Annotated in this window: 45 protein-coding genes, 1 tRNA gene and 1 pseudogene (2 of these 47 cut by a window edge); 22 read left to right on the forward strand and 25 right to left on the reverse strand. The window is 66.8% G+C overall.

Translation table 11 applies throughout. From position 1 onward, the window contains the following. Both FQV39_RS00860 and FQV39_RS00865 read left to right on the forward strand, forming a co-directional pair. On the forward strand, positions 1 to 1,443 hold the 3' portion of the coding sequence (locus tag FQV39_RS00860) for a DHA2 family efflux MFS transporter permease subunit (RefSeq protein ID WP_149128588.1). It extends 111 nt beyond the left edge of the window; 1,443 of the gene's 1,554 nt are visible here — the last part of the coding sequence; its start codon lies beyond the left edge, outside the window; it ends in the stop codon at positions 1,441 to 1,443. A gap of 157 nt (positions 1,444 to 1,600) precedes the next feature. Beyond that, the gene (locus FQV39_RS00865; RefSeq protein ID WP_149128589.1) at positions 1,601 to 1,822 is read left to right on the forward strand and encodes a hypothetical protein; all 222 of its coding nucleotides are present in this window, start codon (positions 1,601 to 1,603) and stop codon (positions 1,820 to 1,822) included. Positions 1,823 to 1,871: 49 nt separating this feature from the next. Here FQV39_RS00865 and FQV39_RS00870 read toward each other — a convergent pair whose 3' ends face one another. Continuing rightward, positions 1,872 to 3,314, reverse strand: coding sequence for an undecaprenyl-phosphate glucose phosphotransferase (locus tag FQV39_RS00870; RefSeq protein ID WP_187640130.1), 1,443 nt, complete (start codon positions 3,312 to 3,314; stop codon positions 1,872 to 1,874). A 255-nt stretch (positions 3,315 to 3,569) separates the two neighbouring features. Further along, a complete protein-coding gene (locus FQV39_RS32985) occupies positions 3,570 to 3,944 on the reverse strand; it encodes a VanZ family protein (protein WP_187640131.1) in 375 nt (124 codons plus the stop codon). Between the two features lie 207 nt (positions 3,945 to 4,151). Between FQV39_RS32985 and FQV39_RS00880 the strand changes: the two genes are divergently transcribed. Together FQV39_RS00880 and FQV39_RS00885 are read left to right on the forward strand one after the other, a co-directional pair. Further along, positions 4,152 to 4,901: an aspartate/glutamate racemase family protein gene (locus tag FQV39_RS00880; protein ID WP_149128592.1), complete on the forward strand. Its 750-nt coding sequence runs from the start codon at positions 4,152 to 4,154 to the stop codon at positions 4,899 to 4,901. Positions 4,902 to 4,985: 84 nt separating this feature from the next. Further along, positions 4,986 to 6,380, forward strand: coding sequence for a DUF2793 domain-containing protein (locus FQV39_RS00885; RefSeq protein ID WP_149128593.1), 1,395 nt, complete (start codon positions 4,986 to 4,988; stop codon positions 6,378 to 6,380). Positions 6,381 to 6,506: 126 nt separating this feature from the next. Here FQV39_RS00885 and araD read toward each other — a convergent pair whose 3' ends face one another. From araD to FQV39_RS00900, 3 genes are all read right to left on the reverse strand, one after another. Continuing rightward, entirely contained in the window at positions 6,507 to 8,237 is a 1,731-nt protein-coding gene (gene araD / locus FQV39_RS00890; RefSeq protein WP_149128594.1) for an L-arabinonate dehydratase, read from the reverse strand. 196 nt (positions 8,238 to 8,433) lie between these two features. Beyond that, on the reverse strand, positions 8,434 to 9,351 hold the full coding sequence (locus FQV39_RS00895) for a dihydrodipicolinate synthase family protein (RefSeq protein WP_149128595.1): 918 nt from the start codon (positions 9,349 to 9,351) through the stop codon (positions 8,434 to 8,436). Further along, on the reverse strand, positions 9,341 to 10,045 hold the full coding sequence (locus FQV39_RS00900; RefSeq protein ID WP_248313195.1) for a GntR family transcriptional regulator: 705 nt from the start codon (positions 10,043 to 10,045) through the stop codon (positions 9,341 to 9,343). The genes FQV39_RS00895 and FQV39_RS00900 overlap by 11 nt, the downstream gene beginning before the upstream one ends. Positions 10,046 to 10,244: 199 nt before the next feature. On the opposite strand from FQV39_RS00900, the gene FQV39_RS00905 reads away from it, so the two are divergent. Together FQV39_RS00905 and FQV39_RS00910 are read left to right on the forward strand one after the other, a co-directional pair. After that, complete coding sequence (locus tag FQV39_RS00905; protein ID WP_149128596.1) at positions 10,245 to 11,216, forward strand: Bug family tripartite tricarboxylate transporter substrate binding protein; 972 nt, start codon at positions 10,245 to 10,247, stop codon at positions 11,214 to 11,216. A 92-nt stretch (positions 11,217 to 11,308) separates the two neighbouring features. Next, positions 11,309 to 12,319 carry a DUF2891 domain-containing protein gene (locus tag FQV39_RS00910; protein ID WP_149128597.1) on the forward strand — a complete coding sequence of 337 codons (1,011 nt, stop codon included), beginning with the start codon at positions 11,309 to 11,311 and terminating at the stop codon, positions 12,317 to 12,319. A 161-nt stretch (positions 12,320 to 12,480) separates the two neighbouring features. Here FQV39_RS00910 and FQV39_RS00915 read toward each other — a convergent pair whose 3' ends face one another. From FQV39_RS00915 to FQV39_RS00965, 11 genes and pseudogenes are all read right to left on the reverse strand, one after another. After that, positions 12,481 to 13,518, reverse strand: coding sequence for an LLM class flavin-dependent oxidoreductase (locus FQV39_RS00915; RefSeq protein WP_149128598.1), 1,038 nt, complete (start codon positions 13,516 to 13,518; stop codon positions 12,481 to 12,483). Position 13,519: 1 nt separating this feature from the next. Beyond that, on the reverse strand, positions 13,520 to 14,452 hold the full coding sequence (locus FQV39_RS00920) for an ABC transporter substrate-binding protein (RefSeq protein ID WP_149128599.1): 933 nt from the start codon (positions 14,450 to 14,452) through the stop codon (positions 13,520 to 13,522). Between the two features lie 41 nt (positions 14,453 to 14,493). Beyond that, positions 14,494 to 15,419, reverse strand: a pseudogene (locus FQV39_RS00925) (ABC transporter substrate-binding protein). A gap of 26 nt (positions 15,420 to 15,445) precedes the next feature. Beyond that, a complete protein-coding gene (locus FQV39_RS34065; protein ID WP_149128600.1) occupies positions 15,446 to 17,248 on the reverse strand; it encodes an amino acid ABC transporter permease/ATP-binding protein in 1,803 nt (600 codons plus the stop codon). A 37-nt stretch (positions 17,249 to 17,285) separates the two neighbouring features. After that, entirely contained in the window at positions 17,286 to 17,822 is a 537-nt protein-coding gene (locus FQV39_RS00935) for a GNAT family N-acetyltransferase (RefSeq protein ID WP_149128601.1), read from the reverse strand. 37 nt (positions 17,823 to 17,859) lie between these two features. Then, positions 17,860 to 19,203 carry an LLM class flavin-dependent oxidoreductase gene (locus FQV39_RS00940; RefSeq protein WP_149128602.1) on the reverse strand — a complete coding sequence of 448 codons (1,344 nt, stop codon included), beginning with the start codon at positions 19,201 to 19,203 and terminating at the stop codon, positions 17,860 to 17,862. Between the two features lie 27 nt (positions 19,204 to 19,230). Further along, positions 19,231 to 20,235 carry an MsnO8 family LLM class oxidoreductase gene (locus FQV39_RS00945; protein ID WP_149128603.1) on the reverse strand — a complete coding sequence of 335 codons (1,005 nt, stop codon included), beginning with the start codon at positions 20,233 to 20,235 and terminating at the stop codon, positions 19,231 to 19,233. A 23-nt stretch (positions 20,236 to 20,258) separates the two neighbouring features. After that, positions 20,259 to 21,026, reverse strand: a complete 768-nt coding sequence (locus tag FQV39_RS00950) for a flavin reductase family protein (protein ID WP_248313196.1) — start codon at positions 21,024 to 21,026, stop codon at positions 20,259 to 20,261. A gap of 509 nt (positions 21,027 to 21,535) precedes the next feature. Then, positions 21,536 to 21,609, reverse strand: a tRNA-Gly gene (locus FQV39_RS00955). Positions 21,610 to 21,685: 76 nt separating this feature from the next. Continuing rightward, positions 21,686 to 22,714: a trans-3-hydroxy-L-proline dehydratase gene (locus tag FQV39_RS00960; RefSeq protein WP_149128604.1), complete on the reverse strand. Its 1,029-nt coding sequence runs from the start codon at positions 22,712 to 22,714 to the stop codon at positions 21,686 to 21,688. 55 nt (positions 22,715 to 22,769) lie between these two features. After that, positions 22,770 to 24,935, reverse strand: a complete 2,166-nt coding sequence (locus tag FQV39_RS00965) for a caspase family protein (RefSeq protein WP_149128605.1) — start codon at positions 24,933 to 24,935, stop codon at positions 22,770 to 22,772. A gap of 369 nt (positions 24,936 to 25,304) precedes the next feature. On the opposite strand from FQV39_RS00965, the gene FQV39_RS00970 reads away from it, so the two are divergent. From FQV39_RS00970 to FQV39_RS00980, 3 genes are all read left to right on the forward strand, one after another. Then, positions 25,305 to 26,861, forward strand: coding sequence for a methyltransferase domain-containing protein (locus FQV39_RS00970; RefSeq protein ID WP_187640132.1), 1,557 nt, complete (start codon positions 25,305 to 25,307; stop codon positions 26,859 to 26,861). A gap of 65 nt (positions 26,862 to 26,926) precedes the next feature. Further along, positions 26,927 to 28,684 (forward strand): transglycosylase SLT domain-containing protein, encoded by a 1,758-nt coding sequence (locus tag FQV39_RS00975; RefSeq protein WP_149128607.1) that lies wholly within the window; start codon positions 26,927 to 26,929, stop codon positions 28,682 to 28,684. A 136-nt stretch (positions 28,685 to 28,820) separates the two neighbouring features. Further along, on the forward strand, positions 28,821 to 29,099 hold the full coding sequence (locus tag FQV39_RS00980) for a hypothetical protein (protein ID WP_149128608.1): 279 nt from the start codon (positions 28,821 to 28,823) through the stop codon (positions 29,097 to 29,099). Positions 29,100 to 29,205: 106 nt separating this feature from the next. Here the strand turns inward: FQV39_RS00980 and FQV39_RS00985 are convergent, their stop codons facing one another. From FQV39_RS00985 to tssK, 6 genes are all read right to left on the reverse strand, one after another. Continuing rightward, a complete protein-coding gene (locus FQV39_RS00985; RefSeq protein ID WP_149128609.1) occupies positions 29,206 to 31,257 on the reverse strand; it encodes a serine/threonine protein kinase in 2,052 nt (683 codons plus the stop codon). Continuing rightward, positions 31,254 to 32,063, reverse strand: coding sequence for a PP2C family protein-serine/threonine phosphatase (locus FQV39_RS00990; RefSeq protein ID WP_149128610.1), 810 nt, complete (start codon positions 32,061 to 32,063; stop codon positions 31,254 to 31,256). The genes FQV39_RS00985 and FQV39_RS00990 overlap by 4 nt, the downstream gene beginning before the upstream one ends. 10 nt (positions 32,064 to 32,073) lie before the next feature. Continuing rightward, positions 32,074 to 32,781: a type VI secretion system-associated protein TagF gene (gene tagF, locus FQV39_RS00995; protein WP_149128611.1), complete on the reverse strand. Its 708-nt coding sequence runs from the start codon at positions 32,779 to 32,781 to the stop codon at positions 32,074 to 32,076. Positions 32,782 to 32,785: 4 nt separating this feature from the next. After that, positions 32,786 to 36,406 (reverse strand): type VI secretion system membrane subunit TssM, encoded by a 3,621-nt coding sequence (tssM, locus tag FQV39_RS01000; RefSeq protein ID WP_149128612.1) that lies wholly within the window; start codon positions 36,404 to 36,406, stop codon positions 32,786 to 32,788. 164 nt (positions 36,407 to 36,570) lie between these two features. After that, positions 36,571 to 38,013, reverse strand: coding sequence for a type VI secretion system protein TssL, long form (gene tssL, locus FQV39_RS01005; protein WP_149128613.1), 1,443 nt, complete (start codon positions 38,011 to 38,013; stop codon positions 36,571 to 36,573). After that, positions 38,010 to 39,347 carry a type VI secretion system baseplate subunit TssK gene (gene tssK / locus FQV39_RS01010; protein ID WP_149128614.1) on the reverse strand — a complete coding sequence of 446 codons (1,338 nt, stop codon included), beginning with the start codon at positions 39,345 to 39,347 and terminating at the stop codon, positions 38,010 to 38,012. The genes tssL and tssK overlap by 4 nt, the downstream gene beginning before the upstream one ends. A gap of 193 nt (positions 39,348 to 39,540) precedes the next feature. Between tssK and FQV39_RS01015 the strand changes: the two genes are divergently transcribed. From FQV39_RS01015 to FQV39_RS01025, 3 genes are all read left to right on the forward strand, one after another. Then, positions 39,541 to 40,044: a PAAR domain-containing protein gene (locus tag FQV39_RS01015; protein ID WP_149128615.1), complete on the forward strand. Its 504-nt coding sequence runs from the start codon at positions 39,541 to 39,543 to the stop codon at positions 40,042 to 40,044. A gap of 67 nt (positions 40,045 to 40,111) precedes the next feature. Further along, on the forward strand, positions 40,112 to 40,900 hold the full coding sequence (locus FQV39_RS01020; protein WP_149128616.1) for a hypothetical protein: 789 nt from the start codon (positions 40,112 to 40,114) through the stop codon (positions 40,898 to 40,900). 59 nt (positions 40,901 to 40,959) lie between these two features. After that, a complete protein-coding gene (locus FQV39_RS01025) occupies positions 40,960 to 41,313 on the forward strand; it encodes a RidA family protein (protein WP_149128617.1) in 354 nt (117 codons plus the stop codon). A 195-nt stretch (positions 41,314 to 41,508) separates the two neighbouring features. Here the strand turns inward: FQV39_RS01025 and tagH are convergent, their stop codons facing one another. From tagH to FQV39_RS01040, 3 genes are all read right to left on the reverse strand, one after another. Then, positions 41,509 to 42,888, reverse strand: coding sequence for a type VI secretion system-associated FHA domain protein TagH (gene tagH, locus FQV39_RS01030; protein WP_149128618.1), 1,380 nt, complete (start codon positions 42,886 to 42,888; stop codon positions 41,509 to 41,511). A 117-nt stretch (positions 42,889 to 43,005) separates the two neighbouring features. After that, positions 43,006 to 43,554: a DUF6931 family protein gene (locus tag FQV39_RS01035; protein ID WP_149128619.1), complete on the reverse strand. Its 549-nt coding sequence runs from the start codon at positions 43,552 to 43,554 to the stop codon at positions 43,006 to 43,008. A 17-nt stretch (positions 43,555 to 43,571) separates the two neighbouring features. Beyond that, a complete protein-coding gene (locus tag FQV39_RS01040) occupies positions 43,572 to 45,431 on the reverse strand; it encodes a type VI secretion system Vgr family protein (protein ID WP_149128620.1) in 1,860 nt (619 codons plus the stop codon). Between the two features lie 118 nt (positions 45,432 to 45,549). Between FQV39_RS01040 and FQV39_RS01045 the strand changes: the two genes are divergently transcribed. The 10 genes from FQV39_RS01045 to FQV39_RS01090 form a co-directional block, all read left to right on the forward strand. Continuing rightward, positions 45,550 to 46,107, forward strand: coding sequence for an OmpA family protein (locus FQV39_RS01045; protein ID WP_149128621.1), 558 nt, complete (start codon positions 45,550 to 45,552; stop codon positions 46,105 to 46,107). Between the two features lie 70 nt (positions 46,108 to 46,177). Further along, positions 46,178 to 47,620, forward strand: a complete 1,443-nt coding sequence (locus FQV39_RS01050) for a type VI secretion system protein TssA (RefSeq protein ID WP_149128622.1) — start codon at positions 46,178 to 46,180, stop codon at positions 47,618 to 47,620. Between the two features lie 122 nt (positions 47,621 to 47,742). Next, positions 47,743 to 48,273 carry a type VI secretion system contractile sheath small subunit gene (gene tssB / locus FQV39_RS01055; RefSeq protein WP_149128623.1) on the forward strand — a complete coding sequence of 177 codons (531 nt, stop codon included), beginning with the start codon at positions 47,743 to 47,745 and terminating at the stop codon, positions 48,271 to 48,273. A gap of 119 nt (positions 48,274 to 48,392) precedes the next feature. Beyond that, a complete protein-coding gene (gene tssC, locus FQV39_RS01060) occupies positions 48,393 to 49,898 on the forward strand; it encodes a type VI secretion system contractile sheath large subunit (protein ID WP_149128624.1) in 1,506 nt (501 codons plus the stop codon). 140 nt (positions 49,899 to 50,038) lie between these two features. Continuing rightward, positions 50,039 to 50,521 (forward strand): Hcp family type VI secretion system effector, encoded by a 483-nt coding sequence (locus FQV39_RS01065; protein ID WP_149128625.1) that lies wholly within the window; start codon positions 50,039 to 50,041, stop codon positions 50,519 to 50,521. 61 nt (positions 50,522 to 50,582) lie between these two features. Then, positions 50,583 to 51,131: a GPW/gp25 family protein gene (locus FQV39_RS01070; protein ID WP_248313197.1), complete on the forward strand. Its 549-nt coding sequence runs from the start codon at positions 50,583 to 50,585 to the stop codon at positions 51,129 to 51,131. A gap of 270 nt (positions 51,132 to 51,401) precedes the next feature. Next, on the forward strand, positions 51,402 to 53,363 hold the full coding sequence (gene tssF, locus FQV39_RS01075) for a type VI secretion system baseplate subunit TssF (RefSeq protein WP_149128626.1): 1,962 nt from the start codon (positions 51,402 to 51,404) through the stop codon (positions 53,361 to 53,363). Continuing rightward, the gene (gene tssG / locus FQV39_RS01080) at positions 53,360 to 54,412 is read left to right on the forward strand and encodes a type VI secretion system baseplate subunit TssG (protein ID WP_282570143.1); all 1,053 of its coding nucleotides are present in this window, start codon (positions 53,360 to 53,362) and stop codon (positions 54,410 to 54,412) included. The genes tssF and tssG overlap by 4 nt, the downstream gene beginning before the upstream one ends. A 22-nt stretch (positions 54,413 to 54,434) precedes the next feature. Beyond that, entirely contained in the window at positions 54,435 to 57,170 is a 2,736-nt protein-coding gene (gene tssH, locus FQV39_RS01085; RefSeq protein ID WP_149128627.1) for a type VI secretion system ATPase TssH, read from the forward strand. 157 nt (positions 57,171 to 57,327) lie between these two features. Then, positions 57,328 to 57,671, forward strand: the beginning of a protein-coding gene (locus FQV39_RS01090; RefSeq protein WP_187640133.1) for a peptidoglycan-binding domain-containing protein. The gene runs 925 nt beyond the window's last position; 344 of the gene's 1,269 nt are visible here — the first part of the coding sequence; the start codon lies at positions 57,328 to 57,330; its stop codon lies off the right edge, out of view.

Here is a 57,671-nt window from a genome sequence, read left to right on the forward strand (position 1 = left end):
GTCGCGCTGCCCTATATTCAGGGCAGCGTTTCGGCGAGCGCCGACCAGATCAACTGGGTCCTGACCTCCTACATCGTCGCGGCGGCGATCATGACGCCGCCTTCCGGCTTCCTGGCCTCGCGCTTCGGGCGCAAGCGGGTGCTCTCGGCGGCGATCATCGGTTTCGTCGTCGCCTCGATCCTGTGCGGGGCGGCACAGTCGCTGACGCAGATCGTGGCTTTCAGGCTGATGCAGGGCTTCTTCGGCGCGGCGCTGGTGCCGCTGTCGCAGAGCATCCTGCTCGACATCTACACGCCGGAGGAGCGCGGATCGGCCATGGCGTTGTTCGGCGTCTCGGTGATGGTCGGGCCGGTGCTGGGGCCGGTGATCGGCGGCTGGTTGACCGAGAACATCTCCTGGCGCTGGGTCTTCTACATCAACCTGCCACTGGGCATCCTGGCGCTGGCGGGAGTCTCGATCTTCGTCAGCGAGACGAAATCCAGCGCTGCAGCGAAACTCGACTGGATCGGCTTCGGCGCGCTCAGCATCGCGATCGGCGCGCTGCAGCTCTTCCTCGATCGCGGCGCGCAACTCGACTGGTTCGACTCGTTCGAGATCATCGTCGAGGCGACGGTCTGCGTCGCGGCCCTCTACATTCTGGTGGTGCACACGCTGACGGCCGAGAACCCGTTCATCAAGCCGCGGCTCTTCCTCGATCGCAATTTCTGCGTCGGGCTGATCTTCATCTTCATCGTCGGCATCTGCTACCTGGCGTCGCTGGCGCTGATGACGCCCTACCTGCAGACGCTGATGGGTTATCCGGTGGTGACCGCCGGCATCGTCATGGGGCCGCGGGGCTTAGGCACCATGGCCTGCATGTTCATCGTCGGGAAGCTGATCGGCAAGGTCGACACGCGCATCCTGCTCGGCTCCGGCCTGCTGGTCAGCGCCTGGGCGATGTACGACATGGCCGGCTGGACGCCCGATGTGTCGCAGCAGACCATCATGCTGACCGGCTTCCTGCAGGGGGCGGGGCTCGGGCTGCTCTTCGTGCCGCTGACCACGATCACCTTCGCGACGCTCCCGGCGGAGTATCGCGGCGACGGCACCGGCCTCTACAACCTCTCGCGCAACATCGGCTCGAGCGTCGGCATCTCGCTGGTCAGCTACCTGCTCACCCGCAACGTGCAGGTCAACCATGCCGAGATCGCGAACTACGTCACGCCGTTCAACCGCATCTTCGACATGCCGGCGATCAAGGAGGCCTGGGACCCGCTCAAGCTCGCGGGACGCGCGGCGCTCGACGAGGTCGTGACGCGGCAGGCGATGATCATCTCCTATATCGACGACTTCAAGCTGCTGATGATACTCTGCCTGGCTGCGCTGCCCTTCCTGGCGCTGCTGCGCACGCGTCGCCAAAAGGCAGCTGCGCCGGCTGACGACCACGCGATGGTGATGGAGTAGCGCCCCGCGCAGAGCGTTTGTCGGAGATGACCTGACCCAAGGTTAACCTTGTTCGTTCAAACTCGGCGGAATTCTCACCTTGAGCTTTGCGTAGATCGATTTCAGTCAATTATGATGGCGTCGGATTAACGCAATTTTAACGCTACGAGCCCGTGTCATGCGACCAGAGCGCGTGCATCGAATTCCCGCCCCGTTCCGCATCTCCCGCCCGGGCCGGGCGCCGCAGGCGGCGAACGACAATGTTCCCGAGAACCGCGAGAGCATGGCGAGCCTTTTCGTCAGCCGGTCCTTGATCCTCGCGGCGCTGGTGGCAGCGCTGGCGCTGATGCTCGGCTGGGCCGCCTGGCTCGGGCGCACCATCTGGCGTCTGTTTGCCTGAGGCGATCGCGCCGCCCCGTTGCTGGCGAACGAGGCTGCCAACCTGCGCGTCAGCGCGCGTTGGTGAAAGCCTTTCGGCTGAAGACGGTTCTGAACAGGATCGCGACATCGAGCCAGAATGACCAGTTGTCGATGTACCAGTGGTCGTAAGCGACGCGCTTGGCCATCTTTTCGTCGGTGTCGGTCTCGCCCCGAAGGCCGTTCACCTGAGCCCAGCCCGTAATGCCCGGCTTGACGTTGTGGCGGCGCGCGTAGTTGGCGATCCTGCGTTGGAACTCGACATCATGGGCGAGCGCATGCGGCCGCGGCCCCACCAGGGACATGTTGCCGGCAATCACGTTCAGAAGCTGGGGCAGCTCGTCGAGATTGTAGCGGCGCAGCACCTGCCCGACCTTGGTGATCCGGGGGTCGTTGCGCTTGGCCTGGACGACGACCTGGCCGTCGTCGGTCGTGGTCATGGTCCGGAACTTGAAGATCCGGAACGCCTGCTGGTTGAAGCCATAGCGGCGCTGCCGGAAGAGGACGGGGCCGGGCGAGTCGAGCCTGATCAACGCGACGATCATGATGAGGAGCGGCAGGGTCAGGACCAAACCCATGACCGCAGCAGCCACGTCGAAAGCGCGCTTCGCGGCGATCTCCGTCGCCGATAGAGGCTGGCGGGTCAGGCGCAGGCTGGAGAACGAGCCGGACCGGATGAAATGCGGTGTCTCAAAACGCTCCATGATCGGTTCGGGCGCGAGGTGGATCGCGACGGGAAGATTGGTGAAGGCACCGACGCAGGCTTCGATGGTCTTGTGCTCGGACCAGGGCAGGGCGATGAGGACTGCATCGGGCCCCCTGGCCCGGCAATTTGCCACGGCCGCGGCCAGATCGGCGGAGAGTTCCGCCGGATTGCCGTCCTGGCACGATTTCAGGAACGCAACATCAGTGATCGCGAAACCGACATGCCAGGGTTTGTGCCGGGTGACGAAGGACATCACATTGTCTTCCCGCCCGATCAGGAACACGCGCTCGGCCGTGATCCGGCCGGCCTTGCTGCCGGCTGCGACCCACCGGGCCAGAAGAGAGCGCGACAGCGCGATCACCGGTACTCCAGCGAGATAGGTCGTGAGGATGACGATCCGCGAATAGTGACCGGTAATCTTGGCGACGAAGATCAGCGCCAGGAACGCGACCATCGTAATGTTCCAGACGGAGAAGGCCGATGCGATCTGTCCGCGGGGCGAGAGGTAGTTTCCGAGCTGATAGCGCCCCTGCATCAGATTGATGAAGACGAAGATCGTCATCAGCATCGCCGCCAGCTCGGGGGCGGCGCGATCGATGCCGATTTCGTTCTGAGTTACGAGGTAATAGACGACCGATGCCGCACAGACGAGAGAGCCGACGATGATCGCGTCGCTCGCCGCTGTCAGCGGCCCCAGCCAGTACCGCCAAAGGCGAGGCCGGCTTTCGGACGCCGTCACCAGCGTACTGTCCAGATCGTTGACGCTCATATCACCCCGCCTTCGGATCTGAGCCGCGGTGACGCCTTGTCCCAAAGCGGGACGCAGGCTCGCGGCGGATCCGTCATCAAGGCCGAGGGGGCAATGCCTGTGCCGCCGGCAGGTGGCCCAGATCGAGACACCGGTCCGGCTGGAGCACTTCCGGCGAAATCCGGTTCGTCGGACGTGCTCCATCTTCTTGTTTTGACGCAATTCCGGACGCAGAACCGCTATACACTTCTGCTGGAATTGCTCTCGGTCCGGCGTTCAGATGGCGCTGCGGAAGCGCCGGAGCATGTATTCGAAGGAGCTGGCCATGGCCGAGCCGATAAGCGCGCCCATGATCTTGACCAGCGCATCATGCGGGAGCCCGTGGCGGGTCATCTCCAGTGTCTGCAGCCACTCCAAACCGGCGGCCAGGGCGACCAGACCAGGCAGCACGAGCCAGCGCTGGCGCGGGTAAGCGAAAGTCAGCAATGCACCGGCGGCAAGATAGGCAAGGAAGCGTTCCGCATCCGCCCCCAGGTTCATGAGATGGGGGCGAGCATCGATCGGCGACAGCGTCGACACGATGATCACGAGCAGGGCGGTCCAGCCGATCACGATGGCGGCGCGGCGCAGCTTGTCGAGGGAGGCGTTCAAACCGGAGCTCCGAATGCTGGCGGGACGCACAGCAAGATGTAGGCCAGCACTGCAAGAATCGTTTCGTGCCGGTGCCCGGCAATGCCCTTATGGCAAGGTGAAAACGGCGAAGCAATGACATAGGCGAAATCTACGCCATGTCTTCGCGCCGGCATGACTGTCATATGAGAGCCGGGTTAACGTGTTGGCAGTGAAAGGGGAGGTTTCATGCTGGAGAGTTCTGTCGCGCCGTCGTCGGCGCGGATCGTGCGGGGCGGCAAGGCCATCTATGGCGTGCCGCTCGGGATCCTGATGCTGGAGGCGCGTTTTCCGCGCATTCCGGGCGATATGGGCAACGGCACGACCTGGCCCTTTCCGGTGCTCTACCGCGTCGTCGATGGGGCGAGCCCGGAGAAGGTGGTGCTGAACAGGGCGGCGGGGCTGCTGCCGGATTTCATCGCAGCGGCACGCGATCTGATCCGGCTCGGGGCCGAGGCGATCACCACCAATTGCGGCTTCCTCTCGCTGTTCCAGCGCCAGCTCGCCGCGGCGGTCGGCGTGCCGGTCGCGACCTCGGCGCTGATGCAGGTGCCCTGGGTGCAGGCGACGCTGCCGCCGGGCAAGCGCGTCGGCGTCGTCACCGTCTCGGCTTCGTCGCTGACGCCAGCCCATCTCGAAGCGGCTTGCGTACCGCTCGACACACCCATCGCCGGGACGGAGAACGGCCGCGAGTTCTTCCGCGTCCTGATCAAGGCCGAGAAGGACGACATGGATGTCGATCTCGCCCGGCAGGATGTGGTGCAGGCGGCGCTCGATCTCGTGGCGCGCCATCCCGAGGTGGGTGCGATCGTGCTCGAATGCACCAACATGCCGCCCTATGCTGCGGATGTGCAGGCTGCGACGGGACTGCCGGTCTACGACATCTATTCGCTGATCAGCTGGTTCCATGCTGGCTTAAGACCGCGCCGCTTCGGCTGAACCGGTCGACTTATCCCCGGCGCCGGCAGCCACCCGATAATCCCCCTCGCGATAGCCAGTGCTGCATCCCCTTCGCGAGGCTCCATGACCGACACGCCCCGACTTTCCCTGCCTCTGCTCGCCGCCGGGCAGGCGCAGAAGCATGTGACCCACAATGACGCCCTGATCCGGCTCGACGCCCTGATCCATCTGGTCGTCGACAGCCGCACGCAGACTGCGCCGCCGGCTTCACCGACGGAGCTTTCTGCCTATATCGTGCCGCCGGGTGGCACGGGCGTCTTCGCTGGCCGAACCAACCAGCTGGCGCTGTTCGAAGATGGCGGCTGGACCTTCCTGACGCCGCGCACGGGCTGGCAGGCCTGGATCGCAGATGAGGCCGAGCATAATCTCTGGACAGGGACGGAATGGCGTCGCGCCAGCCCGCTCAGCAGCCTCGGGGCCGCGCGCTGGGGCATCAACGCGACGGCGGATGAGAGCAACCGGCTGGCGGTATCGTCGGAGGCGAGCCTGTTCAACCATGCCGGCGCCGGCCATCGGCTCAAGCTGAACAAGGCGACCGCGGGCGAGACCGCAAGCGTGCTCTTCCAGACCAATTGGTCGGGGCGGGCCGAATTCGGCCTGGCCGGCGACGACGACTTCCGGGTCAAGGTCAGTCCGGACGGCTCGGCCTGGCATGATGCGCTCGCCATCGATCGCGGGACGGGAGGCGTGGCGCTGCCCGGCTCGGCCTGGGCGGCCGGGCAGAACCTGCTGATCAATGGCGACATGCAGGTCAACCAGCGCGGTTTCGCCGGCGGAGCGCTTGCGGCGGGAAGCTACGGCTTCGACCGCTGGAAGGCGGCGACCGGTGGCGCCAATCTTTCGCTGAGCGGCTTTGCGGTCACGCTGAACTCCGGCGGAATCGTGCAGGTCGTCGAACCGGCGCTCTGGGGTCTGCAATCCTTCGCAGGCCTGCCGCTGACGCTGTCGGTCGAAGGGCTGAGCGGCGGCGACCTCTCAGTCGGGATCGGCAGCCGGTCCGGCACGATCACGGCGGGCACCGGCCGCCGCTCGCTGACGCTGACGCCGGCTCCCGGCGATACGGGTGCGTTGACGGTGCGGTTGTCGCCGAGCACCGGGGCGGTCAGCTTCGCCCGTATCAAGCTGGAGCAGGGGGCCATCGCCACCGCATGGGGCGGCCGCCCGCTTGCGATCGAGCAGATGCTGTGCCGGCGCTACCATTGGCGACTGGACGGGCGGATCCTGATCGACGCCTATCAGGCCGCGGCATCGGGCTCGCGCCAGACCATCGGGCTGCCGGTGCCGATGCGAACGACGCCGGCCGTCAGCTTCACCGTCTCGCAGGAAATCAATGTGCAGGGCAGCGAGCGCGGCGTCGTCGCCCAATCGCCCGAGCGGGCTTATGCCTTTGTCACAGCACAAGCGCTGGGGCGGGTGCAGGCCGCCTTCGACGCCATCGCCTTCGATGCGGAGCTGTGAAGAGCGCCGTCATTCCGGGCGGAGCGAAGCGGAGACCCGGAATCCATCATACGGCGCGGCGCTTTACTATGGATTCCGGATCGGCGCAGCTGCGCCGCTTGTCCGGAATGACGGCGGAGCCAAAACTCAGTGGATCTCCGGCTCCGGCACTTTGGCGGTGCCTTCCAGATAGTCGAAGTCGCAGCCCTTGTCGGCCTGGCGGATATGGGCCGCCGACATCTTGCCCCAGCCGCGCGGATAGTCGCGGTCGGGCGGAGTCCAGGCGGCGAGGCGGGCGGCGATCTCGGCGTCTGTCAGGTTCACGGAGATGCTGCGGGCCTCGACATCGACGCTGATGATGTCGCCGGTCCGGACCGCCGCGAGCGGGCCCTTGATGTAAGCTTCCGGCGCGACATGCAGGATGCAGGCGCCGTAGCTCGTGCCGGACATGCGCGCATCGGAGATGCGCAGCATATCGCGCACGCCCTGCTTCAGCAGCTTCTTCGGGATCGGTAGCATGCCCCATTCCGGCATGCCGGGACCGCCGACCGGGCCGCAATTCTTCAGCACCATGATGTGGTCAGCGGTGACGTCGAGATTCTCGTCATTCACCGCCTTCATCATCGCGTCGTAGTCCTCGAAGACGAGGGCCGGGCCGGAATGCCTGAGCAGGCGAGGCTCCGCGGCCGAAGGCTTGATGACGCAGCCATCGGGGGCGAGGTTGCCCTTCAACACGGCGAGGCCGTTGGCGGTCGAGACCGGGCGGTCGAGCGGGCGGATGACATTGTCGTCATAGACGTTGGCGAGCGCGATGGTCTCGGCCAGTGGTTTGCCGGTCACGGTCATCGCATCGGTGTGGAGCTTGCTCTCGAGCTGCTTCAGCAGGGCGGGGAGGCCGCCGGCATAGAAGAAGTCCTCCATCAGGAAGTCGCCCGAAGGGCGCAGATTCGCGATGACCGGGACCTTGCGCGAGAAGGCGTCGAAATCGTCCGGCGTCAGCGGCACGCCGGCGCGGCCGGCCATGGCGACGAGATGGATGATGGCGTTGGTCGAGCCGGCGACGGCCATGTGAACCGTCAGCGCGTTCTCGAAGCTCTTTCGCGTTAAAATTTGGTCCGGCGTCTGGTCCTCCCAGACCATCTCGACGATGCGCTTGCCAGCGGCGGCGGCCATGCGCGGATGGGCGGCGTCGGCGGCGGGAATCGCGGAGGCGCCGGGCAGGGTGAGGCCGAGCACCTCAGCATGGCTCATCATCGTCGCGGCGGTGCCCATCACCATGCAGGTGCCATAGGAGCGGGCGATGCCGCTCTCCATGTCCTTCCACTGGCCGTCGGTGATGTTGCCGGCCTCCTTCTCGGCCCAGTACTTCCAGACATCGGCGCCGGAGCCGAGCACCTTGCCGGCCCAGTTGCCGCGCAGCATCGGCCCGGCCGGGACGAAGATGAAGGGCAGGCCGGCGCTGCAGGCGCCCATGATCAGGGCCGGCGTAGATTTGTCGCAGCCGCCGAGCAGCACCGCGCCGTCGAGCGGGTGGGAGCGGATCGATTCCTCGGTCTCCATCGCCAGGAAGTTGCGATAGAGCATGGTCGTAGGCTTTTGATATTGCTCCGAGACCGACATCACCGGGATCTCGATCGGGAAGCCGCCCGCCGCCCAGACCGCGCGCTTCACCGCCTCGGCGCGATCGCGCAGATGAGTGTGGCAGGGGTTGATCTCGGACCAGGTATTGATGATCCCGATCACCGGCTTGCCCATGAACTCCTCATGGGCGAAGCCCATCTGCAGCGCCCGCGAGCGATGCCCGAAGGAGCGCAGGTCGCTCGCGCCGAACCAGCGCCAGCTGCGCAGCGTCTCGGGCGTCTTGCGGGGGCGGGACATTGGCGTTTCCTCGATTTTATCATTGGGTTTGGGAGCCACTCCGTCATTCCGGGGCTTCGCGGAGCGAAGAGCCCGGAACCCATGAACACTGTGGGCATGAGGAGGGGCGCGACCATGGCAAGGTATATCCGGCACCGCCGGTGTGCATGGATTCCGGGCTCTTCGCTCCGCGAAGCCCCGGAATGACGGCGGAGTTCTACTCCGCCGCGGCCCTTGCGGCGCCCCAACTCGATACGATGGCGCGCAGCTCTGCCCGCTCGGCCTCGTTCAGCTCCGGCAGGCCGGGCAGGCGGACCGGGCCGACATCGGTGCCGAGAAGCCCAAGCGCCTCTTTCACCACCGTGACATTGGCGCCGTTGCCGTATTTGGTGCGCAGCTTCTCAAAGCCGGCGATGGCGTCGACCTCGCGGCGCGCGGTAGCATAATCGCCGGCTTCCAGCGCGCGCCAGACGGCGAGCGAGCGCTCCGGCGCGACATTGATCAGGCCAGAGGTGAAGCCGCGCGCGCCGAGCGCGTAGAAGGGAGCAGCCCAGCCCTCGGCGAGGCCGCAGATCCAGTTGGCCGAGGAGCCCTCCGTCTCGCGCACGCAATCGGCGAGCAGCATCATGTTGGGGGAGGCGAACTTCACGCCAGCGACGTTCGGGTGGGTCGCGACGCGGATCAGGTCCTTCACGCCGATCGCATCCGAACGGATATAGGCGACGAGCGGGATCGTCAGCGCCTCGGCGATGGCGAGAATGTAGTCGGCCTGGGATTGCGGCGCGGCGAAGGGATCGAGCGGGTGATGCACCATCGCGGCATCGCAGCCGGCCTTGGCGGCAAGCTTGCCGGTCGCGACAGCTTCGCGCAAAGACCTCCCGATGCCGGCCGTGACCAGCGCCTTGCCGGCAGCAGCCTCGGCCGCGACGGCGTGGGAGCGCTCCACCTCGGCCGTCGTCATCGGGTAGAATTCGCCGGTGTTGCCGGCGGAGACGATGTTGTGGATGCCGGCCTCGGCGATGCGCCGGACGATCCTGCCCGTCAGCGCCCAGTCGGCTTCGCCATCCGCCTTCCAGGCGGTGACGTGGACGCCGGAAATGCCGCGCAGCGCGCTGCGCACCTTGTCATTCGTCATAATCCAGTCCCTCCGCATCCGCGCCGAAGACCAGCCGCACATGGGCCTTCGCCGAACGGACAATGTGACGGCGCATCCTGAGTTCGGCGAGCGCGGGATCGCGCGCCAGGAGCGCCTCGTAGATGCCGCGGTGCTCCTCGAAGCCGCGGCGGCGTTCGGCCAGCTCCGAATGAAGCGAAATGCGCTGGGCGTGATCGTACATGCGCTGGCCGTCGAGGCGGCGTTCCAGATAGGTGCAGCCCGAGATGCGATGAATCGCGCGGTGATAGGTCTCGTTGAGCGCGACCAGATCCTCGAGATCGCCATGCTCCGTCGCCTGCTCCATCTCGGCGATCAGCCGGGCGAGCTCTCTCTCGTCGCTCCCGGTCAGGTGGTTCGCCGCGATATGGGCCATGACGCTTTCGAGCGCGGCCCGGCCGAGCGCCATCTCCAGCGCCTGTCGCGGGGAAAATTCGACGAAGACGCCGCGACGCGCCTCCGTCCGCACCAGCCCCTCACTCTCCAGCTTGCGGATCGCGTCCTTCACCGGGGTCGTGCTGACACCCAGCATCTCGGCGAGCTGGCGTTCGTTCAGCCGCTCGCCGTTGCGGAAGCGCCCAGCGACGATGGCGCGACGCAGCCGCTCATGCACATGCTCGCGCAGCGAGCGCAGCAAGTCCGGGGCAACGGGTTCGACAGCAGGCTGCAACATCATGGTTCCGAAGCGGCCGGGCCGGGCATCCACCAAAGCCGGATCACGACCTGCACCGCACATCCGCATCAAACAGCATAATCCTCCCATCTCAGCAATCTGAAATTTCAGATTTCAAATCTGGAATCCTGTGATATCCCTCAAGCAAGCGCCCTCGATGAGGCGCAAGGCGGAATGTCCGCGTCCGGGAGGAACGAAACCGATGAGCATCAGCCGCAGAACGATTATTGCCGCCGCGTGCCTGGCCGCAGCCGGCCCCGCCTTCGCGCAGGGCGAATACCCGGGCAGCAAGGTCGTCACCATCGTTGTGCCCTTCGCTGCGGGCGGCACGACGGACCTGCTCGGGCGCATCCTGGCCGACCGGCTGGGCGCGCGCCTTGGCGGCAAATTCATCGTCGAGAACCGCCCCGGTGCCGGCGGCAACACCGGCGTTGCTGCTGTGGCGCGTGCGCCGGCGGATGGCTACACGCTGACCATGGGCACGGTCTCGACCCATGCGATCAACCCGGCTGTCTACGCCAAGCTGCCCTTCGACCATATCAAGGACTTCGCACCGATCTCGCAGGTGGCGAGCGTGCCGAACATCCTGATGGTCAATATCGATCTACCGGCCAAGACGGTTCCCGAGCTGATCGACCTGCTCAAGAAGAATCCGAGCAAGTATTCCTTCGGCTCGTCCGGAGCGGGGACCTCGACCCATATGGCGGCGGAGCTGTTCAAGGTTTCGACCGGCACCGATATGGCGCATGTGCCTTACCGTTCGAGCGGGCAGGTGACCCAGGACCTGCTCTCCGGCCAGATCCAGATCACCTTCGACAACATCACCATCGCCTGGCCGCATGTGCAGGACGGCAAGATCCGCGCCCTGGCGACCGCGACGCCGAAGCGGCTCGAAGTGGCCAAAGACTTGCCGGCGCTGGCCGAGTTCATTCCCGGCTATGACGCCAGCTCCTGGCACGGTTTCTTCGCGCCGTCCGGCGTGCCGAAGGAGATCGTCGCCAAGCTCTCGACCGAGACGCAGGCCATCATGAAAGAGCCGGCGGTGATCGACCAGCTCAAGAAGCTCGGCGTCGATCCGGTCGGTTCGTCGCAGGAGCAGTTCACCGCCCATATCGCCTCGGAGACCAAGCGCTGGGCCGAAGTGGCGCAGAAGGCGAATGTGAAGATCGAGTAAGAGCATCTGGCGCTTTCCAGCGCGCCGAAGCAGTCTCCGGCGAGACGGCGCACGACCGTGTCGATGCGCCGTGCCGATGGAGACCATGCGACATGACCACTCCCGCCCTCACCGAAGAGATCGCGCTGCGCTTCGCCCGGATCGCGCTCGGCCATGTCCGCCGGGAGTATCCGAACAAGCCGGACCACACGCTGGCCGGGCCGGAGGATGCGCGCACGCCCAGCGAGCTGCATCCCGTCTTCTACGGTAGCTATGACTGGCATTCCTGCGTGCATAGCTACTGGATGCTGGCCCGTCTGCTGCGGCGCTATCCGAAGATGGAAGCCGCCAACGACATCGTCGCGCTGTTCGACGCGCAGCTCGTTCCGGAGAAGGTCGCGGTCGAATGTGCTTATCTCGCCGCCCCGACGGCGCGCGGCTTCAAGCGACCCTATGGCTGGGGCTGGCTCCTGAAGCTCGCTGCCGAGCTGAACGGACTCGACGATGGGCGCTGGGGCAGGGCGCTGGCGCCGCTCGCGGAGGCCTTCGCCCAGCGCCTCCGCGATTTCCTGCCGATCGCGACCTATCCGGTGCGAGTGGGTACGCATTTCAATACCGCCTTCGGATTGCGGATGGCGGCCGACTATGCGGATGCGACCGGGGACGGCGCATTCCTGACACTGCTGCGCGAGACGGCGCTGCGCTGGTATGGTGCGGATACCGACTGCCCGGCCTGGGGCGAGCCGAGCGGCGACGACTTCCAGTCCTCGGCGCTGATCGAGGCGGAATGCATGCGCCGGTTGCTGCCGGCGGAGCGCTTCCGGCCCTGGTTCGAGCGCTTCCTGCCGCGCGTGGCGCAGAGCGAGCCGGCCATTCTGTTCAAGCCTGCGACCGTCACCGATCGGACCGACGGCAAGATTGCGCATCTCGACGGGCTCAATCTCAGCCGCGCCTGGTGCTGGGGCGCGCTCGCCGCGGCCCTGCCGGAAGGTGATGCGCGGCGCCCTGTCATCGCGGACGCCGCACGGCGGCATCTCGAAGCCGGGCTGCCGCATATCGCCGGCGACTACATGGGCGAGCACTGGCTCGCCACCTTCGCCGTGCTCGCCATCGAGGAGCGCTAGGGCATGCCGATTTCTGACTGAAGCACGGCGTCATCCCGGACAAGCTGCGAAGCAGCGCGGATCCGGGATCCATCCTAAAGCTCCGGAGCCCTCCGATGGATCCCGGCTCAAGGCCGGGATGACGCCGCGGCTCCGAGAAAGGCCAGCACGCTCCAGGCCGGTCAGGCCGCGCCCCTCAACTCCGCGCCGCCGGGCCAGCCGAGCGCCGGTGCGACGAGAGTAGCGATGTCCCCGATGATCTGGCGATAGTCCTCGGCGCTGAAGTTGTAGGGCAACTCCAGCCGCAGCGTATCGACGAGCGGCAGGATCGGATCGGCGGCGAGGCGTTCGATCAGCTCGGCGGCTGTTCCGACGAGGTCCGGCGTGAACAGCGTGCGTCGCTCGCCTTGCGGGGCGAGCGTGCGGGCGTGCCGGCTCGCGGCGTAGTCGCGATAGCGCTGCCGCGTCGTCGCATCCGCTCCATCGAGCGGCACGATCACGCGGCCGACGGCGATGCGCGGTGTGCCCTCACCGCGCCAATGCGCGCGGAACGTCTCGATATGGCGCCGCTGCGCCTCGAAGAAATCATCGGTCTCCTCACCGGTGTTGAGGTTGCCGACCAGCAGGTGGAAGCCGTTCTCCGCCGCCCAGCGCGCAGAGCGCAGCGAGCCGCCGCCATACCAGAGCCGCTGGCGCAGGCCCGGCGCGTGCGGGCGCAGCCTCGGCTGGTGCTCGCCAGCCGCCGAGGCGATGCGCGCGTCCGGTTCGCCGAGCCATTCCCCTTCGATATTCGCCGCGAGCCGGGCGACGCGGGCATGCGAGAAGTCGATCGTCGCAGGATCTCTGTCGAAAAGGCGTTCGCCCAGGAGCTTGCCGAAGGGCGGCGGGCCGGCGCTGAGGCCGATGTTCAACCGGCCGCCCGAGAGCACATCGACCAGCGAGAGGTCTTCCGCCAACCTGAACGGATTCTCGTAGCCCATCTGGATGACGGCGGTGCCGAGCCCGATCCGGCGCGTGCGCTGCGTTGCGGCGGCGAGGAAGGTCGCCGCCGAAGAGATGCCGGGTTCGAGGTGGCGCTGGCGCACCCAGGCGCTGTCGAATCCGAGCGCTTCCCCATGTTCGAACAGTGAGAGCGTGTCTTCGAGCCCGCTCCGCGGGTCGGCGTCGTCGTAGTTGCCCGGTGTCAGGAAGGCGATGTGCCGGATCGAGAGCTGCGTCATGTCAGTATTTCGGCAGGCCGGGTGGGTTGGTCTCGGAGCGCTCCACGGCCTCCTCCTCGATGCCCCAGCGGGCGAGGGCCTGCCGGTATTTCCCGCTCTTGATCAGGTTGTTGGTCGCGAGCGTCAGTGCGTCGACGAGCCCGCTGCCCTTGCGCGTGGTGATCGCGACGTCGGATTTCAGCGGCCAGCCGGCGCTGAGCGTGCCGATGCGCTTGATGTCCTTGTCGCGGGCGGCGACGAAGACGAGCTGGGCATGGGGCTGCACGACGACGTCGACCCGGCCCGCACGCAGCGCAACGAGACGCGCCGCCTCGTCGTCGAAGAGCTGCAGCTCAAGCGGCTTCAGCCCGGCCGCGACGTTCTGCTTGCCCCATTCCACCAGGATGCGCTCCTGGTTGGTACCGCCACCGACGCTGAGGCTGAGGCCCGCGGCGTCCTTGGGTTCCTTGATGCTGGCGATCTTGCTGTCGGCCTTGACGAAGAAGCCGTGCAGGCCCTGGCGATAGGTCGAGAAGTCGAATTTCTCCTTGCGCTGCTCGGTGACGCCGACATTCGAGATGACGGCGTCGTATTTCCCGGAAGCGAGGCCGAGCGGCCAGTCGGCCCAGGCGAGCGGCACGAGATTGAGCTTCAGGCCGAGGCTGTCGGCGATGAGCTGGGCGAAGTCGGGATCGGCGCCGACCACGGTCTTCGCGTCCGTGGCATAGGTCGCGAGCGGCGGCCCGCCCGGGCTGATGCCGACGGTGAAGACGCCGGGTTCGACGAACTTGAAGCTCTTGGGGACGGCCGCGACGGCGGCCGGGTCCTTCTCGGCGCGGATGCGGCCGGGCTGTTCGGGGCCGAGATCAAAGGGCGATTGCTGGGCGAGGGCGGGCAGGCTCGCGGCGCTGAGCGCGCCGACGAGCAGCGACAGGAGCGTCCGTCGCGGGATCATGATGGTCTCCAGTTCTTGCGATGTGCGCTAGGGCGAGGTGTTCACGCCTTCGGCAGGCCGGGCGGGTTGGTGCGCGATTCCTCGATGGCCTCGGCCGAGAGGTTCCAGCGCGCGAGTGCCCTGGCGTAGTCCTGATCTGGGTGTTGAGCGCCTGCGTGATGGCGTCGGCAAGGCCAGCGCCCTTGCGGGTGGTCACCGCGATCTCGGCGAGGATCGGCCAGCCGCCACTGAAATTGCCGGCGAGCCGCGTCTTGCCTTCCTGCGCCGCCTTGAAGCTCAGCAGAGCGTTGGGGCCGAGATAGGCGTCCGCTCGACCGGATTCGAGCGCGAGATAGAGCACGACATCATCGTCGTAATACTGGATCTCGACCGGCTTCAGCCCCGCCTTGATGTTGGCCTCGTTCCAGCGCAGCAGGATCTGCTCCTGATTGGTGCCGGAGGAGACGATGACCTTGAGGCCGGCGACATCGCGCGGCTCGCGGATGACGATCTCGTTGTCCTTCTTCACATAGAAGCCGAGCAGGTCCTTGCGGTAGGTCGAGAAGTCGAACTTCTCCTTGCGCTGCTCGGTGACGGTGACGTTGGAGATCACGGCATCGTATTTGCCGGAAGTGACGCCGAGCGGCCAGTCGGCCCAGGCGGTCGGCACCACCTCAAGCTTGCGGCCCAGCGCATCGGCGACGAGCTGACCGATGTCGGGCTCCGAGCCGATAATCGTCCGGGTGTCGCTGGCGTAGCTGCCGAAGGGGAGGCGCCCCGCAGTATTCGCGATCGTGAAGACGCCATCCTTCACGAATTTCGCATCCTTGGCGATGAGCTTGATCGCCTCCTCGTCAATCTGCGCGCGGGGGCGGCCCGGCTGTTCGGGCGAGAGGTCGATGGTCTGCTGGGCGAACGCCCTGGCGGGGAGGATGGCCGCCGAAGCGGCGCCGGCGAGAAGGCTCAGTGAATCGCGTCGCGTGATCATGGTCGGACTCCTTGTGCGGCGGGAGGTCAGAGCACCTTGGCGAGGAATTCGCGGGTGCGGGGATGGTTGGGGGTGCCGAGCACCTGGGCGGGAGCGCCGGTCTCGACGATGCGCCCGGCCTCCATGAAGACGACCTGGTCGGCGACCTCGCGGGCAAAGCCGATCTCATGGGTGACGATGATCAGCGTCGAGCCGGAGCGGGCGAGCTCCTTGATGACGTCGAGCACCTCGCCGACGAGCTCAGGGTCGAGCGCCGAGGTCGGTTCGTCGAAGAGCAGGACCTTGGGCTTGAGCGCCAGAGCCCGGGCAATGGCGACACGCTGCTGCTGGCCGCCGGAGAGCTGGCGCGGATAGGCCTGCGCCTTGTCGGCGAGGCCGACGCGGGCGAGCAGTTCCTGTGCCTCGGCCCACGCCTGCTCGCGGGAGAGGCCGCGCACCGTCACCGGCGCCTCGACGATGTTCTCGATCGCGGTCAGATGCGGGAAGAGGTTGAAGTTCTGGAAGACCATGCCGACGTCGACACGCCGGGTCAGGATGTCCTTCTCCTTCAGCTCGTAGAGCGTCTCGCCGTCCTGACGGTAGCCGATCAGCTCGCCATCGATGGCGATGAAGCCCTCGTCGACGCGCTCCAGATGGTTGATCGAACGCAGCAGCGTCGACTTGCCCGAGCCGGACTGACCGATGATCGCGGTGACGCTGCCGGGGCGGAGCGACAGGCTGACATCGTTCAGCACCTTGAGATGGCCGAAGCTCTTCGAGACATGGCTGATGCGGATCTCGCCGCCGCTGCGGGGGGAGAGTGTGGCGAGCGAGGTCGTGCGCTGTGCGGCGGGAACCGGCGCGGGGGAGGCGAAGCTGGTTGTAGCGGTCGCTGCTGCGATGCGACTGCGGCCCAGCCAGCGCAGCGCCTTGTCGATGACCGAGGGCGGCGGGTTGCGCAGAGCGCCGCGCGAGTAATAGCGCTCGACATGATGCTGGATGAAGGAGAGGACGCTGAGGATGACGAGGTACCAGACCGTCGCCACCATCAGGAGCGGGATCACCTCCAGATTGCGCCGGTAGATGACCTGGATGGTGTAGAACAGCTCCGGCAGGGCGAGGATGTAGACCTGCGAGGTGCCCTTCGCGAGGGTGATGACCTCGTTGAAGGCGGTCGGCAGGATGGTCCGCATCGCCTGCGGCAGCACGATGCGCGAGACCTGGCGGCGGCGCGGCAGGCCGAGGGCGGCAGCGGCCTCGAGCTGGCCCTGGTCGACGGAGAGGATGCCGCCTCGCACGATCTCCGAGGAGAAGGCGGCGGCATTCAGCGTCAGACCCAGCACGGCCGCGAGGAAGGGTGTGATCAGCTGCGTCGTCGACCAGGAGGCGAAGCTGATCTCGGTAAACGGGATGCCGAGCCAGATCGTGCTGTAGAGATAGCCGAGATTGTTCAGGATCAGCAGCAGCACGATCAGCGGGATCGAGCGGAAGAGCCAGACATAGCCCCAGGATAGCGAGGCGAGCAGCGGCGAGCCGGAGACCCGCGCCAGCGCCAGCACGGTCCCGAGCAGGAAGCCGAACACCGTGCCGAGCAGGGTGAGCAGCAACGTGCGGCCGAGCCCCGCCAGCACCGGCTCGGCGAAGAACCACTCGGCGAAGACGTCCCAGCCCCAGCGCGGATTCGAGAGTACCGAGTTCAGAACGGCGAAGAGCACGACGCCGGCGAAGACGGTGCCGATGATGCGCGCCGGATAGCGCGCCGGGACGATGCGGTAGCGGCTGAAATCGCGATGCGGCGCTGGATTCTGGGCGTGCGCGGGCAGGCCCGCGAAGTCGCTGGCGAGGGTCATGGCTGGCTCTTGTTATGTGAGAAGGAGGAGCGGGCCGTCAGGCCGCGCTGAGCGAGGAGCGGCTGTCCGGCGGGTGCGGCAGCGAAGCCGGAGCGACGGAGAGCTCCTTCTCGAAAGGCAGCTTCCCGTAGGTCTCGGGATCGACCGAGACGTCGAAGAGCGGGGTGTAGCCGGTTTCCAGATAGAGACCTTTGGCTTCTGGCTGGCGGAAGCCGGTGGTCAGGAAAATCCTGCCGTAGCCCTGTCGTATGGCCTGCAGCTCCAGCTCGACGACGATGCGGCGGGCGAGGCCCTGGCGGCGGAAGTCGCTATGGGTCCAGATGCGCTTCATCTCGGCCGTGCGCTCGTCGTAGCGCTTGAAGGCGCCGCCGGCGATGGCGCGGCCGTCGCGCAGCAGCAGGACGAAATTGCCGTCCGGTGGGGCGAAGAGCTCGGCCGGGTAGCGGCTCATCTCGGCGCCCGGCGGCTCGCCGAAATAGCTGCCATAGCGCGTGGCATATTCCCAGGTGAGCTGCTCGACCAGCGGCTCGGCGAGCGGATCGAGCGGGGTGGTGTAGAAGAATGCGTCGGCCATGACGTGAGCCTTTCCGTGACGTCGTTGCGGGGTTGGCTCAGCCGGCGCGGCGGGCGAAGGCCGTATCCGACGGGGTCGCGTAGCGGCTCTCGCGGCGGGGCAGGCCGAGATGGTCGCGCAGTGTCGCGCCCGGTAGGTTGCGGTCGTAGACGCCGCGCGCCTCCAGGACGGGGATGACGAACGCGACGAAATCGTCGAGGCTCTGGCCGATCACCGGGAAGCCGAGGATGAAGCCGTCGGCGGCTTGCGTTTCGATCCGCTCGATCAGCCGGTCGGCGACCTCCTCGGCCGCACCGATGAAGTCGGTGCGCGGGGTTGCCGCCTCCAGCGCGGCTTCGCGCAGCGTCTGGCCCTTGAGGGCAGCGTTGCGCTTGATGCGGTCGGTGGTCGAGCGGAAGCTGTTCTTGCCGATCTCGCCGAGTTCCGGGAAGGGCGCATCGAGCGGATAGACGCTGAAGTCATGATGGTCGAAGAAGCGGCCGAGATAGGCGAGCGCGTCGTCGATCGAGATCAGATCGCGGATCGCTCGGTATTTCTCCTCGGCCTCGGCCTGCGTGCGCCCGACGATCGGCCCCGCGCTCGGGAAGACCTTCACCTCCTCGGCCAACCGGCCATGGGCGACGGCGCTGGTCTTGATGCTGCGGTAGAAGCTCTGCGCTTCCTCCAGTGGGACATGATTGGCGAAGACCGCATCGGCATGGCGGCCGGCGAGCCCTATGCCGGCATCGGAGGCGCCGGCCTGGAAGATCACCGGCTGACCCTGCGGCGAGCGCTGGATATTGAGCGGGCCCTCGACCTGGAAGAAGCGGCCCTTGTGATTGAGCGTATGCAGCTTGTCCCGGTCGAAGAAGCGGCCGGTTTCGCGATCGCGGGCGAAGGCGTCGTCGTCCCAGGAATCCCAGAGCCCCTTGGTGACGTCGAGATATTCATGCGCGATCTCGTAGCGCAGCGCATGCTCGGGATGCGGGCGGCTGTAATTCCGGCCGGAGCCTTCCAGCGGTGAGGTCACGGCATTCCAGCCCGCGCGGCCGCCACTGAGCAGGTCGAGCGAGGCGAATTGCCGGGCGATGGTGAAGGGGTCGCTGTAGGAGGTCGAGACCGTGCCGACGAGGCCGAGCTTGCTGGTCGTCGTCGCCAGTGCCGAGAGGATGGTCAGCGGCTCGAAGCGGTTGAGGAAATGCGGGATCGACTTCTCGTTGATGTAGAGGCCGTCGGCGACGAAAGCGAAGGCGATGCCGTTCTCCTCCGCCTTGCGGGCGTTGCGGATGAAGAAGTCGAGATTGACGCTGGCATCGGCCGGATTGCTCGGGTGGCGCCAGGCATTCATGTGGCTGCCGGCGCCCTGGAGCATTAGGCCGAAGGTGAGGCGGGTGCGGGACATGGGACGTGTCCTTTCGGGAAAGAGGGATCAGGCCGCCAGCGCCGGCGCTTCGCCGGCGAGCAGCGTCACGGAGGCGAGGCGCCGGGCGGTGAGGGCCACCGGCGTGTCGATGACGAATTCGGCGATGCCGAAGCGGGCATGCAGCGCGTCGAGCTCGCGCCGCACCTGCTCCGGCGTGCCGGCGAGGATGTGCGGCTTGCGGATCTCGGTGCGGTAGGCGGCGGCACCGGCCTGGCGGGCATATTCGGCCGCCTGTTCCTCGCTGCCGAGATTGAGGTTCTGGCCGTCATCGAGCGTGAGCCGGATGACGCGATGGTTCTCCGTCAGGCTCAGCGCCTCCTCGGCCGTCGGGGCGGCGAAGGCTGCGACCGCCAGCAGCGGCGCCGCCGAGCCGCCGGCTCTGGCATAAGCTTCGAGGCTGACCTCGATGGCCTTGGGGTCGCCATTGTGGTGGCCGGCGAAGACGAAGTGCCAACCGCGCTCGCCCGCCTGTCGGGCGCTATCGGGGCTGGCGCCGAGCAGGAAACGCTCCGGCGTCGCGGGCGGCACCGGGAAGGCGCGGGCCTTCTCCTGCGGGCCGGGCGCCTCGGGCGGCGTGGCGAGGAAGCCGTCGAGCTCGTCCAGCAGGGCTTCGAACGAAGGCGAGCGCGCCGGGTCGTGCAGCACCCGCAAGGCCTTGGTCGCGAGCGGCAAGCCGCCGGGGGCCTTGCCGATGCCGAGATCGACGCGGCCCGGCGCGAGCGAAGCCAGCAGGTTGAAGGTCTCCGCGACCTTGTAGGGGCTGTAATGCGGCAACAGCACGCCGCCGGTGCCGATGCGGATGCGCTGCGTGCGCGCCAGCAGATAGGCTGCCAGCACCTCGGGCGCCGGGCTGGCGAGGCCGGGGAAATCATGGTGTTCGGCCAGCCAGAAGCGGCGATAGCCGAGGCGCTCGGCAGCCTGGACGAGGCTCGTCGTGCGCTGCAGCGCCGCGACTGCGGTCTCGCCTTCGAGGATCGGGCTCTTGTCGAGCAGGCTGAGGCTGTAGGTCATGTCGGAAAGCCGTGTCGGGAAGGTCAGAGGGAGCGCAGGCCGAGCGCGGTGCGGGCTTCCTCGGCCATCCAGCCGAGCCGCTCGTAGTCGCCGCGCCAGTAGAGGAGGGCGGCGTCATTGGTGCCGAGCCTGATCTCGCGCACCCGGCCGATGACGATGGCGTGCGAGTGGCGCTCGATCAGCTCTTCCAGCTCACAATCCAGCGCAGCCAATGCGCCTTCCAGCAGGGGCGCTCCGGTGCGACCTTCGTGCCACTGCGCCTCGGCATAGCGGGCAGGGCCCTTCTCGCCGTTGCGGCCGGCGAAGCGGTCGGCGACCTCCTTCTGCGCGGCGGTGAGGAAATTCACGCCGAAGCTGCGGTGGCGCTTGAGCACCGGGAAGGAGGAGGATGACAGGTTGACGCCGAACATCACGGTCGGCGGCTCGGCCGAAAGCGAGGACAGCGAGGTCACGGTCAGGCCGGTCCGGTCGTCGCCGCGTCCCGTCGTGATGACGGAGACGCCGCCGGCGAGATGGCGCAACGCCGACCGGAACTCGCCACCGACGTCCTTCGGAGGTGGCGAAGCGCTCGCCGGTGGTCGGACGACAGCATGCGAAGCCGGGTGAGTCAGCGAGACGATCGCCATGGAAACCTCTGACGGGGACTGCGGATCGGGGATGCCGGGCGGGAGAGCTCGACGGGCTGTCGGATGGTTGCGGCGGGCCGGGAGCGCGATGACGCGGCCGCCTTCTGTTGCGACGGAAAGTTGGCCGTGCGTTCCGGAGCTGCCGTCGGCGTTGGTTCGAGACATGAGGTCTCCTTCGCCGGAGGGCCGGCGTCGCAGAGAAAACGAGTTCGGAAAGGAAGTCGTCAGGCGCTCAGCGGCGCCGCCGTTCTGTCAGGAACATCGCCTGCGCGGCGGGGATGCAGAATTGACCGTGCATGTCATTGGCATCGCCGGCGTGTCTCCGTGCTTCGGAGCCCACGATTTCATCGTGGTGCTTTTAGCGTTGTTGACGCGGCGCAAGCTGCTCCAGCAAATCCCGCGAAGGAGCGAAACGAATATCGCTCGATACTGTCATTGTTCCTGCGGAGAGGGGCGCGGTCAATGAAACAGCTTTTCAAAGATGAGTTGAGCCGGAGGTGGAAAGCGCCTCGGCAGGAACTCTGGCAGGAGAATCCCGTTCGTCGGCCTGCGCAGCGTCTGACGGGCCGGCTGCTTCAAGCCCGAAGCGCCTCCGATCCGTACGCCTGAAGACCAGGAGGGAGCAGGCCTTCGCCGAGGGCGGCCGGCTCAAATGGTGCCGTCGGGAAAGGCGCTGGAGCGGGTGAAGGGAATCGAACCCTCGTATTCAGCTTGGAAGGCTGCTGCTCTACCATTGAGCTACACCCGCGCGGTGGCCAAATTCCCCATCGCACCGGCAGGTGTCAAGGGCCGCTGCGCCGTTTCACTGCCAGTCTCGCGCCATCTCAGAGTTTCGGCCAGGTATCGGACAGGCGATAGCCGGCGGGCCAGGGGTCTTCGGGATCGAGCATGAGCTGGGATGTGCCGGTGATCCAGGCGCTGCCGGTGATTCGCGGCACGATCGCCGGGGTATCGCCGATGCGCGTCAGGCTCTCGATCTCGCAGTCGAAGCGGGAGCCGATGATCGAGAGGCCGACGAAGCGCTCACCGACACCCAACTGGCCGCGCGCATGCAGCACGGCCATCCGCGCCGAGCAGCCGGTGCCGGTCGGCGAGCGGTCGATCTTGCCGGGGCGGATCGCGACGGCACTGCGGCCGGTCAGGGCGCCATCGATGCGCTCGATCGGGGCGGCGAACTGGCAGAAGGAGATATGGTCCCAGGCCGTATCGCCGGGATGGCTGAAGCCGAGCTGTTCATTCGCTGCGCGGGTGATCTTCATACCCGTCTCGGCGATCTCGCGGGCTTCGTCGGGCGCGATCGCGAAGCCGAGGCGCGCCGCGTCGACGATGACGAAGCTGTCCCCGCCATAGGCGATGTCCACGGCGAGCGTGCCGAGGCCGGCGACCTCGATCGTTGCGTCGAGCCGGGCTGCGAAGGAGGGAACGTTGCGCAGGCTGATCGTCTCTGCTTTGCCGTCGCGGCAGGTGGCGCGGACTTCGATCAGCCCGGCCGGCGCCTCGAGCACGATGTCGGTGTGCGGCTCCTGCATCGGCAGGATGCCGGTGTCGAGCAGCACGGTCGCGACGCAGATCGTGTTGGAGCCCGACATCGGCGGTGTGTCGGCCGGCTCCATGATGATCCAGCCCATCTGGGCGCGCGGGTCCTTGGGCGGGACGAGCAGGTTCACATGCCGGAAGACGCCACCGCGCGGTTCGTTGAGCACGAAGTTCCGCAGCGTCTCGTCGGTGGCGATGAAGCGCGACTGCTCCCAGATCGTCTTGCCCGGCGGCGGCTGTACACCGCCGACGATGACATCGCCGACCTCGCCCGCGGCATGGCAGCCGACGACATGGATGATCTTGCTGCTGCGCATCGACTGGCTCGGCTCGGATTGCGTGTGCCGGCAACCTAGCCAGTCCAGGCGCCTTTCAGAAGCCGAAGTTGAAGCCGGCCTTCACGATGTCGCCTGCGGTGCGGGCGCGCATGACCGCATATTGGGTCGGGGCGAGCCCGGTATAGTCCTGCAGCGTCAGCTTCTGATTGCCCAGGTCGTAATGGGTGTAATCCAGCCGGAGCGTCATGCCGGGCAGGATCGCATATTCGACGCCGCCACCCAGCGCCCAGCCGCTCGCGATCCCGGATCGCGATGCCGCTACGCCTGAGGTCGTCGCGGGATTGTCCGGTGAGATCGAACCTTTCTGATCGACGAGGCCATAGGCATAGCCGCCCGTGCCGTAGATCAGGAAGTCGCCGAGCACGAAGCCGGCGCGGGCGCGAACCGTACCCAGCATCGAGACCTCGTTCTCGGCGCGTGTGGTGAAGCGCGTGCCCGGATTGAGCGAAACGTTATCGCTACCGCCGAGACGCGTCGCGGATATGTCGGTTTCGGCGCCAATCACCACCGCGCCGATCTGGTAGTTGAAGCCAAACTGCGCGCCGCCGACTGCGCCGGCGCCGTTGGGTGAGAGGCTGCCCGGAATCGCGGTCGGGTTGATCGCGCTCGGCGCGAGAACCGTTGGTCCGACGACGGTGGAGGTCGTGGTGACGGTCGTCGTGGTGCCCGGGAACACCACAGTGGCGTCGTTGATGACGGTCGTGATGCTCGGCGTGCTTGTTGTCGTCGTGGTGGTGGTCGTGGTCGAGGACGAAACCGTCGGCCCCCCGACCGGGCTGCCGACCGTCGTGCGGCCGGTCTGGCTGCCGCCGCCGAGTGAGCCGCCGACGTAGAAGCCCGTCCAGCGCGGTCGCTCCGGCAACAGGGCCGGGAGAACTGGAACAGGTGGCGGAGTGACCGGCGCCCGACGCGGTGCGCCGGCGCGGGCGGGCGAGACTGCGCGCGGCGTGTAGTCGGCACGGCGGGTGCGTGGCTGCGGCTGCACGGCGGGGCAGACCGGGCAGGTCTGCGCGACCTGGACGCGGTTGCGGCTCGGCGCTCTCGCGGCCAGGCGCAGCGACTCGTTGACATGGGTCGAGCCGGGATAGAGCCGCGCGAAGAGCTTGAAGGATTCGGCGTCGCCGGCGAGCACGGTCTCGGCCCAGGCAGTCTCTTCGGTGCGCTGCGAGAGGATGCGGTACAGCCTCAACGCGTTGGGGTCGTCGGGGTTGGCGTCGAGGACACTGCGATAGATGTCGCGACGATCCCAGGCGATGGCGGTGCGATAGGCGTCGGCGGGCGACATTGAGCGCAAAGTGGCAGTAGAGGGACGTGCTGCGGCGGCGAGCGGGATCGTGCCCGGCCCGGCCTGCGGCTGCGGTGAGGCGCCGGCAGGGCGCTGGAAGAAGCTGAAATCGGTGATCAGCGAGGAGGTGTCCCAGGGAATCTGGACGCCCTTCGTCGCGTCGTAGACGGCGAGGCGGATGCGGCGGAACACCTGCTCGACCGGCAGGCCGGGCTCGCGCGCCTCGCGCAGGAAGGCGGTGGTGAAGGGGCTGTTGGCCCCGGTTCCGTCGGCTGCGGTCGAGCCCGGCGAAGTGGCGAAGGCGACAAAGGTGCCGCTCCCGGAATCGACGCGAGCGAGGCCGGCTTCGCTGCGGATGCCTTCATTGGCTCCGTCGACGATCTGCAGCGCCAGGCCGCGCGACAGTTCGAGCGCGGCGAAGGGATTGTCGCGGCAGGCGTCGAGGATGGCGAACTTGGATTTCGCACCGACGGAATCCAGCCGCCGCAGGATTTCGCTCAGCGAGAGAGATTGGCTGGCGATGTTGCCCGAGCCTTGCGGGCGAATGTCGGTCGGCAGGATGTAGTTTGCGCCCTCGAGCTGCACGGCGTGGCCGGCATAGTAGACGAGGGCGGTCGCGTCCGGCCCGCCCTGCCGGACCTTGTCGACGAAGACATCGAGCGCACTGCGCAGGCCGGCCAGCGACAGATCCAGCGCCGGGGTGATGTCGAAGCCTGCATCCTGGAGCATGGCCCGCGTGGCGTTGGCGTCGTTCAGGGCGTTCGGCAGCTTGGTGACATTGGCATAGGCGCCATTGCCGATGATGAAGGCGAAGCGCTTTTGCGCAAAAGCGGGTGTCGCGCCGACGCCGAGCGCGGCAAGGGCCACGATCACGATGGCCATCAGGTATGCATAGGCCCGGGCATGCATCCGCATCTTGCTTCCCCTGCGGCGCGAGCAAACCGGCTCGCTGGACCTGTCTGGTGTTCGCGACTCGAGATCGCGTCCGCCATAGGATGGAGCGTCTCAGAAGACTGGCCTTCCGGGCAACATCAAATCGGCATGGAACCGCTGCGGCTCGGGAAGTAGAACGACGGCCTTTTTTTCGATGATTCGCCTTTGCTTAGACTGATGTTCTGAGGTTTTGATTCAGGCACATTTCGGCGGGTGTGGCCAAATTGCCAGCATAGCCGACCGATCGCTCGACATGCCCGCCGCCGGATGGCTTGGCCGCTCCTTCAAATAGATGAGGCGCCCGGGAGGCTGCTGGGCTGGAATAGGCCGAATGCAGCCGGGCGGGCGGCCATGACGAGCGCTTCAGCGATCAACCCCTATGATGCGGTGGCCTATCCCGGCCATTCGTTCTCGCAGACTCATCCGGCGCGGCTGGCGACCATCGCGCATTTCCACGGAATGAGCCCGGCTCTGCCGTCGGGGATGCGCGTGCTCGAACTCGGCTGCGGGCGCGGCGGCAACCTGATCCCGATGGCAGCGCAATATCCGCAGAGCCATTTCCTCGGCATCGACCTCAGCGGGGATTCGATCCGGCAGGCGAATGCCAATGCAGCAGAGCTTGGCCTGTCGAATGTCGCGTTCCGGCAGGAGGACATCCTGGAGCTGACGGCCGATCTCGGACGCTTCGACTACATCATCGTCCATGGCGTGTATTCCTGGGTGCCCGATCCGGTGCGGGAGCGGATCATCGCCCTGTTCGGCGAATTGCTGGCGCCGCAGGGTATCGCCTATGTCAGCTACAACGCACTGCCGGGGTGCCGTCTGCGCGATCTCGCGCGGGACGTCATGCTCTACGCGGTCCGCGATATCGACGAGCCGCGCGAGCGGGTGCGCGTGGCGCGCGCGGCGCTCAAGGACGTGGCTGAAGCGAGCGATCCCGACAGCTATCACGGCGCGGCGCTGCGCCAGCGCCTGAAGCAGATCGACGAGCTTCCGGACAATGTCTTCTATCATGACGACCTGAACCCCGGGGCGCGGGCTTTCGCGCTGCACGAAGTCCTCTCCGCCGCCGAGCGGCATGGCCTGCAATTCCTGGCGGAAGCATCGTTCCCGAACCTGTACGGCGCCGCCAAGGGCGCGGCCCAGCAGCTTCTGGCGCAAATCCCGGTCGAGGAGGCGGCACGGCGCGAGCAGACGCTCGACCTGCTGATCGGGCGCGCCTTCCGCGAGACGTTGTTCTGCCGGAGCGAGCTGCCCTTGCGGCGGGGCATCCGGGCCGATGCGCTGAGGCCCTATTATCTCGCGGCCAATGCGCGGCTGGCCCAGCAGGCGGCGGAGGAGGCGAGGCCCGGCGTCGAGCGCTTCGAGTTCGACGAGGGCGTGCGGCTTTCGGTCGACCTGCCGCTGTGCAAGGCCGCGCTCGGTATCATGAGCGCGATCTGGCCGGCCAGCATCGCCTGGGATGAACTGGTGGCGCGCTCCTGCCGCGCGGTGGCCGGCGAGCTCAGCCCCGATCTCGATCACGAGGTCGAGCGGCTGGACGAGGCGCTGATCGCGATCTTCAAGGCGGGGCTGCTCGACATCCGGCTGGAGCCGCCGGCGCTGACAACGGAGATCAGCGAGAAGCCTGCCGCCAGCGACATTGCGCGCTGGCAGGCGTCGAGCGCCTTGGAGGTGACGGATCTGCGCCATCGCACCGTCCAGCTCGACAGCCTCGTCGTCCGCAAATTCGTCTGCCTGCTCGATGGCTCGCGCGATCAGGGCATGCTGCTCGACGATATGAACGCCTTCCTGGCCGAGACCAGGGCGGCAGGCATCGCCGTTGCGAACCTGCCTGAGCGAGCGACGGCGGCGGAGGTGGCGATGCATCTGAAGGATGTCGCCCGCCTCGCCTTGCTGTGCGCTTGACGATTGTTGCCTCGCGGCTCGGAGCGTAACCTTGCGCCAGAGGCGATGAGGCGCGGACCGGCAGGATGAGCGAGCGCTTCCGGCAATTCCAGGCACTGTTTTCCGAAGAGGCCTGCCTCGCCGAGCTGATGCGCCTGCGCCATGGCGGCACGATCATGGCCTGCCCCGCCTGCGGGCGCGGCGCCTCGTTCGAGATGCGGCCGAAGCTGCGCGGCTTCGCCTGCAATCATTGCCACTACATGATCCATCCCGCCGCCGGCACGCCGATGGAAAGCCGGCGCACGCCGCTGCAGGTCTGGTTCTTCGCCTTGAAGACTGTCACCGAGCAGCCCGGAAAGGGAGCGGCGGCGGCGGTCGCCCGGGAGGCCAATGTCCCGCAAATGACGGCGCAGCGGCTCGTCGACGAGCTTTCGGCGCTCAGTGAACGCAGCGATGCTGCCTGGTTCGTGAATCTGCGCCGCTCGGTCGGCAACGGCGCAGGCTCCCCAACGGGTGAGTTGGTACACGACCAGCCGTCAGCGCCGCAGGCGATTGCCCCGCTTGGGAAGGCGGACTCTGCTGAGGCCGCCGGACCGGTAGCAAAAGCGCAGCCATCGGTTTCGGCGCCGGCTTCGGCTGTCGGTTCGCCAGCGCTTGCGGTGAAGAAGCCCGCTTCGCATGCAGAAGAACCCGTACAGGCTCCGGCCCCGAGGAAGGGTCTTTCCCGAGGCGTGGCGATCGCTGCAGTGGGAGGCGGCATCGCCTGTGTCGCTGCAGCGGTGCTTGGCCTCGCCTATGCGCGCCTGCAGCAGCAGGAGCGGCCAATGTCGTCGCCGAGCGAAGATGTCGCATCAACCGATGCCCCCGCGCTCAAGGACGGCCCGGCGCGGCCCTCGCTCATCCTGTCCTCGGTCGAGCAGGATCTGGAGGGCGCCCGGCAGGCGGCTCAGTTTGCGCTCGACAACGATCCGTCGCTGGCCGCGATCAAGCCGCAGGAGGATGCGCCGACGCAGCAGGTGCCGGTCAATCAGCTGCAGCTGCCGTCCAACATCCTCCTGGTGCCGCCGAAGATGCAGGGCGCGCCGACGGGACCGGTCACGCCCAGCGGCGCCCCGCAACCGCCGCCGCAGATCTCCAGCGGCGATCCCGACCAGATCCTGACCTTCGGGCCGATCAAGATCCGCCGGCATCTGGTCGACACGATCGTGCGTGCGAGCAAGATCGTCGGCGCCGATCCGACGCTGCTGATGGCGGTTGCCGACAAGGAATCCTCCTTTTCGACGGCGGTGAAAGCGCAGACGTCATCTGCGACGGGGCTCTACCAGTTCATCGAGCAGACCTGGCTCGGCGTGATCTACGAATTCGGCGCCAAGCACGGGCTCGTTTCGGAAGCGAAGCTGATCGGGCGCTCCGGCCGGCAGTTCACTATCTCCGATGGGGCGCAGCGCCAGCGCATCCTCGACATGCGGCGCGAACCCTACATCTCGGCGCTCCTCGCTGCCGAGATGCTGAAGCGCGATACGCTGCGGCTCGAGCGTGCAATGGGGCGCCATCTCACCGGCGGCGAGATCTACCTGATCCATTTCCTCGGGCCGGACGCGGCGCAGACCTTCATCGAGACGATGGAGGAGACGCCGGGGGTCAAGGCGGCGGAGTTGCTGCCGAAGCCGGCCCAGGCCAACCGACCGATCTTCTATGCCGATGCCGGTGGCGAGACCAAGACGCTCTCGGTTTCCGAGGTTCACAAGAAGTTCAACGACATGATCAAGGTGAGGCTCGATCGCTACAGCGCGGTCAGGCCGACCATGGGGCCGGGCCTGGCGCGCCCGCAGCCGAAGAAATGACGAGCTTGGTGCTTTGTCATCGCATCGGATTTCTCCGAAAAGTGGATTCCACTTTTCGGTCCGATGCTCCCGCCGCGTGCGATCCCGCCTGCGGCCATCTCCTCCCGCCTCGGGAGGCATCGAAAGGAGAAAGCTCATGCCGGCGAACCGTTTCGAGCAGGTCGACGAGCCGCAGGCCGATGCGATCACGCTCAGCCTGAGCGAGCGCGGCGGCGAGGCCTTCGGCCGGGTGCTCTGCCCGGCCGAGCTCGCCGGCGGACATCTCGTCAATGATTTCGTCAGCGACGAGCTGTCGGCGAAGGATGCTTTTCGCACCGCCATCCGCCTCGCCAACGAGCTCCGGGCGCCGATCGTCGTCGCGGATGCCGACGGCGTCTGGCAGGACGAATGGGGTGTGCTCTACCGGGAGGAGTGAGGCTCTGAGGAACGCCAACCACAACGCGTTGCGTCATTCCGGGTCTGCGCTTCGCTTCGCGGCTTGTCCGGAATGACAGGGAGTTTCGTCGTTCCCGATCTGAAGCCTATTCGATCCGGAAGTACTTGATGGCGAGGCCGAGCTTGCCGGTCTGGCGGGCGAGATCGAGCTTGAGGTTGGCGAAGAACTCGTTGGCCGGCGCAGGATTGGGGCCGGCGAGCGCCGGCAAAGGCTCCTGGCTGACGAGCGCGAGCACGGTCTGCGGGCGCGCCGCGCCTCCGGTCGATTCGAGCTTGAGATTGAAGGTGACCTTGCCGCCTTCGCGCTTCATGAAGCTTTCCAGATTATAGACCAGCCCGTCGTCGCCGATCAGAACGACATCGAGGTTCTGGCCGCCGCCCGCTTCGACCGAGCCGTTGAGGATCTCGCCGCTCTTCATGTTGAACGCGCCGATCTGGAGGCGCGGGCTGCGATCGATGCCGATGCCGGGCTGGCGCAGGAAATCGACCATCGGGCATTGCGCGCTGGTGACCGGGCGCAGGTTGATCTGGGCCTCGAAGCCCTGTGCGGCCTTGAAGGCGTTATCGAAGGCGACGAAGGGTGTCGAGGCGCTGCCGAAGCCTTCCAGCGTCGCCTTGCGGTCGCTGATCTCCTGCGGCCAGAGGAAAAAGCAGGGGCCGCCGTCATAGTCGCGGACATAGCGCTCGACGCGTTCGGCGGGCGTGCGTGGCTCCGGCTCCTGCGCCGCGGCCGGCTGCGTTTGGGCTGCAGGCGGCGTAACGGGTGGCGTGGAAGGCGGCGGCTGTACGACCGTGGCTTGGGGCTTCTCGGCGGGCTTCACCTCCGGCAGCGGCGGCTTGGCGGTGGGTTCAGTGGCGGGCGGGCGCGAAGGCTGCGCCGGCTCGACATTGGTCGCGATCTGCGAATTTCCGGGGCTCTGGGGCCGAGGTGCCGAAGTTGGCGACGTCGCAGGCGGCACAATGGCTGGCGATCCGGGAGCCTGGGCCGCGGTGTTCGGGGCGGTTGTGGATGGCGGCGGCGCCACCGCGGGAGCTTCGGTCAAAGGCGGCGGGCTATTGCTGGCGACGCTGCCGCCCGCGCCCGAAGGCGGCTGCTCGGACAGGGAAGGCGGAGCGGCCTTTTGCAGCCGCGCCGTCTGAGCTGCCTGATCGGGCTGCAGGGTCTTCCAGGCGTAGAAGCCGCCACCGACCAGCAATGCCAGCACCGCAATCCCGGCGACGAGCACCATCGGCGAGCGCTTCGTCCCGGTCGTGCCGGACGAGGCTGCGGGCTTCTTCCCCGCCGCAGGCGATTGCCAGGCCGCGACCTCGGCCATGTCGGCCGGGCGGTCCTTCGGATCGGGCGCCAGCATGCGGGCGAGCAGGGGGCGTAAGGTGGCATCGACGCCGGAGAGATCAGGCAGGCGCCGGCGCTTGTCGAGAATCTGGACCTGCGAACCGCCCATGTCGATGGCGCGGCCGGTCACGGCTTCCGCCAGAACCAGGGCGAAGGAATACATGTCCGAGCGGCCGGTGACCTCGCCGCCATAGAGCCCGAGCTGCTCGGGCGAGACGTAGTTGTATTTGCCGGCAAAGCCCGAGCCGATCACCGTGCCTTCGCCGAGGATGCTGGAACGGGCGATGCCGAAATCGATGATCTTGGCGCGGGAGGGATCGCCGCCGGGCAGGATGATGTTGTCCGGCGAGATGTCGCGGTGGATGATGCCGAGCCGATGGGCCGCGTGAAGGCCGGGCGCCACGCGCTGGCGCAGGATATCGGCTTCTTCGATTGACAGCGGCCGCTCCTTGATGCGCTCGGAAAGCGGCTGGCCGTCGACGAACTCCATCGCCAGATAGGGCGTCTCCGTCACCGGATCGATGGCGAAGACGTAATAGCGGACGATGGCTTCGTTATAGAGGTTGTGCAGGGCCGCGGCCTCGCGCCGGAACAGGGCGATCACCGCCTCGTCGCGCGCCATGTCGGGACGGATCATCTTGATCGCGACCGCGTCGCCGGTCTGGATGGCGCGGCCCCGGTAGACCTCGCCCATGCCGCCGACCGCGATCAGGCTCTCGATCTCGTAGATGCCGTTGAGCCGCGTGCCGATGCGGGCATTGGCGCGGGGCGCGAAGACGGTGCGCTCGGAGTCGTCGCTCATGGCGTGGTGCTCCCTGGCGAACTGGCGCCCTGCGCGCGCCGGTTCGGCATCCAGCGCGTCTTCTCAGTCGCGTTCTGCCGATACCGCACGACGACGATCGTGACATTGTCGTGTGCGCCGCGTTCGAGCGTCCGCGCGAGCAGAGCGTCGCAGGCAGCCTGCGCCCCGCCGGCTTCGACGGCCTGCAGGATCTCGCTGTCGGCGACATGCTCGGTCAATCCGTCCGAGCAAAGGATGAAGGCGTCGCCATCGGCGATCTCACCGTTCTCCAGATCGAGCTCCGGCCGCTCATGGACGCCGATCGCATGGGTGATGACGTGCCGCCGCGGCGAGCGCTTCGCCTCCTCGGGCGTCAGCAGGCCACGATCGACCATGTCCTGCACTTCGGTGTGGTCCCGCGAGACCTGCGCGATATGTCCGCTGCGGACAAGGTAAATGCGGCTGTCGCCCGACCAGAGGCAGGCGAAATGGCGCTGGTGGATCAGCAGGGCGACGAGGGTCGCGCCCATGGTGGCGCCGCGCCGGCGGATCTCCGCGCGCAGCGTCTCGTTGGCCTTGAGCACGCTGTCTTCCAGCATGGCGAGCAGATCGGGGGCCGAACTCGCCGTGCCGACCGCTTCCAGCGCTCCGACCACGGTCGCGCTGGCGAGCGCGCCGTTCTCATGCCCGCCCATGCCGTCCGCTACCGCCCAGAGGCCGATTTCCGGGCGCAGAATGAAATTGTCCTCGTTCGCCTTGCGCACCTTGCCGGTATGGCTGATGCAGCCAGTCTCGAAATCGGAGGCCTCGCGCGGGATATCGTTCATGGCGCAACCCTCATGAGCCGATGCGCTCGGCTTGGAGATGGGCATCGAAGCGGCCGGTCAGCAAGCCTGAAAAGAGATACGGGTCCGGCAGGGCCTGGCCGGTGAGCGCCAACGGCTCGAAATTCGGCCCGCCCACGGTCCAGAGATAGCAGGCATGGGCATAGGCCCTGGCGTGATCCTCGACACGCAGCACCGCCAGCCGTTCCGGAAAGCCGGAGGTGATCGCGGCGCTGACGATGGTGCCGTCCGAGAGGCGCACCATGTCTTGCGGCGGGGCCGCGAGGTGATGGTCGCTGGGGACGGGCAGAGCGGTGAGGCGCTGCGCCACCGCTTCATAACTCGCTCCCGGATCGAGCGCCTGCAAGAGGAAATCCTCGATCGTCTCGAACCATCTGTCCTGAGGATCGAGCTCTGGCGGTGGAATGGCAGCGCCGGGGCCGACGGCTGCGAAGACGGTGAGCGGGAAATAGCGGCCGACGCCATCGACCGACGGCATGAAGGCGCCTGCGACCGTCTGCCCGCCATGGGCGCCGCCCAGCCAGAAGCGCCAGATTGGCGCGTTGAGATAGGCCTCCTGCCAACGACTTCCGAGTTCGAGCCGGCTCGCGGTCAGCCCGCCCTGCAGCCACTTCTCGTATGTCGCGAGAAAGCCGGAGGGGGCGTTGAGCGCGATGAAGTCACGCTTGGCGGGGAGCTTGCCGAAGAGGCCGCAGGGCACGGGGTCATATTCCTGATGGGCAGCGGATTTCCCGCAGCGCCGGCAGGATCAGCGGGTTCTTGAGCGAGCCGACGCCGAAGGAATAGCCGACCTGCCGGCCGCCGGCATTGAGCGTGAAGCCGACATTGTCGCCCTGCTTGAGCACCGAGCCGGCATCGAGCAGGCGGAAGAAGGACCAGGTGCCGTCCTTCTCGAACAGCTTGGCCTCGCCTTGTGGCGCTTGCGAGCCCGAGGAGAAGAAGCCGCCGCCGAACATGCCGCCGGAATTGTTGCTGCCGCCGCCGAGCGTCAGCGTCACCGCCGTCTTGCCGACGCCGCCGCCCGGCCACATCACCGGGGCCGGCGTGTTGACGCCCTGCTGGCTCGTCACGGTGAAGCCGTTGATCTCCAGCTTGGCGCTGGAGGCATCGGCCGAGAGCGCGGTCGGCGTCACCACCATCTGGAAGGAGGGCAGGTTGCCGCCGGTCGGGAAGAAGGCCTCCTTGATCTCGCTGGCGCGCTGGAACTCGCGCAGTGTCGTCGGCGAAAGGGCGCGGGCGACGCGGCTGTCGACGCGCCAGCTCCATTGCGGTTTCGAGGTGTCGACGAAGGGCTCCAGCCGCTCCTTGTAGAACTTGTCCATGATCTGGCCGGGCGCGAAGAGCCGAGCGAAATCGGCGAGTGGCACATCGCGGGCGCTCGCCTTGGTGAAGGGATAGCGGTTGGTGACGATCTCGTTGCAGATGCCGGTGACCTGCTCGGCCAAGGCCTGCCGCAGCAGGGCGACGGTGGCGCCGGTCGCATCGCCTTCGAAGTCGTTGACGGCCTGGATGATCATGCCGTCGAAGGGGGCGGGATAGCGCGAGGAATTGGCGCGCAAGGTCGCGATCAGCGGCACGAGCGCGGCGTTCGCAGCGGCCGATTGCGCCGGGTTGGTCGCGGCGGTGGCGAGGTTCTGGTTGATCTCGGCGAAGGTCTGGAGGAGCTGGTCGACGGGCCTGCGGCCGAGATCGCCGTCGACGAGGACGTGGAAGGGCTTGAACTGGCCCTCGATATCGGCGCCCAGCGCCGGATCGTTGCCGGCGAGCACGCGATCGACGCCGGCAGAGGCCATCGGGAGGTTGGTGCCGAGGCGGCCGAGCGCCTGGCTGGCGCGCTGGTCGAGCGTCTGTGCCGCGGCAGTGGCGGCGGCTTGCGCCACGGCCTTCTTCGCGTTCGGGCGCTCCTTGGTGAGTTGCGTTTCGTCGCGCAGGGATTCGAGCACCTGCTTGAAGGGCGAGGTCGCTGCCGAGATGGCGCTGAGCGCGACATAGCGCGGCTTGTCGGCGTTGAGGGGCCGAAGCTTCAGTCGCTTCAGCGTCTTCTGCCAGGTCGCGACATAGTCGCGGCTGTAGAGCTTCATCAGGTCCTGGAACAGCGTGGCGTATTGGGCGGTGATCGCCTGCTGGTCGACATTCTCGCCCAGCACCCAGCGCTCCTTCTCAATCCGGTCGCCGATGTCGCCGAGCCTGCCGATGAAGGCGTTCTGGAAGCCGTCATAGGTGTAGAAATAGGGCACGCGGATCTGGTCGAGGTCCTCGCCGCCGACGCCTTCGAAAACCAGCCGCACATCGGAGCCGCCGCGCTGCGAGGCGACCCAGTCCTTCAGGCTCTCGCTGCGGGCCTGCGTCCTCAGCAATTCATAGGCGCGCTCGGCGATGCTGAGGCGGCGCAAGGTGCGTTGGCTCTGCTCGATCAGCGACTGGTTGAGCTTGACCATCGGCTCGGTGTCGCCCTCGTCGAGGTCGAGCATGGCAGTGAGGTGTTCCTCCAGCGCCTCGCGGCCCTTGGCGTTGGCAGGGCCGGGGAAGAGGTTCTCGGCCCAGTCTAGCCGCATCCAGGAGGTGACGAGGTCGCGGTCGAGCTTCGCCTGACCGCCGATCATCATGTAGACCTTGAGCGCCTCGTAGACGAAGCCGGGATTGTTGGCGTTCTGCTCGAGCTGCTCTTCCAGCCGGAAGATGATGCGGGGGCGCAGCATCCGCTCCAGCGCCTGCTGGTAGGTGATCTCGGTCGCGTTCTGCAGGCGCTCGCGCTGGCTGAGACCAAAGGTGGCGAGCGTCGGTGTCGACTCGTCCTGGTTCGCATAGCCCGCCGGCATGTTCCTGAGCTTGTGCAGCAGCGGCAGGATGCGGCTGAAATTGCGGTCGGAGACGGTCGTCTCCTGCAGCACGGGCGCGGCGGCGCTGCGATAGTCCGCGAGGCCGTAATTGGTCGCGGTGATGAGGTCGCTGTTACGCGAGAAGCTCGTCCACCAGAGCCCGAGTGCTGCGAGCGAAACGAGCGCAACCGCAGCAAAGCCGGCGATGCGCAGCGCGGTCGAGCGGCGGGCGGCGCCGAGATCGGTCGAGACCCAGCCGGATTCGCCGATCACCACCTTCTGGATCAGCTCGGTGAGGAAATAGCTCTTGCCCTTGCCGGAGAAGGCGGCGGCCCCGGCATGGTCCGAGCCGAAATTGCGCGAGAGCGCGCCGATGAGCTGGTCGATCGGCGTGCCTTCCTGCGTGCCCGAGGTGAAATAGAAGCCGCGCAGCGTCGCATTGGCGTGATAGCGCGTCGGCTCGAAGACGCGGGTCAGGAAGTCGACGATCGCGCGCTTCAGCGTCGCCATCTGGCTTGGGAAGCCGAAGATCTGGGCGCGTGCGGTCGGGTTGTGCTCATCCTGGAGCCGGTCGGGCAGGCGCTCGTTCAGCCGCTCGATCAGCGCGTCGTATTCCGGTGGCACGTCGCCGATCATGTTGCGGGTCTTGTCGGCGGTCTGGAAGGTGTGACCCCAGACCATGCGCCGCTGCGGCTCGGTCAGCGAGCCGAAGAACTCGTTGAAGCCGGCGATCAGGTCGGCCTTGGTGAAGACAGCATAGACCGGGAAATCGACCTTCAGCCGCTCGTGCAGTTCGAGCAGGCGGGCGCGGATCGCATCGGCATGGGCGGCGATCTCTTCGGGCGAGGAGGTCAGCAGGTCTTCGACGCTGATCGCGACGAGGACGCCGTTGATCGGCTGGCGCGGGCGATTGGTCTTGAGCAGGTCGAGGAAGGAGAGCCAGCTCGCCTTCTCGGCCTTGGTGTCGGTGTCCTGCGTGGTGTAGCGGCCGGCGGTGTCGATCAGCACCGCATCCTCGGCGAACCACCAGTCGCAATAGCGCGTGCCGCCGGACCCCGCGACGGCTGCCGGCGTCGCGCCGCGCGCCAGCGGGAACTTCAGGCCGGAATTGACCAGCGCCGTGGTCTTGCCGGCGCCGGGCGGGCCGATGATGACGTACCAGGGCAGGTCGTAGAGATAGTCGCCGCCCTTGCCGCGCGCGCTCTTCAGCGTCGCGAGCGCGTCCTTCATGGCGATGGAGAGGGCGGCGCCGTCGCCGGTCGGCTCCTCCTTTTCCAGGGCCTCGGTCAGTGCGGCGGTGGCTTTGCGGCGGCGGATGACGATGAAGGCGATCCAGCCGAGCGCGCCGACGAGCAGCAGCACTGCGATCGGGAGCCGGACCCAGAAGGATTCGAAGGGGCGGACCTCGCCGAGGGCGAGGAAGGGGCCGCCGAACCAGATCAGCGCCGCCAGCGCGAATGCGCCGATCAGGATGGCGACGATACGGAGCCAGGTGGCGAGGTTCATTGTCCTGCCTCCCTCATGGCTGTGCCTTCCAACCAAATAGCTCCGTCATTCCGGGCTTGACCCGGAATCCATCGCAGAGCGCACAGCCCCCCGATGGATTCCGGATCTGCGCTGCTGCGCAGCTTGTCCGGAATGACGGAGGTGTTTCCGAAAAGCAGCATGGTCTAGCCCTGACGCTGGATCAGGATTTCGACGCGCCGATTCTGGGCGCGGCCGGCGGGGGTGGTGTTCGGCGCGATCGGCGTGTCGGCGCCCTTGCCCTCGAAACCGATCCGGCCGGGCTTGCTGAGCTTGGTCTTCAGCATGTCGCCGACGGCCTTGGCACGCGCCTGCGAGAGCTCGACATTGGAGGGGAAGCGGGCCGTGCGGATCGGCACGTTGTCGGTGTGGCCGACGACCTTGACCGCGCCGCCCTCCTGCTCCAGCACGGCGGCGATGCGCTCGATCAGCGGCTGGAATTCGGCGCGCACCGCGGCCTGGCCGGGCTCGAACAAGGTGATGCCGGTGAGGCGGACGATGACGACGTTTGGTGTCACCAGGCAGACGATGGGTGGCTGCACCGCGGCGCAAACCTTTGGTGGCTGCGGCGGCGGAGGCGGGGGAGGTGGCGGGGCCGAGAAGACCTTGCGCATGATGCCGATCTCGCCCTTGGGATGGACCGAGAGCAGGGCGGTCGAGGCCGCTTCGGCATTGCCGGAAAGCAATGCGCGGAAGACGAAATAGACACCGAGCAGGGCGACAGCCGCGATCGCCGCCACCGACCAGACCGGAATCTTGAAGCCTGCCACAGTCGCCGCGATCGCCTGGCCGCGCCAACGTGGCGAGAGTTCAGGATCGGGCTGCTTCACCCGGCGCAGCGTCTCGAAGAGGTTGCGCTGGATCATCTGCAGGTTGTTGACGCCACCGGCGGAGGTGCGATGGATGCCTTGGAAACCCAGCGCCAGGCAGGCGTGCATCAATTCCAGCAGGTCGTAATTGACTGATGGATCGGCCTTGGCCTTGTCGAGCATCTCGAAGAAGCGCACGCCGCCGGTGCGCTCGCCGAAGAAGCGCGAGAGCATGCTGTACTGCGTCCAGACATGGCGGTCGTCGCCGGGGATGTTCTGGACGATGTCGTCGGCGGTGGCGGCCAGCACATATTTCGCGGTCTGCGCCGTTTCGGCCGGGACGCCGGCGGCGCGCACCTCATGCTCGAAGGCCTCGATCGAGTCGCCGACCTGGCCGAGAAGCTGGGCGAAGGGCGCGTTGGAGAGGTTGGCGCGCATCCGCCCGAGCAGCAGCAGCAGGGGGCCTGCGGCGCGCAGCAGCGGGTTGGCGTTGGGCGTCAGCAACTGCTCGCGGCGCGGCAGCGGCTGGCCGCCGGCCGGAGGCGGCGCCTGCGGGCGCTGCGGGATCGGCGCTGGCTGCGACATCCACTCGTCGCCGGTGCCGGGCACGCCGGGTGAGGGCACCTGCGGCGGCTGATAGGGCTGGGCCGCCGGTGGTGCTGCCGGAGCGGGCGCTGCTGGCGCGGGCGGCAGGGGCGCGCGACGCCCGCCGGGGTTTGGCCGGATAATGGTCCGCTCAGACCGACCGAACGGGTCGGAAGGCGAATCCGGATCGCTCATCGCCGGCCCTCCAGAACGGCCCAGAGCTCGAGCTCGAGATCGGGCCAGTCACCGGAAAAATGCATGCCGATCGAGCTCGCCGTGCTGAACTCGGGCCAGAGCGGCGAGGTGCGGTCGAGGTAGAAGTATACATGATCCGTGAGCGCGCGGATCTGCGGCGGTGGCGTCGGCAGATGGACGAGATTGATGCCCGGCAGATGGGCATGGACGATCTCGTTCATCTTGGTGTTGGGGCCGACCTTGAAGAGCTGCGGGAACTGCGCCTGGATCTCGGTCAGCGGCCGGCGCGCCGCCACTTCCAGCACCAGCGTGGCGTTGCGCACTAGGCTGCGGTCGCGGATCGTCGACATGAAGGCGTTCTGCGCACGCTCGACGATTTCCAGCCGGATGGCGCGGCGGCCGAGATTGGCCGAGAGGAAATCCTGGATGTCGCGGACCACCGGGGCGAAGCAGTTCTCCAGATCGTCGTGGTCATAGGCGGGATAGTCGCGGGCACGGCGCTCGGCCGTGGTGAAGGTGGCGAGCTCGCCGGCGAGCGCGAGGAAGGTGGTGAACAGCCGCTCGGGATGGATGAAGCGCGAGCGGCGCATGTGCTTGAGCACCGGGATATTGCGATTGAGAAGCTGGAGCACGAAGTAGTCAGCGCTCTGCAGGCCACCGCCGGCGGTGGGGTCGGCGGCGTAGCGGGCGAGCTCCTCCAGCTTGTTGTCGATCCAGCCGATGACGCGGTCGAGCCAGCCCTCGATCACCGGATAGGCCGAGCAGATCAGCACCGGCGGGGCGAATTTCTCGTCGAAGAGCACGGCGCGGTCGCGCACTTCCAGAATGCGCCCGAGCGCGAGGCCGACATAGCCGGCCTTGCTCGTCTTGCGCAGCTCCAGCGTCAGGCGCGGATGGGCGACGTCGATCTCCTCCTCGGTGCGCAGCGAGGCGGTCGAATCGATCAGCATTTCATTCGCAGGGACATAGCGGCTGGCCGAGCCGTTCAGCGTGTCCTCGACCTCGCGCGTATTGGCGGCCGCCAGCGGCAGAGACAGCCAGACGAGTTGGCCGGCGGCGTTCTCAGGCACCTCGATCGCGGCTGGCAGCGGGCTGTTGTCCGGCATGGCGAAGGGCGTGCCGTCCGGCATGACGCCGACGGCGCGGCGCAGGCCGATGCGGCTCTGCTGGGCGAGATCGCGGTCGATCTCCAGCACCGAGAAGCCCCATGGATAGGGCGTGATGGTCCTGACGCGGCTTTCCAGCAAATTCTCGAGGTAGCGATCGCTCTGCTGGAAGTGATGCGGCCTGAGGAAAAGTCCTTCTGACCAGACGACCTTGCTGTACCACGACATTCCGGTCTCGCTCACTCAAAGGCAGGCATGGTGAGCTTATCCGGGAGATAACCGAGCGTCACCAAGGGAATGCTAGTCGGTTGGCGCGCACGCAGCCGTCATTGACTTGAAGGATGCAGAGGCGAGAAATTCGGCGCAGTCCTGTCGCTGACGAATCCGTTCCAGCCAAGGGGCGGTCATCAAGGGAGCGATCATGCCGAAAGGGCCTGCGGCTCGCACCACCGACCCCGTGATTCACCCGCTCCCGCCGATCCTGCAGCCGGGGCCGGGCAGTCCGAACGTGCTGATCGGCAGTCTGCCGGCCTGGCGCGGCGTCCCTGCCGCGGCGGCCGCTGCGATCCAGTCGGCCAAGGCTGCATCGGATGCGACCGTCCAGGCGGCCGAAGCTGCGACGCTCGCCGCCGCCGGCACGCCCGGCGCGCCTGCTGCCCTGGCGGCCGAGATCGCGACGAAGAACGCCGCCTCCGCCAGCATGGGCGCGATGATCACCGGAGCCTCCGGCGGCGCCGACATTCATAACTGCCTGACACCCGTGCCGCCTCCCGTGCCGCATGGCCTCGGCGTCGTCATCGACGGTTCGCAGACGGTGCTGATCAATAATCTGCCGGCCTGCCGGATGGGCGATACGATCCTCGAGGCGCTGGGTCCGCCGAACAAGATCGTCATGGGCCTGCCGACGGTGGTGATCGGCGGCTGATGCCGAACTGATTCAAGAAAACGGCGCAAGCCGTTGATCGCGAATCGTTTCCTTTCCTGGTGGTGCGATGGGCAAGAACAGGCGGACGGTTCCGGACCGGGTCGAGGCGAAGAGCGAACGCTTCCGTCACAAGATCGTCCAGCGGCTTTCTTCCGACCAGCGCCGGGCGCTGAACCACGGCTTGGCGCGCAACGGCCGGGTGGCGGAAACGCTCTGCTTCATGGCGTTGATCCGCGATCCGGCCCGGCGCAAGCGGCCGATGCTGCCGGTGCCGAATGTGAGCTGCACGGCCGCGATACGCCAGTTCTTCCGTGCCGATGACGGCGAGCAGGCGGCGCATCTCCTGCCCGGGCAGCTTTCGATCGACGGTACCTTTCCCTGGCTGTTCCTGTCAGGGCCGGCGGCACGGCAGCTCGAAAACCTCTTCGCCTATGTCGAGCCGCTCGGCGCCGACTACAACAAGGCGGATTCGGCCGCCGAGGCGAACGGGCTCACCGACGCCTTCGCCGCCGCCTGCCGGCAGGTCCTGGCGGTGAAGGGCGATCCGGTGGGTGACATCACGGCGGCCTATAATCAGATCTGGCAGCCGGGTGCGCTCGCGGCATTCGCTGCGGCCGAGGCGCAGAAGCGCAGCAAGCCGACGCCGCCGCCGATCGTCTATGGCGAGCCGGGCGGCCTCGAATACGGCATGATCATGAACCTCGAAGAGCGCGCCGCTGCCTTCGAGGATGAGTCGATCTGGGCGACCTACGAACAGCTCAGCATCCTCGGCTACTACAAGGCAGCGATGGACGAGGTGCCGCGCCAGCTCCAGCCGCGCGCGATCCGCGAGATCCTGGCGCTGCCGGTAGCTTGACCTGCCGGGACCAGCGGGCGAAGCCGGCGGCTCCGTAAATCTCGCCGACAGGATCCGTCATGACCATCGAACGCATCGGGCTGACCGCACGCTGGTGCGACGCCGCCATCTTCAACGGCATCGTCTTCCTCGCCGGCCATGTGCCGGAGCAGACCGAAGGGCGTTCCCTGACCGAGCAGACGCAGGAGGTTCTGGCGCTGCTGGAAGACACGCTGGCGCAGGCTGGCAGCAGCAAGGAACGCATCCTCAGCGTCCAGATCTTCCTCACGGATATCAGCAAGATCGGCGAGATGAACGCGGTCTGGGACAAGTGGGTGGCGCCCGGCCATGCCCCGGCGCGCGCGACCGTCGAGGCGAAGCTGGCCTCGCCCGGCTACGGCATCGAGATCACTGCGGTTGCGGCGAAGCGATAGCTGCTGGGTTCGTCTTCCGTCGCCGTCATTCCGGGGCAAGCGCGTAGCGCTTGAGCCCGGAACCCATGAACATTGTCGGTGGTGCAGAGGAGCGCCGGCTGCTGTTGCTCGCCCTTTTCCGAAGCGTCGTGTCCATGGGTTCCGGGCTCGCCCTTCGGGCGCCCCGGAATGACGGCGGTGAGGAGATGCGCATCGTCACCGCCCGCCGCGGTCGTAGCACTCGGCGAAATAAATCATGAAGGCGTCGACGAGGCCGTTCTCGTAAGGGGCGGTCTTGGCTTCCCAGCGGGCGACATAGGCGTCCCACATTTTGGCCTTGCGCGAGCCGATCAGCCCACTGATGCCGCCATCCTGCGCCGTGCCTTCTGCGATTGCCTGCGGGTCGAGGTCCTCGACCAGCATCTTCAGCGCATGCTGCATGGCCGAATAGGTCTTGATCTGGTGGGCCTTCAAGTCGCGGAAGCTCTCGTCGAAGGCGCGCTTCGCATCGAGATAGCCGCTACGCGGCTGGCCGAAGATCAGCTGCAGCGCGTCGTCGACGGTCGGCGAGAACTTCAGCGGATTGTTGTCCTGCGCCTGGATCATCGTCTGGCTGGTGCTGCGGGCGATGCGCTTGCTCTCGGCGCGGGCGGCGAGCAGTGCCTTCAATTCCTCTGCGATCAGCCGCATCAGCCCGCCGAGCTGCTCGGCGAAGGCGCCCGGATCCTGCGTCGACAGGGATTGCGGCGAGATGCCGGCGCCCTTGGCGAAGCGCTGCATGAACTCGCCCATCGAGATCGGCGGTGGTGCACTTGGTTGTGCGGGCGCTTCTGATGGGAAGGTCGGCACAGGCGCGAAGGCCGGCGCCGGCGGCTCCGCCGGGCCCTCGGCCGGCGCAGGATCGGGAGAGGGCTCATCCCAGGGGTTCGCCGCCGCAGGAGTCGCCTGTGGACGGCGCGGCGTCGGGATCGGTGCGACCGGTTCGGCTGGGGCGATGGGCGGCGGCTGCAGGGGCGCCCAGGCGAAGTCGTCGCCCTGCGAGGCCGGAGATGGCCAGGCCGGGTTGGGCGGTGCCGATGGGGATGGCCCGGCATCCGGCGCCGGGATGTCGGCCGCCCAATCGATGAAGCTGGCATGGACCGGCTTGGCATGGCTGGGCGGCATCAGGTCGCGGCGGGCGATCGGCGGGGCGACTTCCTCGTTCGCCTCCCACAGCGCTTCGGGGCGGGCCGCATGAGGAGGGGGAGAATAGGGTTCTACCGGCGCCCGCCTCGCCTCGTCATCGATCGCTACTGCGATGATGTAGTGGCCGATCTCCAGCCGGTCGCCGTTCTGAAGCCGGTAGGGCGACTGGACGCGGTGTTCGCCGCCGTTGACATAGGTGCCGTTGGTCGAGATGTCGCGCAGCCACCAGGCGCCATCGCGGAAGCGGATCTCGCAATGGCGGCCGGAGACGGCGCGCGAGGGATCGGGCAGCGCCCAGTCGAGGTGCTGGTCGCGGCCGATGTCGAGGCCGCGTCCGCCGCTGGCGGTCACGCTCAGCGGTCCGCCATCCGGCAGGGAGGTCTCGTTCTCGATCGTCAGTGTCAGCGCCATGTCTCAAACCGTCGCCAGATCGCCGTGCGTCCTATCGGACATGGTAACGGCGACCTATCTCATTGTGACCGCATCGGATTGATCCGAAAAGCGGATTCCACTTTTCGGCCCGGTGCTCTAGCGCTTGGCGGTATCGTCTTCCGCCAAACGGATGCACGCCTCGATGCAGCGACGCAAGGCGCCCTCGCGCTCGCGTGAGGGCAGGCGATTGATCGCGTTGAGAACGGCGATGCGCACCATCTTGGCGGTGAGGTCGGGCGGGCAGGGCACGCCGTGGCTCTCGACCATGCTGCCGCCGGAATAGCCGGCCGCCCAGGCCACCCAGGTGCCCGGCCGGGCGCGGTCCCCGGCCTGGGCGAGCTTCAGCGCCTCGAAGCGCGTCCGATCGCCGGGCTCGCGCACCCAGGCCTCGGCGGCGGCGAGGCCGGGATCCTGCATGCCGGGCGGCTGCATCGCGCGCACGGCCTGCAACCCCCACCAGACGGCTTCGCGCCGCGGAAGCAGGAAGGCGCAGAAGCCGATCGCCTCCGTCGGCGCCGGGCCTTTGGCAAGCCGGGCCAGGAAGGCAAGCGGCGACTCGACCGTCGGCGGCATGGTGACGGCCTCGTGCGCCGAGGGAAAGGTCTCGAACACCTCGCGGGCGGTGCTGAAGCGCAGGCGTGACATGGCGATTCCGGCCGTTCTCAGTTGATCGTCACCATCGGAGCCTTGATCACGACGGTGCCGTCGCTGCCGACTTCCGTCATGCCAACGCTCTTGATCTTGATGCTGGGCGAAGTGATCTCGATGCTGCCCGGCGTCATCTTGATCCGGCTCTCACCGACCTTGAGATTGATTTCGGTCAGAGCCTCGACATCGAGCTTGCCGTTCTCGACGTCGAGCTTGTCGTCGCCCTTCTTCAGCGTGGTCTTGCGAGAGTAGCCGCCGCTTTGGAAGTTCTCGCCGATCTCGCGCGTCTCGATGTTGTTGACCACGACCTTGTGGTCCTTCTCGGCGTGCATCTCGAAGACCTCCTGGCCCTTGCGGTCTTCGAACTTGATCTCGTTGTAGCAGTCAGCGAAGCCGACGCCGTCAGTCGATTCCGATTTGAGGCCGGACTGGGTCTTGTTCGCCGGCAGCTCGTAGGGCGGCTTGTGCTGGTCGTTGACCACCGCGCCGACGATGATCGGCAGGTCGGGATTGCCCTCGATGTACTCGACGATCACCTCCTGGCCGATGCGCGGGATGACCTGGCCGCCCCAGTTCTTGCCGGCCCACATCTGCGCGACGCGCGTGCGGCACGAGGTCGAGCCGTCCTCGCGGTCCCAATGGAAGCGCAGCCAGACCCGGCCGTACTCGTCGACGTCGATATCGCCTTCCTCGCCCTGGTTGCGTTCGCCGACGACCTTGGCGGTATGCGGCCCGTAGACCGTCGGACGCGGGGTGACGAGCGGGGCGCGGAAGCGCCGGTCGCTTTTCTGCAGCTCGTAGGAGCCGTGATAGAGCGCCTCGTCCTGGCGACCGGAGGAGCGGTAGCTCTGGATGCCGTAGGCATGGCTCGCCCTGACGACGAGATATTCGGCGTTCTCGGCGCCGGCGGGATGGTCGGAGAGCTTCATCAGCGCGCCGGGGTAGAGGCTGGCCGCGTCGCCGCCGGCATAGCGCCGGTCGTCCTTGGCCTGTTCGGCCTGTGCCATGACGCGGGCGAAATGCTCGCCGCGGTCGCGCTTGGTGTAGGCGGCGGGATAATCATAGGCCTCGTAGGACTTGGCCTTCGGGAAGCCTTCCTCGGCGCGGGCGGTGAGATCGGATTCCGACTTCTCGAAATCGTAGTCCTTGAGCTCGAATTTGCCGGTCCGCAGGCGGCGCATCGTCGACCAATGCGTGAGGTGCTCGACCTGCGAGCGGGGAAAGCGGTTGCCCTGCGGCACGAAGGCATAGGCCGAAGCCGCCCCCTGGAAGCTCGGCTCGGCCGCCGCCGTGACTTCGTCATGGGCGGAACGGGAATCGCAGAGCACCAGCTTATGGTCGCCGTCGCTGTGCTTGAAATAGTAATAGACGCCGTACTGCTCCATCAGCCGCAGCACGAAGTCGAGATCGGTCTCGCGATACTGCACGCAGTAGTCGATGGGCTGGAGTGTCTCGCTGGTCCGATCCTCGAAGCTGGCCGAGCCCTCCTTGCCGAAGATCTCCTTGATGATGTCCACGGCGGTCTTGTTCTTGAAGATCCGGCAGTCCGCCCGCTGCGAGAGCAGCCAGAGCCATGGCCGCAGCGTGAAGCGGTAGATGTAGAGGTCATCCTGCTGGCCGAGCCACTGCGCATCGACCAGCGTGCCGTTCAGAACCCGCTCGCTCTTGTTCTTCAGCGTGAACTTGATCGAGCATTTTTCGCTCATGATGCTTTGCAGGTCGGCATTCTCGGTTTTGCTTGCCGCTTCGACGTTATAGGTAAATAATTCGCTCAAAGCTTCGCTGGCTTCGAACTTTATAAGTGTAAATTTATCTTGGCCAGACGGCGTCGTGAAAGACGCGGTTCTTTGACCTTGCCCTAGATTGGCAGACATCAACGAAATCCCCCGCCGATTGAACCTAAATTCGCCTTGACGCAACTAACAACGGGAGTCATCGTTGGCTCCTAAAGTCTTCGTTCGCCGAATGGCGCAACTTATCGGGAGGGTTCCCATGCGCAAGCAGTCCGGCTTCATGGCCTTTGTCGCACTGACCGGCGCTGCGGTTCTCACTGCGGCCGTGCCGGCCGTGGCGCAGACCTACAAGGCCGAGGATATCGTCAAGCATTTCGGACCGACGGCGGTGCCCAAGCCCGCCGTCACGCGCGGCCTCTGCGTCGGCACGGAAGCCGAATGCGCCAAGGCCGGCCATGCCGTCGAGGTGGCGAAGCCGCCGAGCGCCTTCGATCTCGTGGTGAAGTTCAAATACAATTCCGACGTGCTCGAGCCGGAGGCGAAGGTCAATCTCGACGAGTTCGCCAAGGCGCTGAAGATGCCGCAGCTCGCCGCGCAGACCTTCATGGTCGAGGGCCACACCGATGCCGCCGGCACGCCCGGCTACAATCTCAACCTGTCGCAACGCCGGGCGCAGGCGGTGGTCCGCTACCTCGGCCAGCAGGGCGTGAGCCCGTCCAAGCTCGTCGCCAAGGGATATGGTCAGGAACGGCTGCTCGTCGCCGACCCGCTCTCCGGCGACAACCGTCGGGTCGAGACCCGCCTGCGTGGTGAATGAGCGACGAGGCCTGACGAGTACGGCAGTGCGGGCTCGGTCCTCACTGCCCAGCCTGTGAGCGGGGAGAGCGATGGCGGGCCTGAATTTCGCCGAACTGACGAAGCCCGTTTCGGCCGAGGAGCCCTGTGGGCCGGACCTCGAGGACGACAACGACTTCATGAACGTCACGGCGCGGCTCGAGGTCGCGCTGCCGGCCTCGTATTTCCGCCGCGACGACGAAGGCCGGCAGGTCGCCTTCGATCGCACCAGTATCGAGTTCCCAGCCGCCTTTTCCGATCTCGGCAAGCTGCTGGAGCGCTCGCGCGACCTGCGCGTGCTCGTCCTTGCGACGAAGCTGACGATCCTGAACCGGGACATTGCGGGTTTCGCAGCCAGCCTCTCAACCATGGCCGATCTCCTCGGCAGCTATTGGGAGGAGGTTCATCCGCGGGCGATGGATGGCGACTTCGTCATGCGCGAGGTTGCGCTGCAGGGGCTCGACGAGCTGCCGACCGTGGTGCTGCCGCTCCAGCATGCGCCGCTCTTCGTCAGCCGTCGCCTCGGTCCCTTCATCTTCCGCAGCCAGCTCGTCGCCAGCGGCGAGACGAAGCTGGTCGAAGGGGAGCAGCATCCCGACGCGGGCGCGATCAATGCCGCGCTGGCGGAGATCGACCCGGACGAGCTGACCACCATCCTCGGCCATGTCGGCGCGGCGCGCGATGCGCTCGCCCGCATGCGCATGATCTGGCTCGAGAAGGTCGGTGTCGATCATCCGCTCGGCTTTCCGCGCCTGGCTGCGCTTCTGGACCAGATCGCTGCCTTTCTGGACTCTGCGGCTGCGCGGCGCGTTCCGGGCCATCAATCGGCCGCGGCGGCGCCTGGGACGAGCGACGCGCCAGTACCGGCTGCGAGCACGGCGAGCTTCGGCCCCGGCAGCCTTTCGAACATCCTTCAAGTGAAGGATACGCTTGCCGCATGCCTCGGCTACTTTCGCAAAACCGAGCCTTCGAGCCCGGCCGTCCTGCTGATCGGACAGGCGCAGCAGTTGATCGGAAAGTCACTGATCGAGGTCATCCAGATCATGTTTCCCGAGCATGTCGACAAGGCGGTGATCGAGATCGGCGAGCTGCGCCGATTCCGGCTGCCGCTCGAGCGGCTGCCGGTGCCGGATGGCTACGAGGCGGCGGACGGTTCAGAGCAGAGCTACGCCGAAGAGGCCGACGACAGCGGCTATGCGGACGAGGAAGCTTCCACTGACGAGCAGGTCGCGGAGGATGGCGGCGATGCCGCCGAGGCGCAGCCGATCGAGACAGCGCGCCCACCCGACAGGGCGGTGCCGGCGATCGTGATCGGCAGCCGTGCCGATGCGGTCAGCGCGATGAGAGCGGTCGCCGCCTTCTATCGCCAGGTCGAGCCCTCGCACCCGACACCGCTGCTGATGGACAAGGCGTGCGGGCTGGCGCAGCATGACTTCATGTCGCTCCTTGGCAATATCCTGCCGGATGTCGCGCAGATTCCGGAGAGCGACAGCTAGGTCAGTTTTTCGCCTTTTCTTTGAACCTTCCGTCGCGATGGCACGACTATATCGATGACGGGTGAAACCGGATAGGATGTCACGTCAGGTCGGCGTGGCACGGATGCAGAGGGGCATGTCACATGGCCGGAGATTCGGGACAGAAGTTCATCCGCCGCAACAGGCCGCCTCGGGTCCACATCACCTATGAGGATCCGTACAACGCCGAGCAGAAGATCGAGCTGCCCTTCGTGATGGGCGTGCTTGCCGACCTCTCCGGCAATGCGTCGGCGATCGAGAAGCCCGAGATCTCGCAGCGCAAGTTCCTCGACTTCGACATGGACAATTTCGATCAGCGCATGGCCGCGATCGAGCCGGCCGTGTCGTTCAAGGTGCCCAACAAGCTCGGCGAGGACAGCAATGAGAAGCTCTCGGTCGCTCTGAAGTTCAAGAAGTTCGAGGACTTCAATCCGGCGGCGATCGCCCGCCAGGTCCCGGCGACGGCCAAGCTCCTGGAAGCGCGCGAGCAGCTCGCCAACCTGCTGCGCTACATGGACGGCAAGATGGCGGCGAGCGACCAGATCAAGGCGCTGCTGGCCGATCCGCAACTGATGGCGGCGCTGAAGGACAGGCTCGGCAAGAGCGAGCCTTCCCAAGACAAGACGGCGAACTGAGGACAGGGGCGCGGACCCGCCGTATGAGCATTGCGCGAAAAAGTGGAAACCGGTTTTTCGCAGAAGCAATGCGCTCACGTGATCGGGGTTCGTCAGGCGGTTAAGCGAGCGAGGCGGCAATGGCAGCGGAAGCACAAACCCAGCAGCCCGGTGGTGCGGCTGTAGAGACCCGCGAGATCGATGATTTCTCGGCGATCCTGAAGCAGAGTTTCAAACCCAAGACCGAACGGGCCGCGACCGAGGTCGAGAACGCGGTCGCGACCCTGGTCAACCAGGCGCTGGCGGACTCGACCCTGATCAAGGGCGACGTCATCGACACGATCGAGGAGATGATCGCGCGGCTCGACGCCAAGCTGACCGAGCAGATGAACGAGGTGCTGCACGCACCCGAATACCAGAAGATCGAGAGCGCCTGGCGCGGCCTCAACTATCTCGTCTTCAACTCCGAGACCGATGCTCAGTTGAAGATCAAGGTGATGAACGTCTCGAAGAACGAGCTCGCCCGCAACCTCAAGACCTATCCCGGCGCGCGCTGGGACCAGAGCCCGCTCTTCAAGCAGGTGTATGAGCAGGAGTTCGGCCAGCTCGGCGGCCAGCCCTTCGGCTGCCTGGTCGGCGACTATCACTTCAGCCATGTTCCGACCGACGTGCAGCTCCTGCGCGATCTGTCGAAGGTCGCGGCGGCGGCGCATGCGCCTTTCTTCGCCGGGGCCGAGCCGACCCTGATGGGCATGGACAGCTGGACGGAGCTGTCGAACCCGCGCGATCTCGGCAAGGTCTTCGACACGCCGGACTATGCCGCCTGGAAGGGCCTGCGCGACGCGGCCGACTCCCGCTATGTCGGCCTGTGCCTGCCGCGGGTGCTCTCCCGCGTGCCTTATGGCGCCAAGTCCGAGCCGGTCGAGGAGTTCGCCTTCGAGGAGGATACCGACGGTCACCGCGGCGAGAAATACGCCTGGATGAACGCCGCCTACGCGATGGCGGTGAACGTCAACCGTGCCTTCAAGGAATATGGCTGGTGCACCCGCATTCGCGGCGTCCAGTCGGGCGGCGAGGTGCTCAACCTGCCGACCCATACCTTCCCGACGGATGATGGCGGCATCGACCTGAAATGCCCGACCGAGATCGCGATCAGCGACCGGCGCGAGGCGGAGCTGGCCAAGTCCGGCCTGATCCCGCTGATCCACCGCAAGAACACCGACAAGGCCGCCTTCATCGGCGCCCAGTCGCTCTACAAGCCCAAGGCCTTCTCGGGGCCGGACGGCGTCGCGGCAACCGCTTCCGACAACCTGTCCGCGCGGCTGCCCTACATGTTCGCGGTCTCGCGCTTCGCGCACTACCTGAAGTGCATGGTTCGCGACAAGATCGGCTCCTACAAGGAAAAGGAGCCGCTGCGCCGCTGGCTGCAGGAGTGGATCACCGACTACGTCGACGGTGACCCGGTCAATTCCAGCGAGGAGACGAAGGCGCGCCGTCCGCTTTCCGATGCGCGCATCGACGTCTTCGAGGACGAGGAGAACCCTGGCTACTACTCGGCCAAGTTCTATCTGCGGCCGCACTTCCAGCTCGAAGGCATGGATATCGGCCTGAGCCTGGTCTCGCGACTGCCAGCTCCCAAGCAGTGACCGCCACCTGATCGTCAGGTGACGGCGACAACGAGAATCTTCGGCGCGCCGGCCCAGACGAGCGGCGCGACAGGAGAGGTGCGCCCACCAGTCCGCTCACGGAAGTGAGCATCCCTATCGTTCACACCCTGGAGGTAAACATGGCTACCGACTTCCTGCTCGAGATCGACGGCATCAAGGGCGAAAGCAAGGACAAGGTCCACAAGGATACGATCGAGGTGGATTCCTTCTCCTGGGGCATCTCGAACGCCGGTTCGCATGCCTCGAACCTCGGCGGCGGCGCCGGCAAGGCGAGCTTCCAGGACGTTCATTTCACCTCGCAGGTCGGCAAGGCCTCGACCAACCTCGCGCAGGCCTGCGCCAGCGGCAAGCACATCAAGAAGGCCGTGCTCTATGTCCGCAAGCAGGGCGAGCAGCAGAAGGACTATTATGTCGTGACGCTGGAGGACCTGCTGGTGTCGAGCTACCAGTCCGGCGACGCGGTCGGCGGCAGCAGCATCCCGACCGACCAGTTCTCGCTGAACTACGCCAAGATCAAGTTCGAGTACAAGCCACAGAAGGCCGACGGCGATCTCGACGCGGCGATGACGATGACCTGGGACATCAAGACCCACGCGAAGTAAAGTGCAGCGCGCCGGTTCCGCATAGGCGGAGCCGGCGCCTTGCCGTGCCGGGCGGGACAACATGGCCGATCCGATCGCGAAGAAGCGGCTGCGGCCGCCTTTGATGTTCGCCTTTCGGGAAGCGCATCTGGAAAAGGATGCGAAGACCGCGCTCGACCTGAGGGACGAGGGCGGCGAACGCGTGATTGCGAACCGGCGCGCAACGCCGCGAGCCGCCATCACCGAACAGAAGCTCAGGCGCGAGATCGCCATTGATCTCGATGCGCTGGTGAACACCGTCAACCTCGCCTCCGCGCTCGACCTTTCGGGACTGGAGCATGTGCGCCGCTCCATTCTCAACCACGGCTTTCCGGACATGACGCGGCTGTCGATAGACGAGCACCGCGTCGACACGATCCGCGCGGACCTGGCCGATGTGCTGATCGGCTACGAACCCCGGCTGATCCGCAAGTCGATCGCCGTCGAGCGTGATCAGGTGCTGGACCCGGCCGAACTCAAGGTGCGCTTTCTTGTGCGCGCCGATCTCAACTGCGAGCCGCTCAACGTACCCGTCGAGTTCGTCGCGGACCTCGAACTCGATACCGGCAAGATCGCGATTAAGAGCCACTAACAAAACCCGGAGGGGTCTCGATGGGCTTTGGAGGAGACGGATGCCAGGAGGAGCGCGCAGCCGATATCCCTCGATATCGGCAAGTCGCTCCGACGCCGCAGGCGGCCCTCCAAAGCCCACCTCCGGCGCCGGGAATTCGACCGCCCGCGGCGTCGCGGCGCTTGCCGATACCAACGGTATCGGCTTCACCCCGCTCCTGGCGGAGCGGACGAATTGCCGGCGCCGAGACCGCTCCGGGTTTTGTTCGTGGCTCTTGGGGGCGCTGACGCGATGAATCAGGAGTTTCTCGACCTCTACAACCAGGAACTCCGGCTCTTCATGGAGCACAGCAAGGAGTTCGCCGAGGAATATCCCGGCATCGCCGAGCGGCTGGGCGGGCTTGCTGGCGAGCGCATGGACCCGATGGTTGCCGGATTGCTCGAAGGCGCTGCCTTCCTCGCCGCGCGCGTGCAGCTCAAGCTCAAGCATGAGTTTCCGGAGTTCACCAACAACCTCCTCGAACAGCTCCTGCCGAATTACCTCGCGCCGACGCCATCGGCGCTGTTGGCGGGCATCACGCCGCCTTATTCCGATCCCGGCCTGCGCGAGGGCGTCCGGATCCCGCGCGGCGCCTATGTCGACGCGACCTATCTCGAACGCGAGCGGCGTGTCGCCTGCCGTTACCGCCTCGGTTCGGATGTCACGCTCTGGCCTTTCGAGATCACGGCGGCGGAGTACATTCCCGCGCCGGGGCCGCTGCAGGCGCTCGGCATCAAGGCCGGGGGACGCGCGCTGGCGGGCCTGCGCCTGACGCTGACGCATCGCGTCATGGCCGATCCTGTGCAGGAACCCTCGGCGGCCGAGGCGCTCAAGAACCCGGCGAGCTGGTTTGCCGGCTGCCGGACGAAGGAACTCGCCTTGCATTTGCTCGGCGGCGAGGGCGATGCGGTCGCGCTCTACGAGCAGCTCTTCGCGAACTGCACCGGCATCCATTTCCGCCATCTCGACCCGTTCGGCGATCCGGTGGTGACGCCGGGCGAGAGCTGCCGGCTGGAGCAGATCGGCTTCGACGAGGACGAGGCGCTGCTGCCGGCCGATACGCGCGTATTCCGCGGCTTCGAGCTGCTACGCGAATTGTTCTGGTTCCCGCGCAAGTTTCTCGGCTTCCGGCTGGAAGGGCTGGGCGGGATCATGCCGAAGCTCACGGCCAAGACGGTCGAGCTGATCTTCGTCTTCGACGAGGTGAATACGCGGCTGCCCGGCGCGGTGCGCAAGGAGATGTTCGCGCTCTACGCCGCGCCCGCGGTCAATCTCTTCGAGAAGACGGCCGATCGCATTCCGGTGAAGAGCAACCAGCATGAATTCCATGTCGTGCCGGACCGCAGCCGCGCGCTCGACTACGAGCCGCACAGCATCCTCTCCGTTCATGCCCATTATGCCGGCGGGCGCGAGAAGCAGCCGGTGCACCCGCTCTATTCCTCGCCGGAGGGCGCCTCGCCGGTGCACGGCCTGCACTATACGCAGAGGCGATTGCCGCGGCGGCGCTCCTCGGCCGAGCGGCGGCAGGGACGGGCTTCCGACTATACCGGCACCGAGATGTTCATTTCGCTGGTTGAGCCGGCGAGGGTGGGCGACACGGCCTCGGTCGCGGAGCTCAGCGTGCGCGCGCTCTGCTCCAACCGGCATCTGACCGAGCATCTGCCGACCGGCGTCGGCGGCGCCGATTTCAGGCTGATCGACAATGTCTCGCTCGATGTCGCCTGTCTCGCCGGGCCGACGCCGCCGCGCGAGCCGATCGTCTCGCAACTCAGGCTGCGTGCCGAGACCGCGAGCACTGGCGTCGTGACCTGGCGGCTGATCAACCTGCTCAGCCTCAACCAGCTCGGCCTTGTGCAGCGCGGAGCGGGGCAGAACGGCGAGGCGCTGCGTGAACTGCTCTCGCTCTTCGCCGATCTTGCCGACAGCGCGACGGAGCGGCGCATCCGCGGCATCAAGGATGTCGACAGCCGCCCCGTGGTGCGCCGCTTTCCGCAGCGAGCCGGAACAGGGGCGGGGCGCGGGCTCGAGATCACCGTCCTGCTCGACGAGAAGGCCTTTGAGGGCTCGGGCGTCTTCCTGCTCGGGGCGGTGCTCGATCGCTTCTTCGCGGAATATGCGGCGATGAACCATTTCACCCAGACGGTGATCCGCACGGTGGAGCGCGGTGAGGTGATGCGCTTTCCGCCGCGCGCCGGATCGAGGCGAATCCTGTGACGGAAGAGGCTGCCAACCCGCTGGAGAAGGCGCCGAACTATCAGGCGCAGCTGGAAGCCGAGCCCTGGCGCTTCGACTTCTATGCGGTGATGCGCCGGCTGGAGCGCAGCTTCCCGGAGAAGCCGCGCATCGGCGATGTCGCTTCGCGGCGCGAGGAATATGTCGCGCTGGGCGAGCAGGCTTTCCTCGACTTCCCGGCGTCGAGCATCGCGGAGGCGGATCGCGACGCGCAGGGGCGGCTGCGGCTCTTCGTCAAGTTCCTCGGCCTGCTCGGTCCGCAAGGCGCGCTGCCGCTGGCGACGACCGAGGAGAGCTATCATTGGCAGATCGCGCGCGACGACGCCTTTCCGCGCTTCCTCGACATCTTCAACCACCGCTTCCTGCAGCTCTTCTATCGCGCTTGGGCGGATTCGCGGCCGATCGCGCAGCATGACCGGCCCGATCTCGACCGCTTCGCCGCTTATATCGGCAGCATGATCGGTGTGGGCTCGAAGCCCTATCGGGATCGCGACAGCGTGCCCGATGCCGAGAAGCTCGCCCACGCCGGGCTGATCGGCGCGCAGGCGAAATCCGCCTCGCGCTTGCAGCGTTTCCTCGCAGGGTTGTTCAAGGCGGATGTCGAGATCGAGCAGTTCGTCGGCATGCGCCTCGTCTTCGATCCCGCCGACCGGACGCGGCTCGGCGGGGCGCATTGCACGCTGGGCGGAGACGCGTTGCTCGGCGCCAGCGTCTACAGTGTCGAGGACAAGTTTCGCGTGAAGATTGTGGCTGGTGATCTCGAACAGTTCGAGCGCTTCCTGCCGAATGGCGATCGCTGTGCGCTGCTGGCGGATGCCGTCTTCCTGCATCTCGGCGAGCAGTTCGAGTGGGATGTCGAGCTCGCGCTGCCGGTGGGGGAGGCGAAACCCGTCAGGCTCGGCCAGTCCGGCCATCTCGGCTGGACGAGCTGGATGGCGCCGAACTGGACCATCGAAGAGGGCGCACTGCGCCGCGACGCCCGTTTCCATCCCGCCGAGCGCATGCGCCTGAAACGCAGCAGCGCCGCCTAACCGCTATTCGAAGGGGACGACCATGGCCGATATCAGCCTCGAAGCCGTCACAGGCAAGCTCAACCGGGTCGGCTACGACACCTTCCTGCAGGCGCTGCGGCAGGCCAAAGGCGCCGGCAATCGCAATGTCGAGCTGGCGCATTGGCTGCTGCAGATCCTGCAGGGCAGCTCCAACGACCTGACCCTCACGGCGGATCACTACAAGCTCGACCGCGCCAAGCTGCTGATGGATCTGGGCGGCGTGGTCGAGGGCTTCCGCCGAAACGAGACGGAGATGCCCGGCATCGCCAACCACATCGCCGATATCCTCGACCGTGGCTGGCACTACGCCACGCTGTTCTTCGGCGAGACGCAGATCAGGACCGGCCACCTGCTGGTCGCGGCGCTGAAGTCGAACGATCTGCGCCGGGCGCTTTCCGGCCTCTCCAAGGAATTCGGCAAGATCCCGGTCGACGAGCTCGCCGCTGGCTACGGCAAGATCTGGGAAAGCTCGCAGGAGGAGAACTTAAGGCCGATGGACGGCTCGGGCTTGCGTGCCGCTGGCACGCCGGGCGCAGAGGCCGCTGAGGGACCGAAGGGCACGACCGCGCTCGACCGCTTCTCGCAGGACCTCACCGCCAAGGCGCGCGCCGGCGGCATGGACCCGATCCTCGGCCGCGACGAGGAGATCCGCCAGGTTATCGACGTGCTGATGCGCCGGCGCCAGAACAACCCGATCCTCACCGGCGAGGCCGGCGTCGGCAAGACCGCGATCGCCGAGGGCTTTGCGCAGCGCGTCGCGGCGGGCGACGTGCCGCCGCCGCTGCGGGGGGTCAAGGTCTGCGCGCTCGATATCGGCCTGATGCAGGCCGGCGCCTCGATGAAGGGCGAGTTCGAGCAGCGCCTGCGCTCGGTGATCGACGAGGTGCAGTCCTCGCCGACGCCGGTCATCCTGTTCATCGACGAGGCGCATACGCTGATCGGCGCCGGTGGTCAGGCCGGGACGGGCGATGCCGCCAATCTGCTCAAGCCCGCGCTGGCGCGCGGCACGCTGCGCACGGTCGCAGCGACGACATGGTCGGAATACCGGCAGTATTTCGAGAAGGATCCGGCGCTGACCCGACGCTTCCAGCCGGTGCTGGTGGAGGAGCCTGACGTGCTGCGCTGCTGCACCATGCTGCGCGGGCTGATCGGTCCGATGGAGAAGCATCACAAGGTCCGCATCTCGGATGCGGCCATCGTCGCTGCGGTGCAGCTTTCGCATCGTTACATCCCCGCCCGGCAGCTTCCCGACAAGGCGGTGAGCCTGCTCGACACGGCCTGCGCCCGCGTCGCCATCAGCCAGAGCGCGACGCCGGCCGCGATCGAGGATGCACGCGTCGCGATCTCCTCGCTGGAGCAGGAGAAGGCGGCGCTGACCGCGGACGTCGATCTCGGCACCGACAGCGCCAAACGGCTCGGCGAGATCGAAACGGAGATCGCGGAGAAGCAGGAGAGGCTGACGGCCCTCCAAGCCGCCTGGGCGAGCGAACTCGCCATCGTCGAGGAGATCAAGGCGCTGCGCGCCAAGCTTGGCGAAAAGGCGCCGGGCGCGGAGGCGAAGGCCGCCACCGCCAAGCAGGAGGCGAATGAGAATGTCGCGCCTGAGACGGCCGAGGCGGAGGCTCCCGCCGCCGAGCTCGCCGCCGGTCCGGAGGAGGCCCGCGCCGCGCTCAACGCCAAATTCGCAATGCTGGGCGAGATCGATCCGGCCAATCGGATGATTTACGCCCATGTCGACGAACAGTCGGTCGCTTCGGTCGTCTCGGACTGGACCGGCATCCCGGTCGGCCGGATGGTGAAGGACGAGATCGAGACGGTGCTCGGCCTGGCCGAGACGCTGAACAAGCGCGTGGTCGGGCAGGGGCATGGCATCGGCATGATCGCCAAGCGCATCGAGACCAACCGCGCCAAGCTCGACAATCCCAACAAGCCGATCGGCGTCTTCATGCTCTGCGGCCCCTCGGGCGTCGGCAAGACCGAGACGGCGCTGGCGCTGGCCGAAGCGCTCTATGGCGGCGAGCAGAACGTCATCACCATCAACATGAGCGAGTTCCAGGAGGCGCATACCGTCTCGACGCTGAAGGGGGCGCCTCCCGGCTATGTCGGCTATGGCGAGGGCGGGCGGCTGACGGAAGCCGTGCGGCGCAAGCCTTATTCGGTCGTGCTGCTCGACGAGGTCGAGAAGGCGCATCCTGACGTGCACGAGCTGTTCTTCCAGGTCTTCGACAAGGGCCAGATGGAGGACGGCACCGGCCGGCGCATCGACTTCAAGAACACGCTGATCATCCTGACCTCGAATGTCGGCACCGATGAGATCATGAGCATGTCCGCCAACGACGCCGCCAAGCCCGATCCGGAGCGGATGGCTGTCAGCCTCAGGCCCGCGCTGCTCAAGGTCTTCCCGCCCGCGCTGATCGGGCGGCTCGTGACCATTCCGTACTATCCGCTCTCCTCGGACATGCTGGCCGGCATCGTCCGGCTGCAGCTCGGGCGCATCGGCAAGCGGCTCGCCGAGAACCACAAGGCGACGTTCGCCTACGACGACGCGGTGGTCGAGCATATCGTCGGCCAGTGCAACGATCCGGACTCGGGCGGGCGCATGATCGACAACATCATCACCAACTCGATGCTGCCGGCGCTCTCGCGTGCCATCCTCAACCTGCAGCTCGAGAAGAAGCCGCTGACCGAGGCGAGGGTCTCCGTCGAGAACGGCAGCTTCGCCTATCAGGTGGCGTGAACCGGCGCCGTCCTCTTCACGACTAAGAAAGGCCGGCGTGGCCGCCACGCGCCCTTTCGGGCGCGGGCAGCGGCATGCCGGCTCCTCAATGAGGCATCGCGCCTTCGGAAGCGGCTTTCGTTCCCGGCCCGATGCGTCGGGCGACAAGGAGACGAGCGTGGCCTTTTCCGAATACGCGAACTGGTGGGACAAGCAGAAGCGCGAGACCGAGGTCATCCTCGGCGAGTGGGTGCAGGACAATCCGCAGTGGTGGGCGGTGACGATCGCCACCACCGTGCAGACTTCAATGGACCTCGGCGCCGGCTTCGTCGACGTGCTGCGCTTCGGCGAGGGCATGGCCGAGGGTGGGTTCAAGGGGGTCGGCAAGGATGCGCTTCGCCTGCTCGCCATCCTGGGGCCGCTCGGCCGTGCCGGCGGAATGCTCTCCCGGCTCGCTCATCTGCGGCAGATCAGGCTGGCCGTGCAGGTCAGGGGCGTGACCGGGCCCTGCACCTTCCAGGC

It is taken from the genome of Bosea sp. F3-2, from assembly GCF_008253865.1.
In the GTDB taxonomy this organism is placed as follows: Bacteria; Pseudomonadota; Alphaproteobacteria; order Rhizobiales; family Beijerinckiaceae; genus Allobosea.

Coding starts and splice junctions, on each gene's coding strand:
- FQV39_RS00865 (WP_149128589.1), top strand. CDS start 1,601: ATGCGACCAGAGCGCGTGCATCGAATTCCCGCCCCGTTCCGCATCTCC.
- FQV39_RS00870 (WP_187640130.1), bottom strand. CDS start 3,314: ATGAGCGTCAACGATCTGGACAGTACGCTGGTGACGGCGTCCGAAAGC.
- FQV39_RS00880 (WP_149128592.1), top strand. CDS start 4,152: ATGCTGGAGAGTTCTGTCGCGCCGTCGTCGGCGCGGATCGTGCGGGGC.
- FQV39_RS00885 (WP_149128593.1), top strand. CDS start 4,986: ATGACCGACACGCCCCGACTTTCCCTGCCTCTGCTCGCCGCCGGGCAG.
- araD (WP_149128594.1), bottom strand. CDS start 8,237: ATGTCCCGCCCCCGCAAGACGCCCGAGACGCTGCGCAGCTGGCGCTGG.
- FQV39_RS00895 (WP_149128595.1), bottom strand. CDS start 9,351: ATGACGAATGACAAGGTGCGCAGCGCGCTGCGCGGCATTTCCGGCGTC.
- FQV39_RS00900 (WP_248313195.1), bottom strand. CDS start 10,045: ATGATGTTGCAGCCTGCTGTCGAACCCGTTGCCCCGGACTTGCTGCGC.
- FQV39_RS00905 (WP_149128596.1), top strand. CDS start 10,245: ATGAGCATCAGCCGCAGAACGATTATTGCCGCCGCGTGCCTGGCCGCA.
- FQV39_RS00910 (WP_149128597.1), top strand. CDS start 11,309: ATGACCACTCCCGCCCTCACCGAAGAGATCGCGCTGCGCTTCGCCCGG.
- FQV39_RS00915 (WP_149128598.1), bottom strand. CDS start 13,518: ATGACGCAGCTCTCGATCCGGCACATCGCCTTCCTGACACCGGGCAAC.
- FQV39_RS00920 (WP_149128599.1), bottom strand. CDS start 14,452: ATGATCCCGCGACGGACGCTCCTGTCGCTGCTCGTCGGCGCGCTCAGC.
- FQV39_RS34065 (WP_149128600.1), bottom strand. CDS start 17,248: ATGACCCTCGCCAGCGACTTCGCGGGCCTGCCCGCGCACGCCCAGAAT.
- FQV39_RS00935 (WP_149128601.1), bottom strand. CDS start 17,822: ATGGCCGACGCATTCTTCTACACCACCCCGCTCGATCCGCTCGCCGAG.
- FQV39_RS00940 (WP_149128602.1), bottom strand. CDS start 19,203: ATGTCCCGCACCCGCCTCACCTTCGGCCTAATGCTCCAGGGCGCCGGC.
- FQV39_RS00945 (WP_149128603.1), bottom strand. CDS start 20,235: ATGACCTACAGCCTCAGCCTGCTCGACAAGAGCCCGATCCTCGAAGGC.
- FQV39_RS00950 (WP_248313196.1), bottom strand. CDS start 21,026: ATGTCTCGAACCAACGCCGACGGCAGCTCCGGAACGCACGGCCAACTT.
- FQV39_RS00960 (WP_149128604.1), bottom strand. CDS start 22,714: ATGCGCAGCAGCAAGATCATCCATGTCGTCGGCTGCCATGCCGCGGGC.
- FQV39_RS00965 (WP_149128605.1), bottom strand. CDS start 24,935: ATGCGGATGCATGCCCGGGCCTATGCATACCTGATGGCCATCGTGATC.
- FQV39_RS00970 (WP_187640132.1), top strand. CDS start 25,305: ATGACGAGCGCTTCAGCGATCAACCCCTATGATGCGGTGGCCTATCCC.
- FQV39_RS00975 (WP_149128607.1), top strand. CDS start 26,927: ATGAGCGAGCGCTTCCGGCAATTCCAGGCACTGTTTTCCGAAGAGGCC.
- FQV39_RS00980 (WP_149128608.1), top strand. CDS start 28,821: ATGCCGGCGAACCGTTTCGAGCAGGTCGACGAGCCGCAGGCCGATGCG.
- FQV39_RS00985 (WP_149128609.1), bottom strand. CDS start 31,257: ATGAGCGACGACTCCGAGCGCACCGTCTTCGCGCCCCGCGCCAATGCC.
- FQV39_RS00990 (WP_149128610.1), bottom strand. CDS start 32,063: ATGAACGATATCCCGCGCGAGGCCTCCGATTTCGAGACTGGCTGCATC.
- tssM (WP_149128612.1), bottom strand. CDS start 36,406: ATGAACCTCGCCACCTGGCTCCGTATCGTCGCCATCCTGATCGGCGCA.
- tssL (WP_149128613.1), bottom strand. CDS start 38,013: ATGAGCGATCCGGATTCGCCTTCCGACCCGTTCGGTCGGTCTGAGCGG.
- tssK (WP_149128614.1), bottom strand. CDS start 39,347: ATGTCGTGGTACAGCAAGGTCGTCTGGTCAGAAGGACTTTTCCTCAGG.
- FQV39_RS01015 (WP_149128615.1), top strand. CDS start 39,541: ATGCCGAAAGGGCCTGCGGCTCGCACCACCGACCCCGTGATTCACCCG.
- FQV39_RS01020 (WP_149128616.1), top strand. CDS start 40,112: ATGGGCAAGAACAGGCGGACGGTTCCGGACCGGGTCGAGGCGAAGAGC.
- FQV39_RS01025 (WP_149128617.1), top strand. CDS start 40,960: ATGACCATCGAACGCATCGGGCTGACCGCACGCTGGTGCGACGCCGCC.
- tagH (WP_149128618.1), bottom strand. CDS start 42,888: ATGGCGCTGACACTGACGATCGAGAACGAGACCTCCCTGCCGGATGGC.
- FQV39_RS01035 (WP_149128619.1), bottom strand. CDS start 43,554: ATGTCACGCCTGCGCTTCAGCACCGCCCGCGAGGTGTTCGAGACCTTT.
- FQV39_RS01040 (WP_149128620.1), bottom strand. CDS start 45,431: ATGTCTGCCAATCTAGGGCAAGGTCAAAGAACCGCGTCTTTCACGACG.
- FQV39_RS01045 (WP_149128621.1), top strand. CDS start 45,550: ATGCGCAAGCAGTCCGGCTTCATGGCCTTTGTCGCACTGACCGGCGCT.
- FQV39_RS01050 (WP_149128622.1), top strand. CDS start 46,178: ATGGCGGGCCTGAATTTCGCCGAACTGACGAAGCCCGTTTCGGCCGAG.
- tssB (WP_149128623.1), top strand. CDS start 47,743: ATGGCCGGAGATTCGGGACAGAAGTTCATCCGCCGCAACAGGCCGCCT.
- tssC (WP_149128624.1), top strand. CDS start 48,393: ATGGCAGCGGAAGCACAAACCCAGCAGCCCGGTGGTGCGGCTGTAGAG.
- FQV39_RS01065 (WP_149128625.1), top strand. CDS start 50,039: ATGGCTACCGACTTCCTGCTCGAGATCGACGGCATCAAGGGCGAAAGC.
- FQV39_RS01070 (WP_248313197.1), top strand. CDS start 50,583: ATGGCCGATCCGATCGCGAAGAAGCGGCTGCGGCCGCCTTTGATGTTC.
- tssF (WP_149128626.1), top strand. CDS start 51,402: ATGAATCAGGAGTTTCTCGACCTCTACAACCAGGAACTCCGGCTCTTC.
- tssH (WP_149128627.1), top strand. CDS start 54,435: ATGGCCGATATCAGCCTCGAAGCCGTCACAGGCAAGCTCAACCGGGTC.